At 69.9% G+C, this 57,301-nt stretch carries 47 protein-coding genes and 1 rRNA gene (1 of these 48 cut by a window edge); 30 read left to right on the forward strand and 18 right to left on the reverse strand.

The window, feature by feature from the left end:
• Window positions 1-77 (forward strand): 5S ribosomal RNA (rrf, locus tag G4D86_RS24255); the annotation flags it as partial.
• 172 nt (window positions 78-249) lie between these two features.
• Window positions 250-1,086 carry a hypothetical protein gene (locus tag G4D86_RS24260; RefSeq protein WP_163996396.1) on the forward strand — a complete coding sequence of 279 codons (837 nt, stop codon included), beginning with the start codon at window positions 250-252 and terminating at the stop codon, window positions 1,084-1,086.
• A gap of 118 nt (window positions 1,087-1,204) precedes the next feature.
• Here G4D86_RS24260 and recD2 read toward each other — a convergent pair whose 3' ends face one another.
• Window positions 1,205-3,493 (reverse strand): SF1B family DNA helicase RecD2, encoded by a 2,289-nt coding sequence (gene recD2 / locus G4D86_RS24265; RefSeq protein WP_163996397.1) that lies wholly within the window; start codon window positions 3,491-3,493, stop codon window positions 1,205-1,207.
• Window positions 3,494-3,745: 252 nt separating this feature from the next.
• Between recD2 and G4D86_RS24270 the strand changes: the two genes are divergently transcribed.
• Complete coding sequence (locus G4D86_RS24270; RefSeq protein ID WP_163996398.1) at window positions 3,746-4,213, forward strand: hypothetical protein; 468 nt, start codon at window positions 3,746-3,748, stop codon at window positions 4,211-4,213.
• A gap of 78 nt (window positions 4,214-4,291) precedes the next feature.
• On the opposite strand, the gene G4D86_RS24275 is transcribed toward G4D86_RS24270, so the two are convergent.
• On the reverse strand, window positions 4,292-4,933 hold the full coding sequence (locus G4D86_RS24275) for a TetR/AcrR family transcriptional regulator (protein ID WP_163996399.1): 642 nt from the start codon (window positions 4,931-4,933) through the stop codon (window positions 4,292-4,294).
• A gap of 96 nt (window positions 4,934-5,029) precedes the next feature.
• On the opposite strand from G4D86_RS24275, the gene G4D86_RS24280 reads away from it, so the two are divergent.
• Together G4D86_RS24280 and G4D86_RS24285 are read left to right on the forward strand one after the other, a co-directional pair.
• Entirely contained in the window at window positions 5,030-5,695 is a 666-nt protein-coding gene (locus G4D86_RS24280) for an O-methyltransferase (protein WP_163996400.1), read from the forward strand.
• Window positions 5,696-6,117: 422 nt separating this feature from the next.
• Window positions 6,118-6,540 (forward strand): hypothetical protein, encoded by a 423-nt coding sequence (locus tag G4D86_RS24285; RefSeq protein WP_163996401.1) that lies wholly within the window; start codon window positions 6,118-6,120, stop codon window positions 6,538-6,540.
• A 78-nt stretch (window positions 6,541-6,618) separates the two neighbouring features.
• Here the strand turns inward: G4D86_RS24285 and glgB are convergent, their stop codons facing one another.
• From glgB to G4D86_RS24305, 4 genes are read right to left on the reverse strand one after another with little or no spacing between them, the layout of a single operon-like run.
• Window positions 6,619-8,823 carry a 1,4-alpha-glucan branching protein GlgB gene (gene glgB, locus G4D86_RS24290; RefSeq protein WP_163996402.1) on the reverse strand — a complete coding sequence of 735 codons (2,205 nt, stop codon included), beginning with the start codon at window positions 8,821-8,823 and terminating at the stop codon, window positions 6,619-6,621.
• Entirely contained in the window at window positions 8,820-10,154 is a 1,335-nt protein-coding gene (locus G4D86_RS24295) for a phosphotransferase (RefSeq protein ID WP_163996403.1), read from the reverse strand. Before G4D86_RS24295 ends, glgB begins: the two co-directional genes overlap by 4 nt.
• A complete protein-coding gene (gene treS / locus G4D86_RS24300) occupies window positions 10,151-11,806 on the reverse strand; it encodes a maltose alpha-D-glucosyltransferase (protein WP_163996404.1) in 1,656 nt (551 codons plus the stop codon). The genes G4D86_RS24295 and treS overlap by 4 nt, the downstream gene beginning before the upstream one ends.
• Window positions 11,807-11,820: 14 nt before the next feature.
• Window positions 11,821-13,815, reverse strand: a complete 1,995-nt coding sequence (locus G4D86_RS24305) for an alpha-1,4-glucan--maltose-1-phosphate maltosyltransferase (protein ID WP_163996405.1) — start codon at window positions 13,813-13,815, stop codon at window positions 11,821-11,823.
• A 189-nt stretch (window positions 13,816-14,004) separates the two neighbouring features.
• Between G4D86_RS24305 and G4D86_RS24310 the strand changes: the two genes are divergently transcribed.
• From G4D86_RS24310 to G4D86_RS24345, 8 genes are all read left to right on the forward strand, one after another.
• Complete coding sequence (locus G4D86_RS24310; RefSeq protein ID WP_163996406.1) at window positions 14,005-14,604, forward strand: sigma-70 family RNA polymerase sigma factor; 600 nt, start codon at window positions 14,005-14,007, stop codon at window positions 14,602-14,604.
• Window positions 14,605-14,815: 211 nt separating this feature from the next.
• Complete coding sequence (acpS, locus tag G4D86_RS24315; protein WP_163996407.1) at window positions 14,816-15,226, forward strand: holo-ACP synthase; 411 nt, start codon at window positions 14,816-14,818, stop codon at window positions 15,224-15,226.
• Complete coding sequence (locus G4D86_RS24320) at window positions 15,219-15,461, forward strand: acyl carrier protein (protein ID WP_163996408.1); 243 nt, start codon at window positions 15,219-15,221, stop codon at window positions 15,459-15,461. The genes acpS and G4D86_RS24320 overlap by 8 nt, the downstream gene beginning before the upstream one ends.
• A gap of 4 nt (window positions 15,462-15,465) precedes the next feature.
• Window positions 15,466-16,656 (forward strand): acyl-CoA dehydrogenase family protein, encoded by a 1,191-nt coding sequence (locus G4D86_RS24325; RefSeq protein ID WP_163996409.1) that lies wholly within the window; start codon window positions 15,466-15,468, stop codon window positions 16,654-16,656.
• Window positions 16,657-16,737: 81 nt separating this feature from the next.
• Window positions 16,738-17,646 (forward strand): amino acid--[acyl-carrier-protein] ligase, encoded by a 909-nt coding sequence (locus G4D86_RS24330; RefSeq protein WP_205519715.1) that lies wholly within the window; start codon window positions 16,738-16,740, stop codon window positions 17,644-17,646.
• Window positions 17,643-18,623, forward strand: coding sequence for a DUF1839 family protein (locus G4D86_RS24335; RefSeq protein WP_163996411.1), 981 nt, complete (start codon window positions 17,643-17,645; stop codon window positions 18,621-18,623). The genes G4D86_RS24330 and G4D86_RS24335 overlap by 4 nt, the downstream gene beginning before the upstream one ends.
• Window positions 18,624-18,656: 33 nt before the next feature.
• Window positions 18,657-21,221 carry a glycoside hydrolase family 2 protein gene (locus G4D86_RS24340; RefSeq protein WP_205519716.1) on the forward strand — a complete coding sequence of 855 codons (2,565 nt, stop codon included), beginning with the start codon at window positions 18,657-18,659 and terminating at the stop codon, window positions 21,219-21,221.
• Entirely contained in the window at window positions 21,218-23,089 is a 1,872-nt protein-coding gene (locus tag G4D86_RS24345; protein ID WP_163996412.1) for an alpha/beta fold hydrolase, read from the forward strand. Before G4D86_RS24340 ends, G4D86_RS24345 begins: the two co-directional genes overlap by 4 nt.
• Before the next feature lie 3 nt (window positions 23,090-23,092).
• On the opposite strand, the gene G4D86_RS24350 is transcribed toward G4D86_RS24345, so the two are convergent.
• Complete coding sequence (locus G4D86_RS24350; RefSeq protein WP_163996413.1) at window positions 23,093-23,962, reverse strand: alpha/beta hydrolase; 870 nt, start codon at window positions 23,960-23,962, stop codon at window positions 23,093-23,095.
• 152 nt (window positions 23,963-24,114) lie between these two features.
• Between G4D86_RS24350 and G4D86_RS24355 the strand changes: the two genes are divergently transcribed.
• The 4 genes from G4D86_RS24355 (at window position 24,115) to G4D86_RS24370 (ending at window position 29,375) form a co-directional block, all read left to right on the forward strand.
• A complete protein-coding gene (locus G4D86_RS24355) occupies window positions 24,115-25,128 on the forward strand; it encodes a dioxygenase family protein (protein ID WP_163996414.1) in 1,014 nt (337 codons plus the stop codon).
• A gap of 131 nt (window positions 25,129-25,259) precedes the next feature.
• Window positions 25,260-25,934, forward strand: coding sequence for a response regulator transcription factor (locus G4D86_RS24360; protein WP_163996415.1), 675 nt, complete (start codon window positions 25,260-25,262; stop codon window positions 25,932-25,934).
• Complete coding sequence (locus G4D86_RS24365; protein WP_163996416.1) at window positions 25,931-27,466, forward strand: sensor histidine kinase; 1,536 nt, start codon at window positions 25,931-25,933, stop codon at window positions 27,464-27,466. Before G4D86_RS24360 ends, G4D86_RS24365 begins: the two co-directional genes overlap by 4 nt.
• 10 nt (window positions 27,467-27,476) lie before the next feature.
• The gene (locus G4D86_RS24370; protein ID WP_163996417.1) at window positions 27,477-29,375 is read left to right on the forward strand and encodes a hypothetical protein; all 1,899 of its coding nucleotides are present in this window, start codon (window positions 27,477-27,479) and stop codon (window positions 29,373-29,375) included.
• A gap of 34 nt (window positions 29,376-29,409) precedes the next feature.
• Here the strand turns inward: G4D86_RS24370 and G4D86_RS24375 are convergent, their stop codons facing one another.
• On the reverse strand, window positions 29,410-32,199 hold the full coding sequence (locus tag G4D86_RS24375; RefSeq protein ID WP_163996418.1) for an Ig-like domain repeat protein: 2,790 nt from the start codon (window positions 32,197-32,199) through the stop codon (window positions 29,410-29,412).
• A gap of 103 nt (window positions 32,200-32,302) precedes the next feature.
• Window positions 32,303-32,644: a hypothetical protein gene (locus G4D86_RS24380; protein WP_240360450.1), complete on the reverse strand. Its 342-nt coding sequence runs from the start codon at window positions 32,642-32,644 to the stop codon at window positions 32,303-32,305.
• 91 nt (window positions 32,645-32,735) lie between these two features.
• Between G4D86_RS24380 and G4D86_RS24385 the strand changes: the two genes are divergently transcribed.
• The 6 genes from G4D86_RS24385 to G4D86_RS24410 all read left to right on the forward strand — a co-directional run bounded on the left by G4D86_RS24385 (window position 32,736) and on the right by G4D86_RS24410 (window position 40,924).
• The gene (locus G4D86_RS24385) at window positions 32,736-33,611 is read left to right on the forward strand and encodes an RnfABCDGE type electron transport complex subunit D (protein ID WP_163996419.1); all 876 of its coding nucleotides are present in this window, start codon (window positions 32,736-32,738) and stop codon (window positions 33,609-33,611) included.
• Window positions 33,572-34,897 (forward strand): DUF2330 domain-containing protein, encoded by a 1,326-nt coding sequence (locus G4D86_RS24390; protein WP_163996420.1) that lies wholly within the window; start codon window positions 33,572-33,574, stop codon window positions 34,895-34,897. The genes G4D86_RS24385 and G4D86_RS24390 overlap by 40 nt, the downstream gene beginning before the upstream one ends.
• A gap of 800 nt (window positions 34,898-35,697) precedes the next feature.
• Window positions 35,698-37,353, forward strand: coding sequence for a patatin-like phospholipase family protein (locus tag G4D86_RS24395; protein ID WP_163996421.1), 1,656 nt, complete (start codon window positions 35,698-35,700; stop codon window positions 37,351-37,353).
• A gap of 83 nt (window positions 37,354-37,436) precedes the next feature.
• Entirely contained in the window at window positions 37,437-39,245 is a 1,809-nt protein-coding gene (locus G4D86_RS24400) for a metallophosphoesterase (protein WP_240360451.1), read from the forward strand.
• Window positions 39,246-39,257: 12 nt separating this feature from the next.
• On the forward strand, window positions 39,258-39,950 hold the full coding sequence (locus tag G4D86_RS24405; RefSeq protein ID WP_163996422.1) for a hypothetical protein: 693 nt from the start codon (window positions 39,258-39,260) through the stop codon (window positions 39,948-39,950).
• Window positions 39,951-39,961: 11 nt separating this feature from the next.
• Window positions 39,962-40,924 (forward strand): hypothetical protein, encoded by a 963-nt coding sequence (locus G4D86_RS24410; RefSeq protein WP_163996423.1) that lies wholly within the window; start codon window positions 39,962-39,964, stop codon window positions 40,922-40,924.
• A gap of 128 nt (window positions 40,925-41,052) precedes the next feature.
• On the opposite strand, the gene G4D86_RS24415 is transcribed toward G4D86_RS24410, so the two are convergent.
• A complete protein-coding gene (locus G4D86_RS24415) occupies window positions 41,053-42,030 on the reverse strand; it encodes a DUF4382 domain-containing protein (protein ID WP_163996424.1) in 978 nt (325 codons plus the stop codon).
• Window positions 42,031-42,177: 147 nt separating this feature from the next.
• A complete protein-coding gene (locus G4D86_RS24420; RefSeq protein ID WP_163996425.1) occupies window positions 42,178-43,428 on the reverse strand; it encodes a hypothetical protein in 1,251 nt (416 codons plus the stop codon).
• A 331-nt stretch (window positions 43,429-43,759) separates the two neighbouring features.
• Here G4D86_RS24420 and G4D86_RS24425 point away from each other — a divergent pair, with 331 nt between their 5' ends.
• Window positions 43,760-45,124, forward strand: coding sequence for a hypothetical protein (locus G4D86_RS24425; RefSeq protein ID WP_163996426.1), 1,365 nt, complete (start codon window positions 43,760-43,762; stop codon window positions 45,122-45,124).
• Here the strand turns inward: G4D86_RS24425 and G4D86_RS24430 are convergent.
• Window positions 45,121-46,485, reverse strand: a complete 1,365-nt coding sequence (locus G4D86_RS24430) for a sigma 54-interacting transcriptional regulator (protein WP_163996427.1) — start codon at window positions 46,483-46,485, stop codon at window positions 45,121-45,123. The two genes, G4D86_RS24425 and G4D86_RS24430, sit on opposite strands and share 4 nt — an antisense overlap.
• A 144-nt stretch (window positions 46,486-46,629) precedes the next feature.
• On the opposite strand from G4D86_RS24430, the gene G4D86_RS54155 reads away from it, so the two are divergent.
• Window positions 46,630-49,080 (forward strand): protein kinase domain-containing protein, encoded by a 2,451-nt coding sequence (locus tag G4D86_RS54155; protein ID WP_163996428.1) that lies wholly within the window; start codon window positions 46,630-46,632, stop codon window positions 49,078-49,080.
• A gap of 85 nt (window positions 49,081-49,165) precedes the next feature.
• Entirely contained in the window at window positions 49,166-51,334 is a 2,169-nt protein-coding gene (locus G4D86_RS24440) for an alpha-amylase family glycosyl hydrolase (protein WP_163996429.1), read from the forward strand.
• Between the two features lie 65 nt (window positions 51,335-51,399).
• On the opposite strand, the gene G4D86_RS24445 is transcribed toward G4D86_RS24440, so the two are convergent.
• A complete protein-coding gene (locus tag G4D86_RS24445) occupies window positions 51,400-51,606 on the reverse strand; it encodes a hypothetical protein (RefSeq protein WP_163996430.1) in 207 nt (68 codons plus the stop codon).
• A gap of 231 nt (window positions 51,607-51,837) precedes the next feature.
• Here G4D86_RS24445 and G4D86_RS24450 point away from each other — a divergent pair, with 231 nt between their 5' ends.
• The gene (locus G4D86_RS24450) at window positions 51,838-52,113 is read left to right on the forward strand and encodes a hypothetical protein (protein ID WP_163996431.1); all 276 of its coding nucleotides are present in this window, start codon (window positions 51,838-51,840) and stop codon (window positions 52,111-52,113) included.
• A gap of 64 nt (window positions 52,114-52,177) precedes the next feature.
• Window positions 52,178-52,912, forward strand: a complete 735-nt coding sequence (locus G4D86_RS24455; protein WP_163996432.1) for a PHP-associated domain-containing protein — start codon at window positions 52,178-52,180, stop codon at window positions 52,910-52,912.
• Between the two features lie 6 nt (window positions 52,913-52,918).
• Here the strand turns inward: G4D86_RS24455 and G4D86_RS24460 are convergent, their stop codons facing one another.
• From G4D86_RS24460 to G4D86_RS24475, 4 genes are read right to left on the reverse strand one after another with little or no spacing between them, the layout of a single operon-like run.
• Window positions 52,919-53,671 carry a hypothetical protein gene (locus tag G4D86_RS24460; RefSeq protein ID WP_163996433.1) on the reverse strand — a complete coding sequence of 251 codons (753 nt, stop codon included), beginning with the start codon at window positions 53,669-53,671 and terminating at the stop codon, window positions 52,919-52,921.
• 32 nt (window positions 53,672-53,703) lie between these two features.
• A complete protein-coding gene (locus G4D86_RS24465) occupies window positions 53,704-53,910 on the reverse strand; it encodes a hypothetical protein (protein ID WP_205519730.1) in 207 nt (68 codons plus the stop codon).
• A 59-nt stretch (window positions 53,911-53,969) separates the two neighbouring features.
• Window positions 53,970-54,314 (reverse strand): FmdB family zinc ribbon protein, encoded by a 345-nt coding sequence (locus tag G4D86_RS24470; protein WP_163996435.1) that lies wholly within the window; start codon window positions 54,312-54,314, stop codon window positions 53,970-53,972.
• Window positions 54,315-54,330: 16 nt separating this feature from the next.
• Complete coding sequence (locus G4D86_RS24475) at window positions 54,331-55,503, reverse strand: hypothetical protein (protein WP_240360452.1); 1,173 nt, start codon at window positions 55,501-55,503, stop codon at window positions 54,331-54,333.
• Between the two features lie 443 nt (window positions 55,504-55,946).
• On the opposite strand from G4D86_RS24475, the gene G4D86_RS24480 reads away from it, so the two are divergent.
• Window positions 55,947-56,435 carry a Fur family transcriptional regulator gene (locus G4D86_RS24480; protein ID WP_205519718.1) on the forward strand — a complete coding sequence of 163 codons (489 nt, stop codon included), beginning with the start codon at window positions 55,947-55,949 and terminating at the stop codon, window positions 56,433-56,435.
• Entirely contained in the window at window positions 56,432-56,950 is a 519-nt protein-coding gene (locus G4D86_RS24485; RefSeq protein WP_163996436.1) for a TlpA family protein disulfide reductase, read from the forward strand. Before G4D86_RS24480 ends, G4D86_RS24485 begins: the two co-directional genes overlap by 4 nt.
• A gap of 45 nt (window positions 56,951-56,995) precedes the next feature.
• Here G4D86_RS24485 and G4D86_RS24490 read toward each other — a convergent pair whose 3' ends face one another.
• Window positions 56,996-57,301 carry the final stretch of a penicillin acylase family protein gene (locus G4D86_RS24490; protein WP_163996437.1) on the reverse strand. Its footprint extends 2,148 nt past the window's final position, so the window shows 306 of its 2,454 coding nt (coding positions 2,149-2,454); its start codon lies off the right edge, out of view; the stop codon is at window positions 56,996-56,998.

The raw sequence follows: 57,301 nt of genomic DNA on the forward strand, positions 1-57,301 counted from the left end.
CGAACACGGAAGTTAAGCCCTCCAGAGCCGATGGTACTTCGCGGGAAACCGCGCGGGAGAGTAGGTCGCTGCCGGATTCTTTTTGAGAACCCCCGTTGCCCTCGTGGCAACGGGGGTTTTCTTTTTTTCCGCGTCTGCTTTGCGGCGCCGTTCGTTCGGTACCCGAAAAGCCGGAAAAACCTCCAGACACTGCGCAGGTCGGCTGTTAGTCTCCGTGCGTCATTGCTGGCCACGCGCCGGAGGTCTTCCATGCCGAAAGTGAAGCTGGGTGGCGGTCTCTCTTCCTCCCCGTCGATTCCGCGTTCGCCGAGCCCGCCGTCCGTGGGCGGAGCCCAGAAGCGCAAGGCGACGGATGATGCGGGCAGCTCCTCTCCGTCGAAGAAGACGAAGACGGACGAGGTGCCCAAGGACAACACCACCGAGGCCCGGCTGAAGCGGAAGTTCGTTCGGGATCAGCGGCGCCAGGAGTCCAGCAGCGCCGTGGCGTCCCAGGGCGGCACCAGCAGCTTCCGGACCGATGCCGGCAGCCTGATGAAGAAGAACCCGAAGAACGAGGCGAAGACCCAGCTCGACACTCCGTTCGGTCCGGTGAATGCGAGCAAGTTCCCGACCTCGGACCCGGCGTTCAAGATCACCAGCGAGAAGAAGCACTACGGAAAGCAGGCCGTGGGGCACAAGTACTCGGACCTGGTGTCGGGACTTCAGAAGAGCGGCGCGTCCGACAAGGAGATCGCCACGGACCTCCTGAACGCGCTCGAGGGCAAGAAGCCGCAGAAGCTCACCAGCGGGGAGGCGAAGAATGCCGCGGCGAAGCTCTCCGCCATCACCCACGTGTCCGAGCCTCAGCGCGTGCTCGGCTCCGACAAGGCCGCACGCGGCGTGCTGCGCATGGTCCAGTCCGGGGAAATCAGCCTCGACGACGCCTTCAAGGGCAACACGCCCACCTTCCCGATGGCGAAGAACCCGGACTACATGCGCCGCACGGTGAACTACGAGGACAAGAACTACCGGAAGGAGACCCCCAAGCCGACGCAGTTCGACAAGCTCGGCGGGTACATGTCCGACAGCAGCGACGACGAGGGCTGACGACGCGTTGGCCCGAGCGGCCCGGAGGCCCACACGTTCGCCGATGCCAGGTCCGGCCGCGGCGACCGGAGGTCTCCGGACCTACGCCTGGCGCTCCTCCAAGCCGCGCTTCACGGCGTCAGTTACGCAGGCGCGCCGCGAGCCGGGTGAAGCGCTTCTGGGTGTCGCCGTTGCGCACCGCGATGCCCAGCGCCTTCTTGCTTCCCACCAGCACCACCAGCTTCCTACCGCGTGTCACGGCGGTGTAGAGGAGGTTGCGCTGCAGGAGCGTGAAGTGCTGCGTGTGCAGGGGCAGCACCACGCACGGGTATTCGCTGCCCTGCGACTTGTGCACGCTGGTGGCATAGGCGAGGACCAGCTCGTCGATGTCCGACCAGGCGTAGGCCACCGGTCGCCCGTCGTAGCGCACCACCAGGGCCTGTTCCTCCTTGTCGATGGCCTCCACGCGCCCGATGTCTCCATTGAAGACGCCGAGCTCGTAGTTGTTGCGCACCTGCATGACCTTGTCGCCCACCCGGAAGGTCCGGTGGCCGCGGGTGAGCTCCTCCCCGGATGGGTTCAGGTGCTCCTGCAGCGTGGCGTTGAGGTTGGCGGTGCCGATGAGGCCCCGATTCATGGGGACGAGCACCTGCACCTCGTCCACCGGGTGCAACCCGAAGCGGCGGGGGATGCGCTCCTTCACCAGCGTCTTCACCGCCTCGAGGATGGCCTCCGGCGCCTCCTTCTCCACGAAGTAGAAGTCGGCCAGCGCGTCCGCGGGCGGCACCTGGGGCAGCTCTCCCTGGTTGATGCGGTGGGCGTTGGTGATGATGAGGCTCGCCTGGGCCTGGCGGAAGATGTGCTTCAGGCGCACCACCGGCACGTGCCCGGAGGCGATGATGTCCTGGAGCACGCTGCCGGGCCCCACGCTCGGGAGCTGGTCCACGTCCCCCACGAGCAGCAGCTGGCAGTGGGGCGGCAGCGCCTTCAACACGTTGAGCATCAAGACGGTGTCCACCATGGACACCTCGTCGAGCACCAGCATGTCGGCTTCGAGTGGGTTGTTGCGGTCTCTCAGGAAGCCGTGGGTGCGCGGGTTGTACTCGAGCAGCCGGTGGATGGTCTCCGCCTCGCGCCCCGTTGCCTCTCCCATCCGCTTGGCCGCGCGTCCGGTGGGCGCCGAGAGCAGGAGCTTGCGGCCCTTCTTCTCCAGGATGGAGAGGATGGCGTTGACCAGCGTCGTCTTTCCGGTGCCCGGGCCGCCGGTGATGACCAGCACCTTGGCCACCATCGCCTGGCGCACCGCCTCCTTCTGCTCGGGGGCGAGCGACAGGCCTTGGCTGCCTTCGAACCAGGCAATCGCCCGTTCCACGTCCACTTCCAGGGGACGCGCGGGCCAGGCGGCAAGCGCCTTGAGGAGGTTCGCGACGCCGACTTCCGAGACGTGCAGCGCCTTCAGGTACACCGCCTCGACGGCATCCTCGGGGCGGGGATGGGCGAGGGCGCTGGCCCCCTCCACGGCGAGGTACTCGGCGGCGGCGAGCCGGGTGATGGCCGCCTCCACGAGCTCGGGCGTCACCTCCAGCATCTCCACCGTGCGCGCGGTGAGCTTGTCGCGCGGCGCGTAGAGGTGGCCTTCCTCGGAGAACTCCCGGAGCACGTGCAGCACCCCGGCCTCGGCGCGCTTGGGTGAGTGGGTGGGCACCCCCAGCGACTGGGCGATGCGGTCCGCGGTGCGAAAGCCAATGCCATACACGTCGATGGCCAGCCGGTACGGGTTGTCCTGCACCACGGCAATCGCCTGGGCGCCGTACTGCTTGTAGACCTTCACCGCGAAGCTGGCCGGCACTTCGTGCGACTGGAGGAAGACCATCACCTGGCGGATGTCTCGCTGTTCGGCCCACGTCTCGACGAGGAGCTTGCGGCGCTTCTCCCCGAAGCCCTTCACCTCGGCCAGCCGCTCGGGCTTCGAGTCGATGACGTCCAGCGTCTCGAGGCCGAAGTGCGCCACCAGGCGTTTGGCCATGGCAGGGCCCACGCCCTTCACCAGGCCGCTGCCCAGGTACTTTTCGATGCCCACCAGCGTCGCGGGCTTCACCGTGCCGTAGGAGACGACGCGGAACTGCTCCCCGTACTTCCTGTCCTGTACCCACTCGCCGGTGAGGCGCAGGGATTCGCCCGGCTGGGCGCCCAGGAGGTTGCCCACCGCCGTGATGGGCTCCTTGCGGCCATGGACCACCACCCGGACTACGCTCCAGGCGGCCTCCTCGTTGGTGTAGGTGATGCGCTCGAGGCTCCCCTCCAAGACGGTGGTGGGGCGCGGAGGGGCGCCAGCCGCCTCACGGGCCCCCGCGGCCCCGTCCCGCACGGAGGGGAGGGCGCCACCTGCGTCGGCGGCGTAGACCGGAGGGGGACGGGAGGCGGACATGGCCCCTGAAAATAACAGGGCATCCGGCCCCTGCCGATGCGGCAAACATCATCCAGTGCCGCGTGTGGCTGCCTGCCCAGCTCTCGGGCTCGTCGCCTCGAGCGTGTGACTCCCATCCAGGTCCAGGTTGGTCGCTGTCTGCCGCGCGGAGAGGGTATCGTGGCTCAAGGAAGCGGTACGCCCGCCTGTCAGGCCCTGGTGGTGGCGACGTCTTCCGTGGCGCTCTCACCACACAGAAAGAGGAACCGGGTCATGGGCTACCGCGTCGAAAAGCCGACCGAGCTGTTCGAGTCCGTCCGTTACAACACCAAGACGACTCCCGAGCTTCGTGAGGCCATGAAGAAGAAGGTTCTGGAGATCGCGGCGCGAATCGAAGATCGCGAAGGCCGGATGAAGCGGATTCGCGACGAGTACGAGATCGACTCCGAGCGCCTGGCCGCCCTCGTCATCCAGTTCCAGAATCGGGACTCGGATTTCGTCTCCTACCAGGCCCAGGGTGGCGCCTCGCGCGACACAGTCGTGCCTGCCGGCGTCATCGCCAACATCATCCGCGAGCGGGAGATGATCGACTCGGAGCGAGGTCAGATCCGCAAGCTGGAACTGGTCTTGCGAAACCTCCCCGAGACGGAGCTCTACAACGACCCGAGGACTGGCGAAGTCAGGAGCCGCCAGCCCCTGCATCAGCTCTCGGATGACGAGCTCGAGTTCCTCGGGTTCTGACCTGGACGTGCAAACCCGGGCGAGCAGTACGGGACTCGAGACGTGAGCGGGGAGGGCGACTGCGCGGGAAGCGCCGCCTCACCCCGGCCCGGAGGCTGCGAGCTGCTCGAGGTAGGCACGGAACATGTCCGCCAGCTCACCGGCACGGGCCTCGACGTCCTGCTCGGTGCGGTCCTCCTCCGAGAGCCGCTTCCCCACGGTGCTGAGTGTCATCATGATCATGTCACCCGCGAGCACCCGCTTCTCGTCCGGTACCGAGGGGAGCACCTCGCGCATGAAGGACTGCACGACGCGCGTGCCGTACACTCGCGGCTCCCGTGCCTCGGGCTCCTCGCGATAGCGCGGCGCCGCTTCGTCGAGCGCCATCCGCACCCGGGCCTCCTCGCACTCGGACCGGATGAAGGCGTGTACGAACTCACGCAGGCGCTCCAGCGGAGGCTGCGCCGAGTCCTCGAGGATGCCGCGCAGCAGCGCACCGGTCTGCCGCCACTCGTCCGTCTGCAAGCGGAAGAGGATGGCCGCCTTGTTCGGGAAGTATTGATACAGCGACCCGATGCTGATTCCCGCCTTCTCCGCGACGCGAATGGTGGTGAAACGGTCCGCTCCTTCACGCGCCAGAACCTGAATAGCGGCGGCGAGGATGTCGGCGACGAGCTGCTCGGAGCGGGCCTGCAGGGGCTTCTTTCGCGAGGAAATGCGTGGGGTTGGACGGGCCGTCACGAGGCGCCTCGGGAACGCGAATAGGAAACACGAGCAATCAATCGTACTCCTCGGTGCGGCGCAAGGACGCGCCCTCCATCTGATTGGGATTGCTCCATGAATACACTTTCCACCGCCCCCCTCGCCCCGCTGCTCCAACATCTGTTCACCCAGGCGGAACAGACCTCGGGTGCGGGCATCCAGGTCTTCGCCCAGATGCCGGATGAGGAGCGCACCCGGCTGCGGTCGACCAGGACCGACTACCTGAAGTTCTACGCGATGCTGAAGGACGACGCGCTCGCCGTCTCCCGCGAGACGGGCACGCTGCTCTACATGCTGGCGCGCTCGTGCCGCGCGCGGACCATCGTGGAGTTCGGCACCTCGTTCGGCATCTCCACACTGCACCTGGCCGCGGCGCTCCGAGACAACGGCGGCGGCCGGCTGATTACGAGCGAGTTCGAGCCGTCGAAGGTCGCCCGCGCACGGGAGAACCTCGCGGCGGGAGGGCTCGCGGACCTCGTGGAGCTTCGCGAGGGCGACGCGCTCCAGACGCTCGCCACGGGCCTGCCGGAGCAGGTCGACCTGTTGCTTCTCGACGGCGCCAAGGGCCTCTATCCGGACATCCTCGCGCTCGTCGAGGGCCGGCTGCGGCCGGGGGCGTGGGTTCTCGCCGACAATGCGGACTGGAGCCCGGAGTACCTGGAGCGCGTCCGCTCGCCCCGGCACGGCTATCTGTCGGTGCCGTTCGCGAGCGAGGTGGAGCTGTCGATGCGGCTCGGGTGAGCCGCCCTGGCTCCTCCGCTCTGGTCCCGCTCCATCCTCCAGGGCTGGCCCGGGTCCGGCGCCGCCTATCCCGAGGACTGACGGGGTCATCCGAGCTGGGTGCCAGGTCGGTGCAGAGGCCGCGCAGCCCCCTTGGATGTCAGCGGCCAGGTACCTGTCGCCTGGCGCTCCGCCAGGTGTGCAAAGGCAAGGTGACGCGCGTGCCCTCGAACACTGGTCCAGCGCATGGGCAGGTGCGGCCGAAGCGGCGAGGGGGCAAAAGGAAGACTGTGGGTGAAGTGGCTGTTCCTCGAAGTGAAACGAGGCGAGTGGCCTGACTCAGCGGACACGCTTCAGATGGTCAGGTGAGTTCTGGGGCGGCTCGCCGTTGGCTGGAGCGTCGGATGGCATTCGCGAACCGGCTCTCAGCGGAGTGAACGGTCATGACGAACAAGCTGACCCGGGTTCTCGCAGTCAGTGCATCCACTGCCGCGCTGCTAGGGGGGATGCTGCTTACCGCACCCGTTGCTTTCGCCAGTGCGCAAGGCTGCACCGGAACCAATCTACGCACCGAGCCGGCGATGCTCTGCACATCGGTGGAGGGCGAAAGTACGAAAGTCGAGAGCATTCAGGCGTCGATCGATATCAAGACATACACCTGCAACGCTGACTTCAAGGTCTGGGGCACCTACGCGAACGGCAAGAAGTACTCCGACACCGGGCACGCAAAGTGCGGTGTCGGCCGTGTCTGGGTCGACTTCAATCCGAGTGGCGAGAAGTTCAAGTCCGGCACCAAGGTGTGCGGCGCGCTGGTCGAGAACGGCAAGGTCCGGCGAGAGCACGCGTGCATCGAAATCGAGAAGTGAGCGGACGTGCCGCGAACCCGCGTCGGCGGGTGGAGTGGGGCCCCTCAACAGGCCCCGCTCCATCGTCAGCGGTGCGACTCAGCCCGGCGTGAACCAGAGCACCGACAGCGGGGGCAGCGTAATCGCCGCCGATGCCGGCTGGCCGTCCCAGCCCGTGGGCTCGGTGTGGATCTGCCCCATGTTCCCCTGGTTGGAACCGCCGTACTCGCCGGCGTCCGAGTTGAGGATCTCCACGTAGCTGCCGTGCAGCGGGAAACCCACGCGGAAGCCCTCATGCACAGTGGGGGACAGGTTGGCGATGCACACCACGTGGCGCCCCGGCTGACGCGAGCGCCGCACGAAGGCCAGCACGTTCACCGCCGCCGAGTCCGGCTGCAGCCACTGGAAGCCCACCGGCTCGCTGTCCGCGTCGTGCAGCGCCGGCAGTTCCTTGTAGAGCCGGTTCAGCGAGGCCATCAGCTTCATGATGCCCTCGTGCCCCGGGTCGTGCGTCAGGTGCCAGTCCAGGCTCTTGTCGTGGTTCCACTCGGACGGCTGGCCGAACTCCCCGCCCATGAAGATCAGCTTCTTGCCGGGGTGCGCCCACATCCACGCGAAGAGCGCGCGCAGGTTGGCGCGCTTCTGCCACGGGTCTCCCGGCATGCGCCCGTACAGGCTGCCCTTGCCGTGCACCACCTCGTCGTGGCTCAGCGGGAGCATGAAGTGCTCGCTGAACGCATACAGCAGGCCGAAGGTCAGCTGGTTGTGGTGGTACTGCCGGTAGATGGGGTCCTTCGAGAAGTACGACAGCGTGTCGTGCATCCAGCCCATGTTCCACTTGAAGTGGAAGCCCAGGCCGCCCTCGCTCACCGGCGCGCTCACCTTGGGCCAGGCCGTGGACTCCTCCGCAATCACCACGACGCCCGGGTGCTTGCGGCGCACCGTCTCGTTCAGCTCGCGTAGGAACTGGATGGCCTCTTCGTTCTCACGGCCTCCCCAGCGGTTGGGGATCCACTCGCCCTGCTTGCGGCTGTAGTCGAGGTAGAGCATCGACGCGACCGCGTCCACCCGCAGGCCGTCGATGTGGTACTCCTCGATCCAGAACAGCGCGTTGGCGATGAGGAAGTTGCGCACCTCGTTGCGGCCGAAGTTGAAGACCAGTGTGCCCCAGTCCGGCTGCGCGCCCTTGCGCGGGTCCGCGTGCTCGTACAGCGACGTGCCGTCGAACTGCCCCAGCGCGTGCATGTCCCGCGGGAAGTGGCCGGGCACCCAGTCCACGATGACGCCGATGCCCTCCTGGTGCAGGTGGTCCACCAGGAAGCGGAAGTCGTCCGGGTGGCCGAAGCGCGCCGTGGGCGCGTAGTAGCCACTCACCTGGTAGCCCCAGGAGCCTCCATAGGGGTGCTCCGATACGGGCAGCAATTCCACGTGCGTGAAGCCCAGGTACTTCACGTACTCGGCCAGCGCGGGCGCCAGCTCGCGGTACGTCATGGGCCGGTCGCCGTCCTCCACCACGCGGCGCCAGCTGCCCAGGTGCACCTCGTAGACGCTCCAGGGCTGGTGCTGCACGTCCTGCTTCTGCTCGCGCGACTTCAGCCACTGCGCGTCCTCCCAGCGGTAGCGGTCCAGGTCGTGCACCACCGACGCGGTGGCCGGAGGCACCTCCGCGCGGAAGGCGAACGGGTCCGACTTCAGCACGCGCGTGCCCCCATGGCCGGGGCGGATCTCGAACTTGTAGCGCGCGCCGTCGCCCACCTCGGGGACGAACAGCTCCCAGATGCCGGACGCGCCCATGCGCCGCATGGCATGCAGCCGGCCGTCCCAGCCGTTGAAGTCACCCACCACGGACACTCCGGCCGCCGTGGGCGCCCACACCGCGAAGGACACGCCGCGCACGCCGTTGTGGTGGATGAGGTGCGCGCCCATCCGCTCCCAGAGGCGCTCGTGCTTGCCCTCGCCCGCGTAGTACAGGTCCATCTCCCCCAGCGTGGGGAGGAAGCTGTACGGATCTCTCAGCTTGAAGACCTTCTTGCCGGGGTACTCCACTTCCAGCAGGTAGGTGAAGGGCTGCTCCTTGCCATTCACTCGCGCCTCGAAGACGCCACCCAGGCGGTGCGTCATCGCGATGCGGCCGCCCGTCTCGGGCAGCACGTGGATGGCGACGGCGTCCGGCCGGAAGGCGCGAATCACCACGCCGTCGCCGTCCGGGTGGCTGCCCAGGATGGAGTGCGGCTCCGGATGCCTCAGCTCGATGATGCGCTGAAGCTCCGCTTCGACCTGGGCCTTGTCGGCTGGCTTCCTCACTTGGAATCCTCCATGCGCAAGAGGGCCTGGACGGGGATGCGCACCCAGTCCGGCCGGTTCTGCAGCTCATACCGCACTTCATAGAGGAGCTTTTCCAGTTCGAACGCCCGAAGCATCACTTCGAACGTGGTGTCGTCCGCCGGCAGGTACTTCGCCCCGCGCGTGGCCTTGCGGTAGCCCTCCAGGAAGGCCTCGCGACTGGGGCCCACGCGGCCGCGCGGCTCGCCGCCCTCCAGCGCCACCGTGGCCTCCGCGTAGTCGAACGAGCGAATCATCCCCGCCACGTCGCGCAGCGCGCTGTACTTCTCCCGGCGCGCCGTGAAGCTCCTCGCGGGCTCACCCTCGAAGTCGAAGATGAGCCACTGGCCATTGGCCCGCAGCACCTGACCCAGGTGCAGGTCCCCATGGATGCGAATCTTCTGCCCCGAGGGCGCCACGTGTGCCAGCCGCTTCGCGTACTCGATGAGCGACTCGCGCCGGCCCTCCAGGTCTGGGTTCAGCCGGGCCGCATCCGCCAGCGTCACGCCCAGCTCGCCCACGATGGAGGCGCTCCAGCGCTGCAGGTCCTCCTGGAGGAGCGGCTCGGGGGCGAAGGCCGGATCGTCCGCGGAGGCCGAGGCGAAGGCGTTGTGCAGCTCGCCCAGGCGCAGGCCCAGCTCGCGCATCTCTCCGAGGAAGCGCTCGCCCAGTGCCCGCTCCTGGCGCAGCCGGTCCAGCGTGTACTTCCACCCGTCCGTCGCGTCCGGCACGAAGCGGTGGGCCACCGCCACGGTGGCGCCCGCCGCTCCCTCCAAGTGCAGCGCCCCCAGCAGCGTGGGCGTGGCCCGGAAGGACGTCTTCGTGGCGAGGAAGCGGCCCACCTCGTGCTCCGGGCTCACCCCCGCCTCGAGCTTGCGGATGATCTTGAGGATGACCTTCTCGCCCAGCACGACGGAGGTGTTGCTCTGCTCCACCATCAGCCGCCGCACCGTCAGCGGCGCGGGCAGGGCCATCAGCGTCTCCGGCCCGCCTATCCATTCCCCCACCAGTCGGCCGGAGGCGGAGCTGATACCGCCGCCGTCGCGCATGACCTTGAAGAGGGCGCGCAGGCACTCGTCGTCCTCGAGCGCGTCGCGCACGCCCTCCGCTGTGGGCTTCACCGGCAACAGGTAGCGCTCCGGGCTGCCCAGCTCGTACACCACCTCCACCACGGCGAGGGTGAAGGAGCAGGCCCCGAGCTCCATGGCCGCGTGGTCCACCACGCTCACGTGCTTGATGGGCCACGCCTTGCCGCTGAACCAACGCTGGTGCTTGAGGTACTCCGGCAACTTCGTCAGGTCGAGGGTCGTCACGGCAGGCTCCTCCCCGCGGACGGCTTGTCCAGCCGGAACCACAGGAACATGAAGGGACCGAGGGAGAGCTGGTAGGGCAGGTTGCTGATGCGGGGGAAGGGCGTCTCGCCGATGAGCTCCACCGGCACCTGTCCCTCGTACTCGCGCAGGTCCAGCACCGCCGGCTGCGCGAAGCGGGACAGGTTGCACACCACCATCACCGTCGTGCCCTCGTACTCGCGCACGAAGGACAGCACCTTGCGGTTCTCCGTCGGCAGGAAGCGCAGGGTGCCCAGCGCGAAGACGGGGTAGCGCTGGCGGATGCGAATCATCCGCTTCACCCAGTGCAGGAGGCTGGACTTCACGCGCTCCTGCGCCTCCACGTTGATGGACTGGTAGCCGTAGACCGCGTCGGCGATGACGGGGGCGTACAGGCGCGCGTAGTCCGCACGGCTGAAGCCCGCGTTGCGGTCGCTCGTCCACTGCATGGGCGTGCGCACGCCGTTGCGGTCGCCGAGGTAGATGTTGTCGCCCATGCCTATCTCGTCCCCGTAGTACATGACGGGTGTGCCGGGCAGGGTGAAGAGCAGGCTGTGCATCAGCTCGATGCGCCGGCGGCCGTTGTCCATCAGCGGGGCGAGACGGCGGCGGATGCCCAGGTTGATGCGCATCCGCGGGTCCGTGGCGTACTCCCGGTACATGTAGTCCCGGTCCTCGTCCGTCACCATCTCCAGCGTCAACTCGTCGTGGTTGCGCAGGAAGATGGCCCACTGGCAGTTGTTCGGGATGTCCGGCGTCTGCTGCATGATTTCCACGATGGGCGTCCGGTCCTCCTTGCGGATGCCCATGAAGAGGCGGGGCATCACCGGGAAGTGGAAGCCCATGTGGAACTCGTCGCCGTCGCCGAAGTAGACGCGCACGTCGGCGGGCCACTGGTTGGCTTCCGCGAGCAGCATCTTCCCCTGGTACTCGGAATCAATCGTCTTGCGCAGCTTCTTGAGGAAGGCGTGCGTCTCCGGGAGGTTCTCGCAGTTGGTGCCCTCGCGCTCGAAGAGGTAGGGCACGGCGTCGCAGCGGAACCCGTCCACGCCCATGTTCAGCCAGAAGCGCATGACGTCCAGCATGGCTTCCTGCACTTCGGGGTTGTCGTAGTTGAGGTCCGGCTGGTGACTGAAGAAGCGGTGCCAGAAGTACTGCTTGGCCACCGGGTCCCACGTCCAGTTGGAGCGCTCGGTGTCGACGAAGATGATGCGGGTGCCCTTGTAGATTTCGTCCGAGTCGCTCCAGACGTACCAGTCGCGCTTGGGGCTCTTCGGGTCGCTGCGCGCCTCCTGGAACCAGGGATGCTGGTCGCTGGTGTGGTTGACGACCAGCTCGGTGATGAGGCGGATGCCGCGCTTGTGGGCCTCGTCCACCAGCCGCTGGAAGTCCGCGAGCGTGCCGTAGTCCGGGTGGATGCCGTAGTAGTCCGCGATGTCGTAGCCGTCATCGCGCAGCGGCGAGGGGTAGTGCGGCAGGAGCCACAGGCAGTCCACGCCCAGGTCCTGGAGATAGGGCAGCTTCTCAATCAGGCCCGGGATGTCCCCGTGGCCGTCGCCGTTGGAGTCGTGGAATGCGCGGAGGTGCAGCTCGTAGATGAGGGCCTTCTTGTACCAGAGGGGATCCAGTTCCATACGCCTCTCGGGTGTCACTCGTAGTAGTCGAACGCCTGCTCGGTGCGGCGGAAGCGATACACGGCCCAGACGGCCGCGGGTTGTTCGGGCGTGAGGCGTACCTGCACGTCAGGGCCCTGCCAGAGCGAGCGCTGGTCCGACATCAGCTCGTGCACCTGGTACGTCTCCTCCGGCTTCGCGCCCAGCCACTCCATGGGCACGTGCAGCAGCGCCTCCTGCGGCGTGTACGGATCCAGGCTCACCGCCATGAGCACCGTGCTCAGGCCGTCCGGTGAGCGCTTGCCGTAGAAGAGGACGCGCTCGTTGTTCGACTCGAAGAACTCGAGCGTGTCGTAGTGGCGCAGCGCGGGCTGGGTGCGGCGCGCGTTGTTGAGGCGCGCAATCCAGTCCTTGATGTTGCCGGTCCGGTCCAAATCCCACGCGACGAGCTGGTACTTCTCCGAGTCGATGTATTCCTCCTTGCCCGGCAGCGGGCGGCCCTCGCACAGCTCGAAGCCGCAGTACATGCCCCACACGGAGGAGAGGGTGGCCGCCAGCGCCGCGCGCAAGCGGAAGGCGCCGGGCCCGGCGTTCTGCAACAGCTCCGGGAGGATGTCCGGCGTGTTGGGCCAGAAGTTGCCGCGGAAGTAGTCCGACACCGGCGGGTGCGTGAGCTCCTCGAGGTACTCCTGGAGCTCCTCCTTGAAGTTGCGCCAGGTGAAGTAGGTGTACGACTGGCCGAAGCCCACCTTGGCCAGGGCCTTCATCACCTTCGGGCGGGTGAAGGCCTCGGCGAGGAAGATGACGTCCGGGTGCGCGTCCTGGACGCGGCGGATGAGCCACTCCCAGAACTGGGTGGGCTTGGTGTGCGGGTTGTCCACGCGGAACGTCCGCACGCCCTGCTTCACCCAGTGGAGGACGACGGACTCCAGCTCCGCCCAGAGCGCCTCACGGGCCGGCCCCATCCAGTCGAAGTTGACGATGTCCTCGTAGCGCTTGGGCGGGTTCTCCGCCGTCTTGATGGTGCCGTCCGGGCGGTGCTGGAACCACTCCGGATGCTCCTTCACGTACGGGTGGTCCGGCGCGCACTGGAAGGCGATGTCCAGCGCCACCTCGATGCCGTGATTCTGCGCGGCCTCCACGAAGTGGCGGAAGTCCTCCAGCGTGCCGAGCTTGGGGTGCACCGCCTTGTGGCCACCCTCCGAGGCGCCGATGGCCCAGGGGCTGCCCACGTCGTCCGCGCCCGCCTTGAGGCTGTTGTTCTTCCCCTTGCGCGCGATGCGGCCGATGGGGTGGATGGGCGGCAGGTAGATGACGTCGAAGCCGAGCTGCTGGATGTACGGCAGCCATTCCTCCGCGTCCTTGAAGGTGCCGTGCGTCTTCCCGTCGCGCTTCGCGGAGCGGGGGAAGAACTCGTACCAGGCGCCGAAGCGGGCCTTCTCCCGGTCCGCGAACACCTCCAGCACCTTGTCGTAGCGCTTCGCCAGGGTGCGGTCCGGGTACGTGGAGGCGATGGTGGCCAGCTCGGGCGCGAGCGCCACGGCGATGAGCTCCGGCTCGGCGGGGCCGCGCAGGCGGACGCCGGCCTCGGCCAGCACCCGCGCGTCGTCCTCGCTGGCGGGCCGGGCCCGGGCGGCGGCGGCCTCCAGCAGCGCGGCACCCTCCAGCAGCTCGCTCTTCACGTCCCGCCCGGCGTCCACCTTGCGCTTCAGCTCGGAGGCCCAGGTGCGGAAGAGATCCGGCCAGGCTTCAATCGTGTATTGATAGCGGCCGTTGTGGGCGAGGGGGAAGTCGGCTTCCCAGAGGTCATTGCCCAGGAAGCGCATGGGCACCTCCTGCCAGTCCGTCACTTGTGACCTGGGTGTGACCTGTTTCCAGCGGACGACGGCGACGAGGACGTCGTGGCCCTCCTTGAAGACGTCGGCCTTGACGGTGAGGCGCTCGCCGGCGACGCGTTTGACGGCATGGCGGCCCGCGTCCAGCTCGGGTCGGACTCCCTCGATGAACACGCTTCCGATTCGTTCGGTCATAAAGGCTGGCGGCCCTTATAGGGCTGGGGTTCGTGCTGGCCGGGCGGCGTTTTCACGGGCAGCGTTGATGCTGGACGGCTTCCGCGCCGGCCGCGTTGGCTCGTCAACGTTAGGAACGGGATTGCAAGACGCCCACCGTGTTACTTGAAGCTGTGCTCCGCCCCGCTGGTTGCGGTATCCGGGACTTACATGGCGCCTCCTCCTCCCGCTGTCCCCCGAGCAAGCGACCCGGCGGCTGACAGGGCCCTCCTCCAGCAGGTGGCCCTCGGCAGCGGCGCGGCGATGCGGGAGGTGTACGCGCGCTGCAGCTCCAGGGCCTTCGCCGTCACGCTGCGGCTGCTGCCCTCCCGCGCCGACGCGGAGGAGGTGCTGCAGGAGACCTTCCTCGACGTGTGGCGGCGCGCGCGCGAGTTCGACCCGGCGCGCGGCGGGCTGGAGACGTGGGTGACGACCATCGCCCGGACGCGCGCCATCGACCGGCTGCGCTCCATGGGCACGGCGACGCGCGTCGCGGAGGGGGCCACCCACGAGCCGCCCCCGGTCAGCGCCACGCCGCCCGCGCCGGACGAGGCGAGCGCCCTGGGACAGAACCGCAAGCGGGTGCTGGCGGCGCTGAAGCAGCTCCCGGCCGAGCAGCGCGAGGTGGTGGAGCTGGCCTACTTCGAGGGGCTCTCCCAGCGGGAAATCGCCGAGCGCACCGGAGACCCGCTCGGCACCGTGAAGACGCGGGCGCGGCTGGCGCTGGAGAAGCTGGGCGATCTGCTGCGAGAGCTGGCGCCAGACGTGTAGGCCCGCGTCGCCCACCCCGCCTGCATGCCCGCACCACCGGCAGCCAGCGGGTCCATGACTACCCCTCGTTTTCTCACCGGCTAGAGTTCCAGGACCCGACCAACGTCACTCGGGTTGCAACTGTCATTTCCTGGACCGTCACTGGAAGTCTCCACTGTCATATGGGAATACTGCGCCGCCGCCGTACAGCGACGGCGGGGGTCGTCGGGGCATGTCAGCGAGTTCAATCGTTGTCGGGACGGACCTGGTTCAGGTCTCCGCGGTGGCGGCCTCGGTCCAGCGCTTCGGGCAACGCTACCTGGAGCGGCTGTTCACTCCGGACGAACTGGCCTACTGCCTGCGTGATGCGCACGCCGCGCCGGAGCGCCTCGCGGCGCGCTTCGCGGCGAAGGAAGCCACCCTCAAGGTGCTGCGCGTCCACGAGGTCCCCGTACCGTGGCGCACCATCGAGGTGGTGCGCGCACCGGAAGGCTTCTGTGAACTGGCCCTTCACGCCGAGGCGCGCAGCGTCGCGGACGCCCGGGGCCTCTTTGGTTTCTCCGTCAGTCTGACCCACGAGGCGGAGTACGCCTCCGCGGTCGTCATCGCCCAGCAATCACACTCAAAGCACGCCCATGATTGAAAACATCCGCAACATCCTCAAAGAGCACGCGCGCCTGTCGGCGGACATCTCCACCCTGTCGGACACGTCGGACCTGTACCAGGCCGGCATGACGTCCCACGCGAGCGTGAATGTCATGCTCGCGCTGGAGGCGAGCTTCGACGTGGAATTCCCCGACCGCATGCTGAAGCGCACCGTCTTCCAGAGCGTCTCGGCCATTCGTGAGGCCGTCGAAGAGCTCACGGCGGGAAAGTGAAGCCATGACCACCGCCGCGCCTCAGGGCGAGGGCTCCACGCCGGCCGCGAGCCCGCTGGAGACCGTCACACGCATTGCCTCGCAGGTGGCCCGCGTCCATGCGGACGCCGTGGACCGCGAGAGCCGCTTCCCCGTGGAGGCGATTGACGCACTGAAGCGCGCGCGGATGCTCGGACTGCTCGTCCCCGCCTCGCTCGGGGGCCCGGAGGCCGGGCTCGACCAGGTGGCCGCCATGTGCGAGGCCCTGGCCCAGCACTGTGCGTCCACCGCCATGGTCTTCGCCATGCACCACATCCAGGTGGCGTGCCTGGTGCGGCATGGCCTGACGTCTCCGCTGCTGCGCGCGTACCTCACGGAGCTGAACGAGCGGCAGCTGCTCATCGCCTCCGTCACGTCCGAGGTGGGCGTGGGCGGGGAGATGCGCGCCAGCGTGACTTCCGTGGAGCAGCGCGACGGGCGCTTCAGCCTGGACAAGGACGCCACCACCATCTCCTACGGCGAGCACGCGGACGACCTGCTGGCCACCGCGCGCCGCTCGCCGGACGCGCCCCGCAGCGACCAGTCCATGGTGCTGCTGCGCAAGGGGGACTTCACCCTGGAGCGCACCAGCAACTGGGACACGCTGGGCATGCGCGGCACGTGCAGCCCGGGCTTCAAGGTCCGCTCCACCGGCCCCGCCGAGCAGGTCCTCCCCGTTCCCTTCGCGGACATCGCGAGCCAGACGATGGTTCCGGTGTCCCACGTCCTCTGGGGCGGCGTGTGGCTGGGCATCGCCGCCGGCGCCGTGAGCCGCGCTCGTGCGTTCGTGCGCCAGCAGGCCCGCGCCAAGCCGGGCACCGTGCCGCCCACCGCGTCGCGCCTGGCGGAGGTGCACAGCCTCCTGCAGACGATGCGCGCCAGCGTGCACGAGGTGTCCGCCGACGCCGGCCGGCGCATGGCCGCGGGCGACCCGGAGGCGCTGTCCTCCATCGGGTTCTCGCTGAAGATGAACAACCTGAAGGTGTCCGCCTCCACGCTCGTCGTGGACATCGTGCACCGCGCGCTGCTCATCTGCGGCATCCAGGGCTACAAGAACGACTCGCCGTTCTCCCTCGGCCGGCACCTGCGAGATGCGCACTCCGCGGCGTTGATGATTGGCAACGACCGCATCCTCGCCACCAACGCGTCGCTGCTGCTCGTCCTCAAGGACGACTGACGGCCGCGGCTGATTGATTGCGCGCCCCGTCCGGCTTCGGGGCGCATGGCCTCCCTTCGCTTTCCTCCGGAGACACCTTCCGTGACAGACATTTCAGCTCAGGACTTCCACGACGCGCTCGTGGCGCACAAGCTCATCATTCCCGTCGGCGTGCCCGGCGCGTTCGGCCGCGGCCCCGTGTTCGAGGACGTGCTTCGCCGCTTCGGCGACCTCGTCAGCGAGGCCGCCAAGGGCGACGTCGCGGAGCACATGCTCTTTCCGCCCATCATCGACCGGCGCGTCTTCGAGAAGAGTGACTACCTCGAGTCCTTCCCGCAGCTGGCCGGCACCATCTTCAGCTTCAGCGGCAACGACGCGCAGCACCGGGAGATGATGAACTGCGTCCACGAGCACAAGCCGTGGGCGCAGTACCAGTCGATGACGGACGTGGTGCTCGCACCGGCGGCCTGCTACCCCATCTACCCGCAGCTCACCGGCACGCTGCCGGAGGACGGGCGGCTGGTGGACGTGCAGAACTGGGTGTTCCGGCATGAGCCGTCCCCCGAGCCCACGCGCATGCAGTCCTTCCGCATCCGGGAGATGGTGCGCGCCGGCCGGCCGGAGCAGGTGGCGGACTGGCGGGACATGTGGCTGGAGCGAGGGCTCGCGCTGCTGCGCCGCCTGGGCCTGCCCGCCGAGCCGGAGACGGCGTCGGACCCGTTCTTCGGCCGCGGCGGCCGCATGCTGGCGGCGAACCAGCGGATGCAGAAGCTGAAGTTCGAGGTGGTGGTGCCGGTGCTCTCCGCCGCGAAGCCCACGGCCGTGTGCTCGTTCAACTACCACCAGGACCACTTCGGCCTGCTCTTCGACATCAAGACGGCGGACGGGCAGGTCGCCCACACCGCGTGCCTGGGCTTCGGCCTGGAGCGCGTCACCATGGCCCTGTTCCGCGTCCACGGCTACGTGACCGCGGAGTGGCCGGCCGAGGTCCGCAAGGTGCTCTGGCCATGAGCACCATCTCCGTCCTGGGGCTCGACCCCAGCGCCTACGTCAAGAACACCCTCCACGCCGAGGGCGCGGCGTGGGTGGAGAAGAACTGCTACGTCGACGTGTGGATTGAAGTGCTCCACGCGCAGAAGCTCAACCCGCTGCCGCTGCTGGCGTTCACCGTCGCGCTCGACTTCGTGGGCGACCAGTGGACGTTCTACAAGCCGTCACACGATGACCTGAACACGCTCTACGGCCTGGAGGTGCAGGAGCTGAACGTCTTCAAGCCCCTCGCCGAGCACGCCGTGACACACCTGTCCGCGGGGCGGCTGGTGCTCACCGAGGCGGACGCGTTCTTCCTTCCGGATACGGCGGGCACCGACTACGGCCGGCAGCACACGAAGACGACGATTGCGCTGGAGACGCTCGATGTGGAGGGCCGGAAGCTGGGCTACTTCCACAACACCGGCTACTACACGCTGGAGGGCGCGGACTTCGACGCCATCTTCCGGAGCGCGGGGACGTGGGATCCCCACATCCTCCCGCTGTTCGCGGAGTGGGTGGGACTGGAGCGGCTGGAGCGGCACTCCGAGGATGGGCTGCGCGAGCGCTCTCGCGCGCTCCTGGCCCGTTACCTGCGCCGCCGTCCCCTTGTGAATCCGTGTGGCCGCTTCGCGCGCCAGTTCGCCTCGGATCTGGACGGGCTGCGCTCGAAGGGCATCGACGCGTACCACATCTATGCCTTCGCCACGCTGCGGCAGCTCGGCTCCAACTTCGAGCTGGCGGCGGCGTACCTGCGCTGGCTGGATGGCTCGGCGAATGGCGAGCTGACTCGCGCGGCGGCGGAGCTGGAGTCCATCTCCTCGGCGGCGAAGACGCTCATCCTCAAGGGTGCGCGCTCGGTGGCGGCGAAGAAGCCCGCGGACTTCAGCGAGCTGCTGGGGACCATGGAATCGGGCTGGCAGCGTGGCATGGACCTGCTCACGCAGGTCGCGGGCTGAAGGACTCCGGCGGGTCGCCGGGGAAGAGGGGACATGGGGCGCATTCGCAACGTCAGCTCGCACCGGGTGACGCCGCTCGAGACGGGCTGGCAGGCCGTGGCCGTGGAACCCGGGGCGGTGGACCATCCGTCACGCCTCGCGGAGCGGGCGCTGGCGTGGCTGCCCGCGCTCGTTCCCGGCACCGCCGCCTCGCTGCTGCGCGCGGCCGGGCCGTTCGACCTCGACCGGCCTCCGCCCCTGGACACCCGGGACTGGTGGTACCGCACCGACGTCTCGCTGCCTCCCGCCGAGGGCGGAGCCGTGTTCCTCCGCTTCGACGGACTGGCCACGCTCGCGGAGGTGTGGCTGGACGATGAGCCGGTGCTGCGCTCGGACAACATGTTCCTCGCGCACTCGGTGGACGTCACGCGGTGGGCCGGTGGGACTCGGAGGCTGGCGCTCCGGTTCCGCTCGCTCGCGGCGGCGTTGCAGGAGCGACGGGCGCGGCCTCGCTGGAAGACGCGGCTGGTCGATGCTCCGCACCTGCGCTGGTTCCGCACCACGCTGCTCGGACACATCCCCGGGTGGTGCCCTCCTGTTCCTCCCGTGGGGCCGTGGCGGCCCGTGAGCGTGGAGCACCACGTAGGGCTCAGCGTGGAGCAGGCGGACCTGCGCTCCTCGGTGGTGGGCGAGGGCGGCTCTGTCACGGTGGACCTGCGCGTGCGGGCCTGGAGCCCGGTGCGGGGGGCGACGGTGCGGGTGGGGGAGGGTAGTGCTCCGCTGGTCTGTGAGGCCGCGGGTGAGGGCGTGTGGCGTCTGCACGGCGAGGCGCGACTGGACTCCGTGGAGCGGTGGTGGCCGCACACGCATGGCGAGCCCCGGCTGTATCCCGTGCAGGTGGACGTGACGCTGGAGGGCGGTGCTTCGGTGTCGCTCGATGCGGGGCGCGTGGGCTTCCGCACGGTGGAGTTGTCCACTGCGGACGGGGGCTTCGCGCTGTCCATCAACGGCGTGCCCGTGTTCTGCCGGGGCGCGTGCTGGACACCGCTGGACGTGGTGTCGCTCGGCGGGACGGAGAAGGACTACGCGGAGGCGTTGGACCTGGCGCGCTCGGCGGGCATGAACATACTCCGCGTGGGCGGGACGATGGTCTACGAGGACGACCGCTTCTACGAGGCGTGTGACGCCCGGGGCATCCTCGTGTGGCAGGACTTCATGTTCGCCAACATGGACTACCCGGCCGAGGACGCGGCCTTCTCCGCCAACGTCCGGCGCGAGGCCGAGCAGTTCCTGTCCCGCGTGCAGGGCAGTCCCTCGCTGACCGTGCTGTGCGGCAACAGCGAGGCGGAGCAGCAGGCGGCGATGATGGGCATGGCTCCCGCCATGTGGACCGGCCCCCTCTTCGAGAAGGTGCTGCCCGAGGCCGGCACGGCGCTGCGCCCGGACGTGCCCTACTGGCGCTCGTCACCGAGCGGCGGCGCGATGCCCTTCCATACCCGCACCGGGGTGACGCACTACTACGGCGTCGGCGCGTACCTGCGCCCGATGGAGGATGCGCGTCGCGCGGGCGTTCGCTTCGCGTCCGAGTGCCTGGCCTTCGCCAACGTTCCCGAGGACGCCACCATCGAGCGCATGCTGGCCGATGGCGAGGCTCCCGCGCACCATCCGAAGTGGAAGGCGCGCGTCCCGAGAGACCCCGCCGCGGGGTGGGACTTCGAGGACGTGCGCGACCACTACGTGGGCGTGCTGTTCGGGGTGGAGCCCGCGCGGCTGCGCTACTCGGACATGGCGCGCTACCTGGCGCTCGGGCGCGTCACGTCGGGCGAGGTGATGGCCGCCACGCTGGCCGAGTTCCGGCGTCCCGGCTCCACCTGCCACGGTGCGCTCGTCTGGTTCTTCAGGGACTTGTGGCCCGGCGCGGGCTGGGGCGTGGTGGACTCGACGGGCCTTCCCAAGGCCGCGTACTACGGCGTGAAGCGCGCCTCGGGGAGCGTCCTGCTCTCGCTGTCGGACGAGGGACTCGACGGGCTGGACCTGAACGTGACGAACGATTCGGGCACTGCGCTGGATGCGGAGCTGGAGGTCGCCTTCTACCGGGACGGTGAGGTGGTGGTCGCTCGCGGCCGCGCGCCGGCCATTGTTCCGGCCCGGGGTTCCGTGCGGCTGTCCGCCGAGGCGATGGCGGGCCACTTCATGGACTCGACGTATGCGTACCGCTTCGGGCCGCCGGGACATGAACTGGCGGTGGCCTCGCTGTTCGAGCGGGGCTCGGGGCGGCTGCTGCAGCGCGCGTTCCACTTCGCGCACGCGGCGATGGCGGCTCGGCGTGGGGACGTGGGCCTGGAGGCAGTGGCCTTCCCGGGCGCGGATGGCAGCCACACCGTGCGCCTGCGCGCGAAGCGGTTCGTGCAGGCGGCTTCCTTCGAGACTCCCGGCCACGTGCCGGAGGACAACTACTTCCATCTTGCACCTGGCGACGAGCGGACGGTGGTGCTGCGGCCGCGTCCGTCCGCCCGCGCGTTCCGTGGCTTCGTCCATGCGCTGAACGCCGCCACACCGGTGCGCATCGAGCTGGCCCCCGCCGAGGCGGCCAGTCCCCGAGAGGGTTCTCAGTCATGAGCGTCAACGTCGCGCGGCAGCTACAAGTGGCTCCGGAGCCGGGTGGTGCGGAGCTCGTCCTGCCCCAGGCCATTGCCTTCGGCCCCACGGAGCGCCGCCTCTTCGGCTGGTACCACGCTCCGCGCGGGACTCCGCGCGGCATGGGCGTCGTGCTGTGCAACCCGCTGGGCTACGAGGCCATGCCGGCCCACCGCACGTATCGCCACCTGGCGGCACGGCTGGCCGACGCTGGCTTCGCCGTGCTCCGGTTCGACTACGACGGCACGGGGGATTCGAGCGGCTACGACGACGAGCCGGGCCGTGTCTCCGCGTGGCTCGCGAGCATCGGCACCGCCATCGACGAGGTGAAGCGGCGCTCGGGGACGGCGCAGGTGTGCCTGTTCGGGCTGCGGCTGGGAGGGCTCTTCGCGCTCGCCACGGCCGCGGCTCGCGAGGACGTGCGGGCGTTGATGCTGTGGGCCACTCCGGCCACGGGCCGCGCGTACGTGCGCGAGCTGCGCGCCTTCCGGCAGATCAAGGAGAAGGACTCCGTCGGGCCTCCGCGCGAGTCTCCGACTCCGGGGGAGGAGATTGCCGGCTACCTGCTGCTGCCCGAGACGGCGGATGGCCTGTCTGGCCTGCGTCCGCTGGAGACGCCGACGCGCGCGGTGCAGCAGGCGCTGCTCATCGGGCGTGATGACCTGCCCGGTGCGGAGGCGCAGATTGCAAAGCACCTCACGGCGTGTGGCGTGAGCGTGTCCTCTCCCACGGTTCCTGGTTACTCCGCCGCGATGCGGGACGCGGAGTTCACCGAGCTGCCGGAGGCTGCGCTCGGCACGCTGGTGGACTGGCTGCGCCGTACGGATGACTCCTCCGAGGGGAGGGCGCTTGCCGGGGAGGGGCCCTCCGCTGACACCGCTGCGTCCGAGAGTGTCCTGGTCTGCACGGCGCCCGGTGGGGCACAGGTGCGGGAGCGGGCGGTGCGGTACGGGAGGGAAGGGCGGCTGTTCGGCATCGTCGCCGAGCCTCCTTCCGAAGCGCCTTCGGGCGACCGGGCGGGTGTGCTGTTCGTCTCGGTGGGGGCCAACCACCGCACCGGGCCGAACCGGATGCACGTGACGCTGTCTCGCGAGCTGGCGTCCCGGGGCTTCGTGGCGATGCGGCTCGACATCGCCGGTGTCGGTGACAGTCCGGCCGCTCCGGGGGAGAAGGAGCACCCGCTCTACTCGAAGGCCTCCGTCCGCGACATCCAGGAGGCGATGGACTGGCTGGGCCACGCGTACGGGCTGCGGCGCTACGTGGTCGCCTCGCTGTGCTCCGGCGCCTTCCTCACATTCCATGCGAGCGTCCAGGACGAGCGCGTCGCGGGACAGGTCCTCATCAACCCGCAGACGTTCGTCTGGCGGACCGGTGACTCGCTCGTCATCAAGCAGCGCGAGCAGCGGCCCGCCTACGAGACGTCCTTCAAGTCCACGCGGTTCTACCGGACCGCCGTGCTCCGGAAGGAGACGTGGCGGCGCCTGCTGCGAGGGGAAATCCAGGTGCGACGCATTGCCCGGGAGCTGCTCTCGCGGGCCGTGAAGCGCGCCCAGACGCTGCCGCTCCCCGGTCCGCTCCAGGGCGCCGAGCAGCGCGAGCATCTGGCCGTCCGCCGCTCCTTCTCCGCGCTCGTGGACCGCGGCGTGCAGTCATTGCTCGTCTACAGCGCCAACGACGGCGGCCTGGACGTCATCGAGCGCTACCTGGGGCCTCGCGCGCGCAGGCTCGCGAACAAGCCCAACTTCCGCATGGAGATTGTGGACGGCCCCGACCACACCTTCACGCCGCTCTGGTCCCAGGCCTACCTGGGCACGCTCATCCTGGAGTTCGTCACCACGCACTTCGGCTGAAGCTCACGAGCGCGGCGCCAGGGCGTGGTCGAAGAAGGCGCCCACCCGGGAGAGGTACGCCTCTCCGCCCGCGTCGGCGTAGTGGCCGTGCCCCGCGCCCGGTACGAGCAGCAAGTCGCGGGGCTCGCCGGAGAGCGCGTAGAGCCGCTGCGACATGGCGGGCGGGACGGCCCGGTCGTCCGTGCCGGCGATGAAGAGCACCGGTCTCGGCGACAGGCGAGGCACGAAGTCCTCATTGTGCAGCTCATCCACGTCCAGCCCCGCGTCCCGGTTGGCGGCGATGGCCGGCAGGTACGTGACGGGGCCCCACGCGCGGAACTCGTAGCGGAGCTGGTCCTCCAGGCGGGTGAAGGCGCCGGCCAGCGCCACGGCCGCGACGCGCTTGTCGTCCGCCGCCACGCGCACCGCCACGGCACAGCCCATGGAGAAGCCGAAGACGCCGATGCGTGAGGCATCCACCTCGGGTTGATGCGTGAGGAAGTCGAGCGCTCTCTCCAGCGCGGCCCGGTGCTCGGCGCCCCAGGTGGGTGGCCCCTGGCTCTCTCCATGGCCCGGCATGTCGATGAGCAGCGCCCCATGTCCGCGCCGCGCCAGTTCTTCCGCTTCGCGCACCAGGTCGAGCCGCGTCGACGGTGAGCCGTGCACGAAGACGATGGCCGAGCCGCGCGTGGGCGGCACGTACCAGCCATGGACTTCCAGCCCCTGCGGCGTCTTCAGCGTGACGTCGCGCAGGCGCAGGGCGCGCAGTGCTTCAGGAACGGGAACGGACGAGGGAGCGGGGCGCAGCACGGCCGCCTGGTAGCGATACGTCCGGAAGGCCTTGAGCCCGAGGGCTCCCACCACCGCGAGCAGCACCACCCCGAGTCCCCACATGGACCTTCTCATTCGCATGAAGCCGCCCGCCGCGTGATTGCCCGGTGACGATAGCCCGGGGGCCCTCAAGGTTTCCTTAAGGTCTTTCCACGAGAACCACCCTCACGCCCGAAGCCACGGGCGGAAATGGACCGGCACTCAGGAGGGCCTGGATGAACAACGACGCCAAGAAGAACCTCATTGCGGAGGTCGTGACACGCCGGAAGGTGCTGCGCGGCATGGGCATGGCGCTGGCGGCCCTGCCGCTCGCGCGGCTCGTCATGGCATGCGGCGAGGGCACGGACGGCACGGGTGGCGACACCAGCACCGACGCGGGTACGGACACGACGGCCGACTCCGGCACGGGGACCGACGCGGGCACCGGCTCCGCCGCGAACTGGGCCACCGGTGGCACCGCTTCGATGACCGCGGCCACCTCGTATCCCGACCCGTTCTCCTCGGGTATCGGCACGGCGTGCACCCTCACGTGCGCGGCCACGCTGGGCCCCTGCTATGCGACCACCGTCGAGCGCAAGGACATCAGCGAGGGCCATGACGGGCTGCCCGTGCGGCTCGCGCTCCTCGTAGTGGACGAGTCCTGCAAGCCGGTGCCGGGCGCCTCCGTCGACATCTGGCATGCCGCTCCCGAGGGGCTCTACTCGGGTGAGGATGCGAGCGACTTCTGCACGTCGGGGGATGCCACGGCGCGGGCCGCTCGGTGGTTCCGCGGCGTGCAGACGACGGATGCGAATGGCCGGGTGGACTTCGATACCTGCTTCCCCGGCTGGTACAGCAGCCGCACCATCCACATCCACTTCACCATCCGCGTCAACGGCAACGAGTACGTCACGTCGCAGCTCTTCTTCGAGGACTCCCTCGACGACGAGATCGTCAACAGCCAGCCGCTCTACAACACGCGCGGCGCGCGGGACACGACCAACAGCGACGACAACGTCATCTCCGCGGACTCGGTGGCCGACTACGTGTTCCAGACCGAGCGCATGGTGGACGGCGCGATGCTGGCCTGGAAGACCCTGGTCATCCGCTCGTCGCTCGACTCGGCGCAGTGCCAGGTGGCGGGTGGCAGCGGCGGCCCTGGCGGTCCGCCTCCGGGCGGGGATGGTGGCATGGGCCCGCCCCCCGGCTGGGACGGCGGCATGCCGCCTCCCCGTCCCGATGCTGGGTGAGCGGTGAGCACATCCGTCACTCGCGCCGCCGCGTGACTTGATTCCCGGGGGCGACGTGCGTACTGGCCGGAGGTGGAGTTCAACACCGGTCGCGCGCACGGCGCCCCGGCGCGGGTGAGGAGACACGGGTCATGGGGGACCGCATCCTGCTCGTCGAGGACGATCCACAGCTCGGCGCGCAGATTGCCGAGCACCTACGGGGCGCGGGCTTCGAGCCCACGTGGTGGAGGGAGGGCCGGCGGCTGACTCCCGAGGGCATGCCCGAGGTGAGCCTCGTGGTGCTGGACCTGATGCTGCCCGGCACCTACGGCCTGGACATGCTCAAGGCCCTCCGGACCTTCTCCGAGGTGCCCGTCCTCATCCTGAGCGCGCGCAATGACACCCTCGACAAGGTGCGGGCGCTGAAGCTCGGCGCGGACGACTACATGACCAAGCCCTTCTGGCCGGAGGAGCTCATCGAGCGGGTGCGCGCGCGCCTGCGCCGGCCGTCGCTGCAGAAGGCCGACGCCGTCGTCGAGCTGGGGCCGCTGCGCGTGGACCTCCAGGCCCACGAAGTATCCCTGCACGGGCAGCCCGTGGAGTTGACGCGCGTGGAGTTCGCGCTGCTCGCGGCGCTGGCCCGGCGCCCTCGTGAGGCGGTGACGCGGCAGTGGCTGGTGGAGCACGTGCTGGACCCGGAGCGCGAGGGCACCGAGCGGACGCTGGACGTCCATGTGTCGCGGCTGCGGCGGAAGCTGGGGCCGCAGCACGGGGTGGAGACGGTGTGGGGCGTGGGCTACCGGCTCGTTCCAGGAGATGGCACTTGAAGCTGCGACTGCGCCTGGCGCTCACGGTGGTGGCGGTGACGGTTCCCGTCGTCGCGGGGTTGAGCCTGGCCCAGCGCTCGCTGCGGCTGCGGAGTCAGGAGGAGGTGCTCGAAGCCTCCACGCTCGCGCAGATGCAGGCGGGGGAGCGGGAGCGCTGCGAGGCCGCTCCCGAGTCGTGGACGGTGCGCAGGGGGCCGCCTCCGCGTGAGCCGTCCCGGCCACCCGGTGGGTTCGAGGGAGGTGGGAGCGCTCCAGACAGTGAGCCTCCTTCCGAGAATGGCCCGGGTGGGCCCTCCGGTCAGCGGCCTCGTCCGGACATGGGACCGCCTCCCGACTTCGGACCGGGGCGTTCCGGGAGGCCGCCGCCCGCCTTCGCTCACTTTCCCTATGACGACGAGCTCGTCTCTCGCAACCCGTCCGCCCCCGTCATCTCCGAGGATGTCCGGCAGGCGGTCCGCTCGGGAGAGAGCGCGGTCGCCCGACGCTCGACGCGAGAGGGGCGCGCCGTCCTGGACGTGCTGCTGCGCATGCCCTGGGAGGGCGGGCCCTGTGCATATGTCCTCGCGCGGCGTGTGGAAGGTCCGGGCGCACCGGTCGAGGGCATACCGCCTCCCGAAGTGCTGCTCGTGCCACTGCTCGCCGTCGTGGCCGTGGTGGTGGCGGTGGGGCCCGTCGTCCGCCGCGTCCGTCAGCTCACCGGCGAGGTACGGGCCTCCGCCGTCAGCCGCTACCAGCAGCCTGTCTCCGTGCGCGGCAACGACGAGGTCGCCGAGCTGGCGCGGGCCTTCCAGGAGGCTCGCGCGGAGATCCAGAGCCAGTTGTCGCAGCAGGAGGCTCGCGAGCAGGCGCTGCGGGACTTCCTCGCCAACACCATGCACGACGTGATGACACCGCTCACCGTGCTCCAGGGGCACCTGTCCTCCATGCAGCAGCGCACCGGGCGCGGAGAGGCCCCGGAGCCGACGGTGCTGGCGTCCGCGATGGGCGAGGCCCACTACATCGCCTCGCTGGTCCACAACCTGGCGGCGGCCGCGCGGCTCGAGGCCGGGGCGCCGCAGGTTCAGCGTGCTCCGGTGGACCTGAACGCCGTCATCGCCCGCGTCATCGGGCGGCACCAGCCCATTGCCCGGCAGCGGCGCATCTCCCTGGAGAGTGGCGTGCCCGAGGCTCCCGTCTGGGTGAGTGGCGACGTCACGCTCATCGAGCAGGCGGTGAGCAACGTCGTCTTCAACGGCATCCACCACGGCCGCGAGGACGGGCACGTGGCGGTGGTGCTGGAGAGCCCGCGCCAGGGCCGCTTCCACCTGCGCGTCATCGACGACGGGCCGGGCATCCCCGAGGAGGAGCGCTCACGGCTGCTGGAGCGCAGCTTCCGGGGCAATGCCGCGCGGACGAGGGGCCTGGAAGGGCAGGGGCTGGGTCTGCACATCACCCACCATGTCGCGCAGGTCCACGGGTGGACGCTGTCACTGTTGCCATCGGAGTACGGCGGCCTGGAAGTGGGTTTGGAAGGCGAGGTGACAGGCGGGTAGTCTCGACGGGATGCGCAGGTTCTTCCTCGTGGCGGTGTTGTTGTTCGTCGGCCCGTTGAGCACCCAGGCCGCCGGGGAGGACGGCGCGCCGTCCCGGTACGGCCAGGTCAACGAGGGACAGGTCCGCATCACGGGCATCTCGGGACGCGTGTCCAAGTCGCGCGAGCGCTCGCGCGGTCCGTGGAAGACCTACTACGAGCAGACCATCACGGTGGACAACCGGATCGGGCTGGAGCTGTTCGACGTGAAGCTCGAGCTGGGCTACGAGCGGCTGAACTCGGGAGTGCACGTGGTGAGACGCGAGCACTCCTCGATCATCTTCAACGCGCGCGGGCCGACGCCGGTGGGGCTCATCTACGCCGAGCCCTTCCCGGAGGCGCTCGACCAGAATCCAACCGCGGTCCTGGTCGGCTACCGGCTGATAGCGGACCCCGCCAAGACGCCGGGCTTCACCCGGACCCTGTTGCTGCTGTCCAACTCCCAGGGCCGCGTGGACGTGGCGGTGGCGGCGGAGACACTCTCCAGCCTGGGGCCGGATGCGACGCTCATTCGCGAGGACGTGCGCAGATGGGTGGCCGACGGGCCGCAGGAAATCGCCGACACGTTCGGCCTGGGCATCACCCCGCTGTACGCGCTGCGCCTGCTGGGCCGCGTGGGGACCGGTGAGGACGTTCCGGTGCTGCTCTCCGTGCTGAAGGCCGAGGAGGACTACGCGGAGTACCTGCCCTCGCTCGAGGCGCTGCGCAAGGAGCTTCCCGACCACCCGATGACGAACCTGTTCGCTTCGGGTGCGACGCTGGAGCACATCGTGGAGGACGCGGTGATGGACCTCCAGCCGGCGCTGGCCGTCCCTGCGCTCGTGGCGTTGGCGTACCAGGATGGGCCCCACCGGAACGTGGCTCGGGGCTTGTTGCGCAAGTGGAAGGCAGAGGAGCTCGTGGGGCTGCTGCGCGGGCCCGGCGCCGCGGACGCTCTGCGAGTGCTCTGCGCGAGCCGCGCTCCGGACGCGGTGCCGCTCGTCATGGGGCTGGGGGTGACGGGCGTGGACGGCGTGGACCTGAAGGCGTGCCTGTCCGCGATGCCGGAGAAGGAAACGAACGCCGCGCTGGTGGGAGCACTGGGTGAGGAACTCGGGTCGCTGGAGGACACGGTGCTCTCCCTGCTGGCGGCCCGCGGTGGTGCGGTGCGGGCGCCGCTGCGGGCCCGGGCCTCGAAGCTGGGGATGAAGGAGGCCGCCGCGGACACGGGGGCGCTGGCGCGAGCCCTCCATGCGCGGCTGCGCTCCGACCGCGTGGGGGCCCTTCAGGAGACGTTGGACGCGGTGGACGGTGCGCTGAGCGAGCAGCAGTTCGACACGGCGCTGACCCTCCTGGAAAAGGCCGCGACGGATGCTCGAGGCCGCGAGCCCCGTGAGAAGCTGGCCGTGGCCCATGCACGGGTGGCGCAGGCGGCCGCCAGGGCACGCGACGTGTCAGGGGTGGACAAGGCGCTCGAACGCATCGAGGTGCCGGAAGCCGGTCGCGAGCATGAGGCCGGGCTGGAGCCGGAGCTGACGGAGGTGGCTCGGGCCCTCATGTCCCAGTGGAAGGACGGGCGTATGGACCGTGTGGACCCGCAGCTCGAGCGGGTCGAGGCGCGGGTGAAGGCCGCGACCCGTCCCGAGCTTGCCCGTATCTACATGGATGCGATCGGAGAAGGACGCGGGGGCTGGGAACGGGCGGCCTATGCGAAGCGGGCGCTCGCGCTGGATTCAGGCAACGTCGCCGCACGGCAGTACGTCGAGGAGTACGAGCGCGAAAAGGCCCGCGAGAAATGGCTCTGGTCCCTTGCCAAAGTTGGCGGAGGGTTCCTGGCCGTGGGCCTGTTCTTGTGGTTCCTCGTCTCCAAGCTGAGCGCGGCGGCGGCGTGAGGGCTCGGGAGTCCCGAGCCCTCCGAAGGCCGTATCAGCCGCGCGCCTGACGGCTGGAGCGACGGCGAGACTGGATGGCGGTGAGGCCCATCCACATCCCGAGCAGCAGCAGCGGGGAACCGCCGCCGGTGCCCGCGCCGCAGCCACAGCCCGAGGCGGTCTCGTCGCCCGGCTCGTCGGAGGTTCCGGCGTCGGTGTTGCCGGTTCCCGTGCCCGCGTCCTGCCCTTGCGTGCCGGCGTCGTTGCCCGGAGTGCTGCCGGCATCTTCATCACCGAGGCCCGCGTCCGTGTTGCCCGTGCCCGCGTCGGTGTCACCCGGGCCGGCGTCCGTGTTGCCCGTGCCCGCGTCGGTGTCACCCGGGCCGGCGTCCGCGTTGCCGCCACCTGCATCCGGCGCCGAGCCTGCGTCGCTGTCGCCGGTGCCTGCATCGTCGTGACCTGAGCCCGCATCGGTGCTCCCCGAGCCCGCATCCGGTGCCGACCCCGCGTCCATGTCGCCGTCACCTGCATCCGGTGCCGACCCCGCATCCACGTCGCCGGTCCCCGCGTCGGGCTCTCCGGTTCCACCGTCCGTGGATGAGCCGGCATCCGGCGCGGAGCCTCCATCCTGGTCGCCCGTGCCCGCGTCCGGCGGCTCAGGAGCCTTCACGACCTGCACGACCACCGCCGAGGTATTCGGCTCGAAGCGCGTGTCACCCGAGTACGCCGCGGTGATGCCGTGCTCCCCTGGGGTCAGCGTCGCGGTGGTGTGGCTCGCCGCGCCCTGCGCGTTGACGGGGACGGTCGCAAGCGCAGTCGTCCCATCCAGGAAGGTCATGCTCCCGCCCGGCGTGCCAGCCGCGGGCGGTGCCGCGCCCACCAGCGCGATGAAGGTCACCGCCTGCCCGCTGTCCGATTGAATCCGGGACGACCCCAGCGCGACCTGCGAGGCACCGCGCATGACCGTGACGGCGGCCGCATTCGACATGCTTCCGCCGAAGACGCCGCCGCCTTCGTAGTCCGCAGCCACCGTGTACTCACCCGGCTCGGGAAGCGGCGTGCGGAGGCTGGCCCTGCCTGCCGCGTCGAGCGTCAGCGAGACCTCCAGCCCAGGCCCGTCCGCGTCGCTCGACTGCACCAGGACCTGCCCCGAGGGCGTCTGCTCCACCGCGGTTTCGGGCCGCACCTCCACCTGGATGTCCACCGGCTGCCCGTAGACGCTGGTGGCCGGCGACACGGTGATGACCGTCTGCGTCCGCACGAAGGTGACGACCTGCGTGAACACGGCGGACGTGGCCGACTGGAACCCGTCGTCTCCCGAGTACGTCGCCGTCACCGCGTAGGTGTGCATGGGCAGGCCGCTCACGACGATGGAGGCCTCGCCCTGCGCGCTCAGCGCCGAGGTCCCCAGTTCCTGTGTGACGCCACCCGCGACGGCCTGGAAGGTGACGCTGCCCGACGGGGGACGCGGCGCCACACCGCTGTGCTGCACCATCGCCTGGAAGGTGATGGGCAGGCCCAACGGACGCGGCGTTCCGTCCGAGCCGAGGAAGACCTCGGTCGCGGCCCGGTTGACGGTGTGCGTGGCCTGGCCGGAGGAGGGGAGGAACGGCGCCTGCAGCGCGAACCGGGCCGTGAGCTCATGCTCCCCGGCTCCCAACGTCATGAGCGAGAAGGTCGCCCTCCCGGAGTCATCCACCTGTGCGAAGCCCAGCACCGTGTCTCCGTTCAGGAAGTAGACGTCGCCCCTCGCCGACCCCATGCCCGGGTCCGCACGCATCACGGTGGCCTCCAGGGTGACCAGCTCCCCGTAGGCGGTGGCGCTTCCCGGCGTGACGGTCAGCGTCGTCGTCGTCCGATACCCGGTCTGGAGGATCACGGGTACCGAGAGGCTCGACTCGAAGTTGCCGCTGTACTCGGCGGTGAGGGCGGCCGTTCCGCTGGGGAAGGGCGCGGTCGTCAGCGTTGCCACGCCGTCCGGCCCCACGGGCGAGGTGCCCAGCTCCTGGCCTTCCACCTTGAACGTCACCGTCCCCGAGGGAATGGCCTCGCTGTCCGTCACCTTCACCAAGGCGGTGAGCGTCACGTTCTCTTCCAGGCTCGACGGATTCGGAGAGACGGTGAGCGTGGTGGTGGTCGGCGCGGCGACGTGGATGGTGAGCAGGTGGCTCCAGGATTCGTACAGGAACCGGATGGCCTGGCCGGACGCGGGCACCGTGAAGGGGATGTTGGCCCCATCTCGCTCACCATTCAGTCCGTAGTTCTCCTCCCAGCTCTCGTGGTGGGCGACCTTCAGCTCGTAGGTATTGGCGGGGAGCGAAGGGATGCGGAGCTCCTGCACGCCGTCCCCGTCGATGTCCTTCAGCCACGTGCGCATGCACGCCGGGTCCCAATCTCCGGGGCACCCCAGCTCGGACTGCAGCGAGCCCGCGAGCACGGCGATGGGCGTGAGCGACGAGTTGGTGACCCAGTGGGTGACGGGGTCGTAGAAGAACTTCACGCCGATGAAGTCCTCGGTGTGGCTGAAGGAGAGGTTGGCGCCATCACGCTGGGCATTGGCTCCGTAGTTCTCCTCCCACGAGCCGTTGAGGGCGACCTTGAACTCCTGGGGACCTCCCGGGACGGTGTAGAGCCGGCGCCAGATGCCGTCCGCCGCGTTGCGCTCCAGCGACGTGCTGCCGCAGGCCGGGTCCCAGTCTCCGGGACAGCCGAGCTCGGACTGGAAGGAGCCGACGATGGTAACCGACGTCGGCTCGGCCTGGGCATGGGCTCGCGCGCAGAGCAGGGTGAGCAGCACGGCGCACGCCCGGAAGGACACCGGAGCGGTGAAGCGGAATGGATGCATGGGGGACGACCCGGAACGCAAAGGGCGAAGGGCCGCACCTTAACGCGAACGCCATTTCATTCGCGGCGGGGCCCGGATGACCCGGGCCCTCGGACGCGGAACGTCAGGAGAAGCGGGCCATGAACGCGGCGAGGAGGGGGCCTCCGGCGCGGGCCTCGGCGGGAGACTTCGGGCCGCCCTCGGTGAGCTTGCCGAGCAGTTCCTCCAGCGCGGGCTTCATCGCGTCGAAGGCGGCGGTGGCCTCGGCGGCGTTGTCGAAGAAGCGGTAGTGGAGCAGCCACCCCGCCACGGAGCAGGTGAGGGCGTGGAAGGAGCGCGAGTCATCCACCTCGTAGGTGAGGCGCACCTGCCCGGCGAAGTCCTCGTCGCGGGCAATCGTGCCGCCCTGCGAGCCCATCCACCCGAGCGAGGCTCCGTCTTCATAGGGCTTCCAGTCCGTGCTCACCGGTCCACCTCGCGCAAGGGGCTGGGGCGGCATCTTGCTCGAATCCACTTCATAAAACCCACCGGCCCCGTGGTGCGTTGATGGCTTCACCATGGATGCCCAACGCCTCCGGTCGTGGTGGCCCGAAGACCCGCGCCTCCTTCAGCTTGCCTTCCTGAGCTCATTTCTCGCGGCCGGACTCTCCGTGCTGCACTTCGACGTGCCGCCGTGGCAGCCCCCGCTCATCATCGCCACCGCCTGCGCGACGCAGTGGGGCATGACGCGGCTGATGCGCGTGCCGGACGCCGGCTATCGGTCCGCGCTCATCAGCTCGCTGGGGCTGTCCCTGCTGCTGCGCACCGACACACCCTGGGTGCCCGCGCTCGCCGCCTTCGTCGCCATCTCCAGCAAGTTCGTCATCCGTGTGCGCGGCAAACACATCTTCAACCCCACCAACCTGGGCCTCGCAGTGTGCATGCTCGCGCTCGGCGCGTGGTGCTCGCCCAGTCAATGGGGTGAGAGCGCCGGCCTCCTCGCCTGGTTCGGCATCTTCGGTCTCGCCGTGGCGCACCGCTCGTTCCGCTCGGACGTGAGCCTCGCGTTCCTCGCGAGCTGGGTCGCACTCAAGGCCGGGCGCGTCCTCTACCTGGGCCAGCGCCCCGAGGTGCTGCTGCACCAACTCAACGTGGGCAGCCTCATCCTCTTCACCTTCTTCATGATCTCCGACCCGAAGACGACGCCCGACCGGCGCGTGGCCCGCGTGGGCTTCGCCGCCAGCGTCGCGCTGCTCGCCTTCATCCTCCAGCACGGGTTCTGGGTGAACAACGCGCTCATCTGGTCCCTGTGTCTGCTGTCTCCCGCCGTGCCGCTCGTCGACCGGCTGCTGCCCTCGGCCCGGTTCCGCTGGCCCGTCGCCGTGGCCCATCCCTCCATCGAAAGGACTCCCGAGTGCCCTCCGCTGCCCGCAACCTCCTCCGCGTCGCCGTGAGCGCGCTGGCGCTCCTGGCCGCACCGCGAAGCGCCCACGCCTTCTGTGGCTTCTACGTCGCGCAGGCAGACGCGAAGCTCTTCAACCAGGCCAGCCAGGTGGTGCTCGTGCGCGACGGCGAGCGCACCGTCATCACCATGTCCAACGACTTCAAGGGCGAGCTGACCGACTTCGCCCTCGTGGTGCCCGTGCCCGCCGTGCTGGAGCGGGACCAGATCCACATCGGCGAGCGCAAGCACCTGGAGCACCTGGACGCGTACTCGTCGCCGCGCCTCGTGGAGTACTTCGACGAGGACCCCTGCCAGGAGCCCGTCGACTACGACGGCCGCATGTACAAGTCGGCTCCGACCACGGCCGCCGCCGAGAAGATGAGCTCGGCCCGCTCGAAGACACTCGGCGTGACGGTGGAGGCCCAGTACACGGTGGGCGAGTACGACATCGTCATCCTGTCCGCGAAGCAGTCCGACGGACTGGAGACGTGGCTGCGCGAGAGTGGCTACAAGGTGCCGGCGCGCTCGTCCGCCGCGCTGCAGCCGTACATCAAGCAGGACATGAAGTTCTTCGTGGCGAAGGTGAACGTCAAGAACCAGCGCGCGGGCGGCTTCCAGTACCTGCGACCGCTGCAGATGGCCTTCGAGTCGAAGAAGTTCATGCTGCCCATCCGCCTGGGCATGGCCAACGCCGACGGTCCGCAGGACCTAGTCATCTACACGCTCACCCGCAAGGGGCGCGTGGAGTCCACCAACTACCGCACGGTGAAGGTCCCCTCGGATGTGGAGATTCCCGGCTTCGTGAAGGGTGACTTCGGTGCGTTCTACAAGGCCCTGTTCGAGCAGGCCCACGAGAAGGCCGGCCGGCGCGCGCTGCTCACCGAGTACTTCTGGGACATGGGGTGGTGCGACCCGTGCTCGGCGGACCCGCTGTCTCCCGAGGAGCTCAAGGGGCTCGGGGTCTTCTGGCGCGACGGGCAGTCGTATGAGACCGCGTTCCTCACACGTTTGCATGTCCGCTACGACTCGGCGCACTTCCCCGAGGACCTCGTGTTCCAGGAGACGGCTGACCAGCAGACGTTCCAGGGGCGGTACATCCTGCGCCACGCGTTCCAGGGACAGGCGCAGTGCAGCGCGGCCAAGGGGTACTGGGAGCGCGTGAATGAGCGGAGGGAGCGTGAGGTGCAGACGCTCGCAAGCCTCACCGGTTGGTCCCAGGCGACCATCCGCGAGCGCATGGGGAAGGATGCCCCGAAGGCGAAGGAGCCGACCTGGTACCAGAAGCTGTGGAAGTGATGGGGTTGCACGCCGCGCGGGTGCTCCCCAGGTTTGTCGCAGGTTCCCCTGGCTGACGACGTGCCGGAGGGGGGCAGGCCCTTCGTGACGCAGTCCTCAGCGCGATTGGTCTGGTCGAGTCGAGACGTGGGGTGCGCGTCATGCCAGCCGAACCGTCCAGCACTCCTCACGACAGCGAAGTTCCCGAACCAGAGGGTGAGAGGGATGGACAGCCGCGCGGCTCCGTCCCCGCCCGTGGGGACGGGGCGCCGGGTAGGGGAGCGGTGGGTCCGTCCGCTCCGCGGGGACGGCTGTCTCCTCTGGTCATGGGAGCGGTGGTCGGGAACCTGCTCGGTGGCGCGCTGTCATTCGGCTACCTCACGCTCAGGCGCAAGGAAGCACGGGCCGGTGGTGAGCCGCGACGGGATGAGGGCGGGAGGGGACGAGCGCCCACCGGTTCGCGGCGTGAAGAGTCAGGGGCCGCGGTGCGACGGGGTGCTGCCGGCTCGCGCCGCGAGGAGCCTGGCGCCAGGGCGCGACAAATCGCTGCCCGCGCTCCCGCTGCGCGACTCGAAAAAGAAGGTGCCAGCACGCGCCCGGTCAGCGGTAGTTCGCGGCGCGGCGAGTCCGAAGCCAGGGGACGCTCTCCCGTCACCGTGAGCCGTGAAACGTCTGGCGTCGTGGCGCCTCGACCCGCCGCTTCAACGCGCAGGGAGCCCGGTGTCAGCGCGCACGCCTCCGCAGAGGTCGTCTCCCGTGCGGCGCCGCACGTCATCGAACAACCTTCCGTCCCCCCCGCTCCGCGTGAGAAGTCCGGTGTCATGGCGCGACTGTCCGCCGCCGTCTCGCGACGGGGGAAGGGCGAGGCCAAGGCTCTCCGGCCCGCTGCGAAGAGCGCCGGTTCGACAGGACTCATCGGCAGCAGGGATGGCCGGAAGCGCTCGCTCATCCTCGTGGGCGGCGGCATGCGTGTCGCGTGGCAGGCCGGTGCGATTCGGGCCCTCGCGGACGCGGGCGTCGTCTTCCAGCATGCCGACGGCACTTCGAGCGGCATCCTCAACCTGGCCATGCTGCTCGCCGGCCAGTCACCTCAGGAGCTCTGCCATCGGTGGCGGACGCTCGCCGTGAAGGACTTCCTCACCTTCGCCGCACCCCGGAAGCCGGTGGACCTGCTCGACGTGGAGGCCCTGGGAGATGCCGGTGCACTCGTGCAGCGCGTCCTGCCCCACCTGGGCGTGGACGCCGCGGCCGTCCGCGCCAGCAAGGTCCTCGATGGCACCTTCAACGTCTGCGACTTCGCCCGCAAGGTGAACGAGGTCATCCCGCACACGCGCGTGGACACGGACCTGCTGGTGGCCGGCGTCTCGCCGCCCATCCTCATGCCGCCTGTGAATCGCGACGGCACGCTCTACACCGACTCGCTGTGGATCCAGGACGGCAACCTCATGGAAGCCGTGCGCCGGGGCGCGGACGTCATCTGGGTGCTGTGGTGCATCGGCAACACGCCGCGCTATGGCCGGGGTCTCCTCCAGCAGTACGCCCACCTCATGGAACTGAGCGCCAACGGCGCCCTCTTCGAGCAACTGGAGCGCGTGCGCGAAATCAACGAGCGCATCCTCGCGGGCGAGGAGGTGATGGGCCACCGCCGTCCCATCGCCGTCCACCTCGTGAAGCCCGAGCGTCCGCTTCCGCTCGACACGGACCTCTACGACGGGCGTGTCACTGCCGCCTCCCTCATCGACATGGGCTACTCGGACACGTGGCGCTACCTCACCGTGCGCGGTGAGCAGGGCCTGCCGCTCACCCCCGAGATGACGCTGACCACCGAGCCCGCCGCCGACCTGACCTTCCGCGAGTCATTGACTGGCCCCTTTGCCCTTGGCCCCACGGACCCGATGGCCGGTGCCCTCCATCCCGACGCCCGGCCCCTCACCATCCACCTCACCATCGCCGTGGACGACATGGACGCGTTCGTCAGCGACGTGCGCCACACCGCGCGCCTGGTGGCCCGGCTCGACTACGCGCCCTTCGGCGAGGACGTCCCCGTGCGGCAGGGCAGCTTCAACCTCTTCCAGTCCCGCGAAGACCCCCGCATCCGGCTGATGAACTACGGCCTGCGCTTCGCCCACGAGGGACGCGAGTACTTCCTCGAAGGCACCCGCGCCATCCGCTACACCGGCGCCTCCCTGTGGAGGGACACCACCCGGCTCCACTGCCTGCTCCACGAGGGCCCGGATGCCCGGGGGCCCGTGGTGGGCGCCGGCATGTTGACGCTCGGGGTGGGGCAGCTTCTCGAGCTCATCTCCAGCATGCACCCGGCCCGCCGGGGAAGCGCGGGGCTGTCCGCCATGGCCCGCTTCGGGCGCTTCTTCCTCGGGCCGCTGTGGGACCGCTACGCGCCGGTCGCGAGACCGGGCCTCGAGCGCGAATTGGTCATGGAAACCCAGGGGATGGCTGCTCCACCGCCCCCGGCGTGAGGAGGAACCGAGCGGCCCGACGCTGGCCGCCACGGTGGCGTCACGGCGCCAGCCTCCGCACTCGAACCGAGCGGAGGCGCACCATGTCCGAGACCCTGACTGTCGACGTGAAGGCCATTCCAGGCAGGGGCCGCGCGCCCCAGCCCGCCGCTCCGCCCGGGCGGAAGATGGTGTGCTGGTTCGACCCGGGCGTGCTCGCGAAGGCGGGCGTGAAGTCGCTCCTGTCGGCGACCATCGGCAAGCAGGCGGATCGCCGGCTGCTGGACGCGGTGGCCTCTCCGCAGCCGTACTTCTTCGACTTCACCCTGGATGACGCCGGACGCCCGAGGGACGAGCTGTGGCTGGACTACGTGGCCGACCTGGGCGACGGCTGGGACAGCACCTATGCCGTGGCCCTCGCCGTCACGAAGTCGGAGCTGTCCCTCAAGGACCCCACCGGCACCACGCACGTGACACAGGGAGGCGACGTGCTCGTCTTCGGCGGCGACCAAGTGTACCCCACCGCGAGCGTGGACGAGTACCAGGCCCGCACGGTGCGCCCCTACGAGGCCGCGATGTTCCACGGCCGCCAGCCGCCGCACCTGTTCGCCGTGCCCGGCAATCATGACTGGTACGACGGGCTGGTGTCCTTCCTGCGCCTGTTCTGCCAGGGCCGGCAGTCCAAGGCCTGGCGCACGCACCAGCGGCGCAGCTACTTCGCGCTCAAGCTGCCTCGTGGGTGGTGGCTGCTGGGCACGGACATGCAGCTGGAGTCGGACGTGGACGCCGCGCAGGTGGAGTTCTTCGAGAACGTGGCGAAGAAGATGGGCGACGGCGACCGCGTCATCCTCTGCAACGCGGAGCCCGCGTGGATCTACCAGCAGGTGAAGCCCCATGCCGGCCGCGAGTTCCTCGACAACAACATCACCTTCCTCGAGGAGATGGTGCTCGGGAAGAAGGTGAGCGTCTTCCTCGCGGGGGACCTGCACCACTACCGGCGCCATGAGAACGAGGAGGGGCGGCAGAAGATTGTCGCGGGCGGCGGTGGCGCCTTCCTGCACCCCACGCACCTGCCTCGCGTGGACTCGCGCCCGGACGGCTACGTCCTCCAGGAGAGCTTCCCCACCCGCGAGGTGTCCCAGCGCCTGACGTGGCGCAACCTGGGCTTCCTCGGCCACAACCCGTGGTTCGGCGTGTTCACCGGCATCCTCTACGCGCTGCTCGGCTGGGGGCTCGCGGCGGACTTGAATGGCACCGGGACGTCCCACTCGTTCATCTCGGTGCTGTCCGGGGCCATCGAGAACACCGGCTCGATGTTGATGGCGGCGCTGCTGGTGATGGGGATGATGGCCTTCGCGGATGGACGCCGGGGTGTCTGGTGGAAGCGCGTGGCGGGAGGGCTCCATGGCGTCGCGCATCTGGTAGCGGCCCTGCTGCTGACATGGGCCGCGTCCGCGCTGTCAGGGGTGTTGGTGGGCGGCGGTGACAGCCTGCGTCGGGACGTGTGCAGCGGGCTGCTGCTGTTCGCCGGGGGCTTCGTCGTCGGGCCCACGCTGATGGGGGTGTACCTGCTCATCTCCCTCAATGTGTTCGGGTGTCATCCCAACGAGGCGTTCTCGTCGCTGGCCATTCCGGATTGGAAGAACTTCCTCCGGCTGAAGATAGACAGGGAGGGGCGGCTGACCCTGTACCCGGTAGGCATCCGGCGCGTGCCCCGGGCGTGGATGGCCGGCGACACGGTGCGCGAGCCGGAGTGGGTGGCGGACCCGAAGGACGGCGGGGCCACGGCGCCGGAGTTGATAGAGAAGCCCATCGTCGTGGGGCGGACGAAGGCCCCACCCACGAGGGTAGGGAAGGGGAGGACGGAACAGTCGCGCGCGAGGGCGTTTGTGCCTGGGGACGCAACGTCCTAACCTGCCTGGTCCATGAAGGCCCTCCTCGTCTCCCTGTTCCTGCTGGGCGCGGCGCCGGAAGGCAGCGCGCCCGCTCTTCCTCCCGAAGCGCTCGCGGCGCCGCCCCTCGCGGACGACTCGCCTACCGCATGGGCGTGCACCATCGACACCCTGCGCGCGGGGAAGGAGTGCGTCTTCGAGGCCGACCTGTCCTCCAGCGCTCCCAACGACAGCCAGGACACCGCCAACCGGAAGATCCTCCAGGATGTCGCGAAGGCGCTGTGCTCGGAGGCCGTGAGCACCATCCGCGAGGGCCGCCCGGACGCGACGCTCACCGCCCTGTGCGAGCGCCGCTACACCACCGCCGTGGACCAGTGCGGCCTGGACGGCACCGCGCCCGTCGTGGACGCGAAGGGCCGCTTCGCGCCCACCGCTCGCGCCTGCTACCGCGCCCTGTCCGCCGTGCTGCAGGACGTGCAGTTCATGGCCACGGTGGCCTCGCCGTGCTGCGAGTGCGCCGCGCGCGCGGGCTGCCCTGGTACGGGCGACCGCTGCTACTCGGACGTGTCCCAGCAGCTGGCGCCGCCGGCGACGCTCGCGTGCCTCAGCGACCGCTGCTCGGACGCGTGCTCCATGGTGCTGCCGTCGCCTTCGTCGGGCTCGCGCTCCGCGCCCACGGTCCGGGAGCACAACCGCTCCACCCAGTCTGGCTCCGCCTCGCTCTAGGAGTTCCTTCCATGCTCCGCCATCCCTGGATGCTCCCCACCTGGGCCCTGCTGGGCTCGTTCGCCGCCGGCTGCGGCGCCTCGCATTCGCACGTCACGTGGACGGAGCCGCCGCCCCGAAAGGAAGCCTTCGCCGAGCGGCCTCCCGCCGCGCCTGCCGAGCCGCCCGGGCCCAGCGCCGTGGCGGACCCGAAGGCCTTCGCCGCGCGCTACCCGAATCCCGCCCTGTGCGAGGCCGCCGCTCGCCGGCTCCAGTCCGAGTCGCGCGATGAAGGCTGGGCCGCGCTCAAGGCGTGCATCGAGAACACCCCCTTCACGCAGCTCAACGCGCTGCTCGACCGGGCCTGGGCGGAGGACCTGCGCGTGCGGCCCGAGGGCGCGGCGCTCATCGCCCGTGTGGTGGCCCAGCGCGGCGGCAGCGTGTCGGGCGAATTGCAGTACCTCCACGAGCGGCGGATTCCCATCTTCTCCCTGTCGTCCGCCATGGACCAGCCGGACACGTACAAGGGCCGCTACGTGATGCTGCGCGCCCGTGTCGCGGACCAGCGCACGGAGGGCGAGCGCCCCACGGTGTGGCTGGTGGAGCAGACGCTCACCTCGGTGGAGACGGACGCGCCGGTGGGCTACAGCGAGCACTCCGACACGCTGTCCTCGTACTCCGGCGACCTGGACGGGCAGACGCAGCTCACCGGGCCCGGGCGCATCGGCGGCACGGTGACGTCGCGCGAGCGCGGGGAGCGCACCGTCACGCGCAAGCACTACGACAACATCTCCGACGAGACGGGGCGTGAGGCGCTCGGGCGGCTGCCGCGCGCGGACCCCTTCCTGGAGACCCGCCGCGACTACGTCATCCTCGCCCGCTTCGACGGCATGCGCGTCACCTCCGGCGGCACCGATGGGGACGAGGAGGCGCCGCGCATCCCCGTGCTGACCATCGTCAGCTACCACCCGCCGCATCCGCTCGTCGTCTACTGAGTCAAGACGCGCGGGCGTGACGCGAGGCGGGGGCGGGACAAAAAAAACGAGGCGCCGGGGAGCACGCCCCGACGCCTCGTCTGGGTCGGCCCCGCGCCGACCCAACTGCGCTGTTACGCTCGCTCGCGCTACTCCTGCTGCGCGTCGGTGAGCGTGAAGGCCTGCGTGAGGTCCTTGCCGGACCCCAGCTCCACCGTCACCGGGGCATCCGGCGAGGTGTTGAAGGTGACGCCCTCGGGCCCCGCGATGCTCAGCGAGAAGGTGCCCGGGATGAGGAACTTGAAGCTCGCCTCGAAGGTGCCGTTGCCGTCGCTGTCGGCCAGCGCCAGCTCCTCGCGGCTGCCCGCGGCGTTGATCATCACCGCGCGGAAGTCGCCCAGGGTGACCTGGTGGCCGTCCACCACCGGCAGGGACACGCCAGTGCCCTTCGCCAGCGTCACGTTGATGCTGCCGGACGCCGTGACTTCGGCGGACTTGATGACCGGGCTCATCACCCAGCGGCCCGAGCCACCCGCCTCCTTGCCGAAGCTCTGCGCGACGTCGAAGTCCACCAGGAGGATCTTCTGCTCGCCCTCGATGCTCAGCTTCTCGGTGAACTTCACCTTGAGGCCGGAGCTGCCGTAGCTCGGCATGTGGAGGGCGCCGGAGACCTCGGCTCCCTCGGGGAGCTCGGCGTAGTCGTTGGAGGAGGCGAAGATGGACGTGGAGCCGTCCGCGTTCTTCACCTCGATGTAGCCGCCGGTGATGACGAAGCGAATCTCGGAGTAGTCACCGTTGGGGACCACCGCGTCCGACACCAGCTCCGACGTCTTGTTGGCCAGGTCCAGCAGGCTCACCGTGACGGGCTCGTCGAGCAGCACCACGCGGCCGCCCTTGTCGCCGTTGGACTTCCCGATGACGTCGTCATCGTCGTTGCTGTCGTCGTCGCCACCGCCCTGCAGGTAGATCTCGGAGATGGTGACGACCGCGGTCTTGAGGTTGTCACCCGGGGCGTCGGTCATCAGCACCGTGACCTTGCCCTCACCGCCGCCACAGCCCACCAGGGGCAGCAGCGCGACGGCCAGGAGTGCAGCGAAGCTCGAGCGAAGGTGTGAAATCCGAGGCATGTGTCGATGGCTCCAGCGGGGCTCCCGAATTGCGAGCCCTTTCGGGTGAAATTGACCCGCCGGGGTGGCAAACGGCCACGGCCCATCACTCCTGGATTCTGGAAGTGGAGGGTTCAGGGTGACTGTAGAAATACAGGCGCCACTCGTTCACGAGCCCGGCGTCCAGCCCGCGAAGGGGAGCACGGGCGCGGTGAAGAGCACGTCCTGGGGGAACACGGCCGCGGGCTCCACGCTGCCCTCCACCGCTGCCCTCGAGTCCAGCCACTGGCACGCCTGGGGAAAGCGCGTCAGCTCCTGGAAGCACTCCGGGTTGAGCGCCACGCGCAACACGTAGTCCTTCGCCTCGGCGAGCTGCTCCGCCGTGGGGTGCGCGTCCACCACGGGGACGCCGCGCTCGCGCAGCTCCGCCTTGAGCGCGCCCAGCTCGGACGGGATGAAGGGGGCCGCGCCGGGTGGCAGCAGCACCACGTGCGGGCGCATCAGCGCTCCCGTGCGAGGCGGTCCGGTGCGGCCGCCCGAGCCCAGCACCGGGGGCAGCCCCAGCGGCACCGCGCGTCCAGTCGTGTCCACGGTGGCGAAGAGGTAGAGGGGCGCCTCGTCCACCACGCCGTTGCGCTCCGCCTTCGTGTTCCAGGTGAAGGCCCGCGTGCCGAAGTCGAGGTACGTCACGCGCCGTCCCCGCAGCCAGACCTCGCCCCTGCCAGGGGCGCCCACGCTGTCACCGGAGAGCGGGCGCAGCGCCGTCACGCCGCCTTCCGCCATGGCGGGCACCACGTCGGCCGGCGCCAGCGGTGCGAGCAGCCCGCCTCCCCGGTGCATGGGCAGGCCCGAGGAGTAGAGGTCCACGGCGCTGCGATAGCGGTCCGGCGGCGTGTCCCGGGGGACGACGACGTACGTCACTTCCCAGAAGGGGCTGTAGAAGACGCTGTCCTCGCCGATGTCCACCAGCGGCAGCGCTCCCGCCAGCCGGTGCGCGTCCGGCCGCGCCGGGTCGTACTCGGTGACGAGCACGTACCACGGCTGTACCCAGACCTCCGGCACGTGCTCCCAGACCTCGAGCACGGCGAGGGCCACGGGCCGCCCCTCGCGGAAGGCGGGGAGGACGTTGAAGCCGTCCTGGCCCTGGGCCTGGAGCCGCTCCAGGCGGTGGTAGGGCGGCGACCACTGCGGCAGTGGCCGCCCACGAGGCGTGACGGGCGCACCGACGGCGAGGGCCGCGAGCCCGTCCGGGAGCGGTCGCCAGGCGGCCGCATCCTCTCGAAGGTGCCGCAGCGTCCAGATGCGCGGGACGGGACCCGCGGGAGCGCCCTCCGTGGCGCGGTCGCCGCAGCCGGTGGACAGGAGCGCGGCGAGCAGGGACAGCGCCGCGAGGACGGGTCGGGAAGAGGGAGGGAGCATGGCAGCTCCCGAACGCTGTGCACGGGGGCCCCGCGCTCAAGGCGTACAGCCCTGGCGGGCGAGCCGGCTTCCACCCGTCGCATGTCGAGCCTCCCCAGGGTCTCTGCGGAGTGCGAGCCAAAGGAGAACCGGGAACGACGGCTCCCTCCAGTGCGTGAGACTCGAGGGAGGTGGCAGTGATGGCTGCCCGATGGGAACACCGTGTCATGTGAACACGTGGACTGGCGCGGCTTGTCGCTCGTGGGTGCGTGCCTATTTCTCGCAAGCCCGGATGGCATGTCTGTCCTTGCGTGCCACCCGGGTGTTCCCCATCCCCGCGGGAGAAGCCCTCATGTCATCCCCGAAACCCATCAGGCGGCCGCGCGCCGTCGCACCCCATTCCTGGCTGAGGCGGCTCACCGTCTGCGTCCTCGCCCTCGCGGCCTGCGGTCCATCCGAGGACGGACGGGAGGAAGTCGCGGCCACCGAGACACTCCGGCAGGCGGTGGACAGCACTTCCATCGACCCGGCGCGACAGTTGTTCGTCACCGACGTAAGCGTGGTGGATGACGCGCGCTTCACGAAGTGGAACCCCAGGAAGACGAACACCGAGCCCGACGGCGGTTGGAGCTTCGGCCGGCTCATCGACAACATGCTGCCGGATGCGCTGTACAGGCTGAAGGGGCGAGAGAGGGACCACGCGCGGTCGCTGTTCGTGCTGCACTGGCTGCGCACGTGGGAGCACGATCAGCTCGTCAACGGTCAGCAGGTCCCGGCGCGCCCGGCCATCCGCTCGCTCGTCATCGACCCGTGGCGCGCGGCCAGCGGCTGCACCGGCACGGACATGCATTGCGTGCTCGACTTCGGCAAGGCGCCCTTCCGGTTGCTGGCCATCGTCTACCGTCCGGACCTGCGGCGCCTGCCCAGGCTGGGCGAGCCGGGCCGCGCGGGCGAGGGGCGCTTCGTCTTCGGGGTGCTCGGCCCCAACGGCGAGCGCAAGCCCTTCACCGTCATCTTCGAGTACGGGCTGCCCATCACCGGCGCGGCGGACATCCTCGTCTGGGCGAAGCGCTTCCAGGCGCTCGGGCAGGAGCCCTTCGGCCCGAAGTACAACGAGCAGCTGTTCGAGGCGACGCGCCGGTTCACGCGGCGGGGCGCCGCGTCCAGGCGGCATAACGGCAGCGCGCTGCTCCAGCTGCGCACCAACGAGGTTCCCCTGTCACCGGCCACCCCGCAGGAGTGGGAGATGCGGGAGTTCGTCCTCGGCCCCTCGGGCTTCCTGACGCCGGACACGGTGAAGCAGGAGGTGGACGCGGCCCTCAACGGCTCACAGACGCTGGGGGACTGGGCCGCCCAGAATGCGAGCGCCATCCTCGCGGGCACGCACGAGGTGCCCGTCCGGTGGCGGCGAGCGCCCTTCCGCGCGGGCGCGGCGCCGGTGCCCGCGGGCAGCCTGTGGCAGGTGCCCGGAGTGACGGAGGAGGTGCGGCACGCCTTCGCGAAGGCCACGTGCAGCGGGTGTCACAAGGCGGAGACGGCGACGAACTTCCTCCATGTCCGCACGCGTGAAGTGGGCGCGGCCTCGAGCGTGTCCGCCTTCCTCGCCCAGGAGCTGGCCCCGGATGGGCCCCGCGTGACGGACTTCGTCGAGCTCCTCAATACGCGCGACCTGGGCCGGGTGAAGGACGGCAAGCGCGAGGACCACAGCCAGGACTAGGCGCTGTCCAGCCCGTGCTTGCGCAGCAGCTTGCGCAGGTAGACGCGGTCGATGCCGGCCTCGCGCGACGCGCGGGACACGTTGCCCTCGCAGCGCTCCAGGAGGGTGCGCAGGTAGTCCCGCTCGAAGCCCTCGATGAGTCGCTCCTTGGCCTCCTTGAAGGGGAGGTCCAGGGCCATGGGCACCGTGTTCTCCGGGTCGTCGTCCACGGCGCGCGCGGGCACGTCGGGGATGTCCGGCAGCGCCTCCTCGCCCAGGTTGACGACGCGGTCCACCACGTTGCGCAGCTCTCGCACGTTGCCCGGCCACGGGTACTGGGCGAGCAGCGCGCGCGTCTGGTCCGACAGCGCGCTGGGCGGGCGACCCATGCGCGTCAGCACGGTGTCGATGAGCAGCGGGATGTCCTCCGGGTGCTCGCGCAGCGGGGGCAGCATCACGCGCAGCACCGCGAGCCGGTGGAACAAATCTCCACGGAACGCGCCGTTCTTCACCGCGCCCTCGAGGTCCTGGTGCGTGGCCGCCACCACGCGCACGTTGACGGTGCGGTAGTCGTTGGCGCCCACGCGCTTGACCTGCCGGCGCTCCAGCGCGCGCAAGAGGCGCGGCTGCACTTCCAGCGGCAGCTCGCCCACCTCGTCGAGGAAGAGGGTGCCACCGTGGGCCCGCTCGAAGGCGCCCGCGCGGTCCGTGTTGGCGCCGGTGAAGGCGCCCTTCACGTGGCCGAACAGCTCGCTCTCCAGCAGCTGCGGGGCGATGCCCGCCAGGTCGGCGATGACGAAGGGCCCCTTGCTCCGGGCGCTGTGCGCGTGGATGGCCTCCGCGCACAATTCCTTGCCCGTGCCCGTCTCGCCCTGGATGAGCACGTCGGACTCACCGGCGGCCAACCGCTCCAGCAGCGTGAAGACCTCGCGCATGCGCCGGCTGTTGCCCACCAGCCCGCCGAAGCTGCCGCGCGTGGACAGGGGCATGGTGCGTGACTTCTCGCCCTCCGGCACCAGCTTCAGCTCGGTGGTGCCCAGGGTGAGGACCGCGCCGGGGCGGACCTCCAGCTCGGAGAAGCGCATGCCCTCGCAGAAGGAGCCGTTGCGCGAGCCCGGGTCCACCGCGCGCACGCCATCATCCCGCACCTCGAGGATGAGGTGCTGGCGCGAGACGGCCCGGTCCGGGAGCACGATGTCCGACGTCGCCTCGGCGCCGATGCGGTAGCGCCCTGGCAACAGCGGATAGGCCTTGCCGGCATCCGGCCCCGTCAGCACCGCCAGCCGCATGCGGACGCGAGGGGTGCGGATGGCCGGAAGGGCATCGGTTCTGACCAGCTCGTCCCCGTCCTCGTCTCCCAGACTTGCCACGGCGCGGAACATAGCACGGGGCCGGCCGAGCGCATCGCCTGGGATTCCCGCCGGTTGATCCGCCGCGGCACGCCGACGGCTTCATCCATGCGGCGCGAACGGCATCGGCCACGGGACTCTACAACCGCCCCGCCAGGGCGCTACGGTACGCGCGCCATGGCAAGCGAGCAGGGGAAACATTTCGGCCGGTACGAGCTGCAGGCCCGCATCGGCCAGGGGGGAATGGCGGAGACCTGGCGTGCCCGGCTGATGGGCGCCGCCGGTGTCACCAAGCCCGTGCTCATCAAGAAGGTGCTGCCCGAGTTCGCGGGCGACGAGGCCTTCATCTCCATGTTCATCAGCGAGGCGCGCATCTCCGCGTCGCTGTCGCACGGCAACGTGGCACAGGTCTTCGACTTCGGTCAGGTGGACGGGGACTACTTCCTCGCCATGGAGTACGTGGACGGTCAGCCGCTCCACCGCATCATGAAGCGCGCGCTGCGCTCCGGCTTCTCGTGCCTGCCCGCGCCCGTCGCCACCTTCATCGCCCTGGAGATGTGCCGGGGCCTGCACTACGCGCACACGCGCACCGACGAGAAGGGCCGGCCGCTCGGCATCGTCCACCGGGACATCTCCCCCGACAACGTGCTCGTCAGCTACGAGGGCCAGGTCAAGATCGTCGACTTCGGCATCGCCAAGGCGCGCTCGCTGCGCAGCTTCGACACCGCGCCGGGCGTGGTGAAGGGCAAGTACCTCTTCTTCTCGCCGGAGCAGGCGCGCGGAGAGCAGGTGGATGCGCGCACGGATGTCTGGGCCGCGGGCGTGGTGCTCTTCCTCCTCGCCTGCGGGCGCCTTCCACTGGAGGGGCCCGAGTACGTGGTGATGCGCAAGCTGGTCAGCCGCCAGGCACTGCCGCGCCCCCGCGAAGTGCGGCCGGACCTGCCCGCGAAGCTGGACGCCATCCTCCAGAAGGCGCTCGCGCTGAACAAGGAGGACCGCTTCGAGTCCGCCCACGCCCTGGGCGACGCGCTGGCCGGCTTCCTCTACACCTCCGCGCCGCGCTTCTCGTCCATGTCCGTCGCGTACCTGCTGCGCGAGCTGTTCCGCGAGGAGATTGCCGCGGAAGGCGGCGACACCCAGGTGCCTCCATCCTTCCTGGAGGAGCTGTCCGTGTGGAGGGCCGCGCCGCCGCTGCCCCGGCCCACCGAGCTGGCGGCGCCGCAGCTCACCACCGAGCCGCACACACTCGAGAACCTCGAGGAGGAGCCGAAGGCCCCGGCGCCGGTGGTGCCCGTGAAGGAGCCCCCCACCGAGCTGGCCCACGAACGGCTCCGCCCGAACGGCCTCAGCCTGTCGACGGTGGTGGGCGGCGTGGCGTTGCTGGGCGTGGCCGGACTGCTGGGGCTGGCCTTCACGTGGCTCCAGGCGGACTGGGCGGCGCAGGAGGAAGCGGGCACGCCCCCGCCTCCGGCGTCGCTGAAGCCCGCGCCCCCTTCCGTGCGCGCGGCCACCGGGGCCGTTCCACCCAAGACCGCGCCGGCTGCGTCCCCTGCACCGGCCGCCGTCGCGTGGCCGGTGGACTCCTTCCCGTTGGAAGCCCGGCAGCATGTGTTCCGGGTGTCGTCCGCGCTCGCCGCCCTGGGGACGCTGGACCCGCAGGCGGAGTGGCGGCTCGCGGAGACCACCCTCGTCACCGACGCGGACCGCGGCCGGTCCATGCCTCCGCTCTTCTTCCTCCTCACGGGGCAGGGCGTGGAGGCCCAGGCGGCGGTGGGCATGGTGTCCCGCAAGCCGGAGGTCATCCATGGCGCCTCCGGGGTGATGCTCTTCACGCTGGGCGCCCCCACCACCCGGGACGACCTGCCCGAGCGCATCGTGACGGCCACGCGCGTGCGGACGGGCGAGGTCCAGCGCTTCACCCTCCACCCGGAGTGGATGACGGCGGCGATGGACCGGACCCAGCTCCTCACGGGCCTGCTGCCAGAGGAGACCTACCGGCTGACGGTGGAGCCGGTGGGAGAGGGCGCCTTCACGCGCGGCCGCGCGCAGGGCCCGGCGCTCACGGTGGCCTGTGTGCAGCAGGTGAAGCCGGAGGAGACGCCGCCGGACCGCGCCATGCGCTTCCTGCTGTCTCAGGGCGACGAGGTGCGCATCACCGGCGTGCGCGGCCTGCACTGCGGCTTCGTCGACGACGACCCCTCCGACAACGAGGGCGCGGTGCGGGTGCACGTGGAGAAGTCACGTCCTCTCTCGGAGCGCGGCACCCCGGCGTTCCGCGCGCAGGCGCTGCCCCGGAGCCCCGGCGCCTCCCGGCAGGACAAGAAGGCGACGCCGGCCGCCTCGCAGGAAGCCGCCCCCGCGGAGCGCAAGGCGGAGTCGGTCCTCGGCGCGGCGCAGGCCCTGTTCAAGAGTGGGAAGTACGAGGCCGCACGCGCGCGGGCCCGCGAGTGCGTGGCGGACGAGCCCCTCAACTCCGAGTGCCATCTGCTGCTGGGCTCCGTGGAGGCCCGCCTGGGCCACCGGGAGGAGGGGGCGAAGCACTACCGCCGCTTCCTGGAGCTGGCCCCGGGGGACCACCCCCAGGCCAGCCGCGTCCTCCGCGTCCTCCAGGAGTACGAGTCCCAGTAGGCGCCGGGTCACGACGCGGCGAGTCAAGCCCTTCGGCCCCCCGGGCTTGGAAAAGCGAGCGGGGCTCCCGTAGAAAGGTGCTCGCATGACGCCCTTCCGCTTCCCCCGCGCCCTGGCGCTTCCGGCGCTGCTCGTCGCCGCCGCCTGCGGTGACTCCGAAGATTCCATCCCCGTCCGGACCTGCGAGGTGACGCTGACCTATGCCCCGCAGCAGTCCGTGCAGGGCACCGTGTCCGTCATTGGCGAGTGGGATGGCTTCTCCTCCACCAACCCGCTGAAGCTCGCGGACCGCGGCGACGGCGTCTTCACGGCGCGCCTGGAGGGGCTGGAGCCGCGCGACTACGGCTACCGCTTCCAGCTGGGCGAGAAGCAGCTGATGGACCCCCAGAACCCGTTCACCCGCTGGGTGCGCGCGGAGGAGTACTCGAAGCTCACCGTGCCGGACTGCCGGCAGCCGGCGCTGGAGCTGCGGCGCTTCGTGGTGAAGGAGGACGGCAAGCTGGAGGTGGAGGTCGCCTACCTGGACGGCACGGACGAGGCCGGCCCCGCGAAGGAGGGCGTCACCCTCTCCCTGGACGGCGTGGAGAAGCCCGACGCGTTCGACCGGAGCACCGGCATCTTCCGCCTCGACGACGTCGCCCCCGTGGGCAAGCACCACGTGAAGGTGACGGCGAAGGACGCCCAGGGCCGCGAGGCCACGCCGCTCTATCTGCCCTTCTGGGCGGAGGCGAAGAAGTTCCGGTGGGAGTCGGGGCTGATGTACTTCGCCTTCACGGACCGCTTCAACAACGCCCGGGCGGATAACGACGGGCCGGTGGCGGACGTGGACCCCATCGCCAACTACCAGGGCGGTGACTTCGCCGGCATCACCGAGAAGCTCGACGCGGGCTACTTCAGCGAGCTCGGCGTGAAGACGCTGTGGATCTCCCCCGTGGACCAGAACCCGGAGGGGCGCTTCGTCGGCACCGGCGGCAAGTACTACGCGGGCTACCACGGGTACTGGCCGTCCAAGCCGCGCACCACCCAGCACCGCTTCGGCTCACTGGAGGAGCTGCGCGCGCTCACCGCCGCCGCCCACAAGAAGGGCATCCGCGTCATCGCGGACCTGGTGCTCAACCACGTGCACCAGGAGCACCCGTACTGGATTCAGCACCAGGGCGACGGCTGGTTCAACACGTCCGCCAGCTGCGTGTGCGGCACCCAGGACTGCGACTGGGAGGAGAAGCGCCTCACCTGCAAGTTCACCAACTACCTGCCGGACTTCAACTGGCGCTCGTCGGACATGGTGGATCAGTTCGTCGACGACACGCTGTGGTGGCTGGAGGCGGCGGACTTCGACGGCTTCCGCATGGACGCCGTGAAGCACATGGACCAGGTGGCGGGGCGCACGCTGCGCGGGCGGCTGAAGGAAATCACCGCCATGACGGGCACCGAGTTCTACCTCGTGGGGGAGACCTTCGTGGGCGAGGACGGTCGCTCGCAGATTGCCCGCTACATCAGCCCGCGCGAGCTGGACGGCCAGTTCGACTTCCCCCTGTACTGGCCCATCCGCCGCGCCTTCGCGGACGGCGAGCCGCTGAGCGTCGTGGACACGGCCGTGCGCGCCAACGAGGTCTTCTACGCGCCGGGCACGCTCAACTCGCCCTTCCTGGGCAACCATGACGTGGCGCGCTTCATGTCCCAGGCGGCCAAGCAGCTCGACGGCGCCGGGGGAGACCCGTTCAGCAACTCGCGCCCGCCGGCAACCATCACGGACGCGGCCGCCTTCGAGAAGGCGAAGTACGCCTTCACCTTCCTGCTCACCCAGCCGGGTGTGCCGCTCGTGTACTACGGCGACGAGGTGGGCATGCCAGGCGCGGGCGACCCGGACAACCGGCGGATGATGCGCTTCGGCACCATGCTGGAGCCCATGGAAGGGGAGCTGCTGGCGCTGGTCCAGAAGCTGGGCCAGGCGCGGGCCGCGAATGAGGCGCTGCAGACGGGCGCCCGTCACACGCTGCGCGTGGAGAGCGACCTCTACATCTTCCAGCGGAGCCTTCCGGACGGGCGGGGCGCCATCGTGGTCATCAACCGCGGCACCGTGCTGCGGCCGCCGCTGGAGATCGACCTGGTGGCCGGCCTCGCGGCGGGGAAGGGGACGTACGCGGACATCTTCAGTGGCCGCGAGCTGACGCTCGAGGGGACGGCGACCGTCGTGGAGCTGCCGCCTCGCAGCGTCTCCGTCTACGTGCCGAAAGTGGTTCCCCAGCCGTAGGGACGGGCGGGTGCTTGTCGGGGCCGGCCGGTGGGAGGGGAGTCGCCCCTTCCTCCGGCGGCTGGCTACGGCTGCTGCGGCTGCTGGCTCTTCCCGTGCTTGTAGAAGAGCACGAGGGTGTAGCAGTGGAACTCATTGTCGGACGACTGACAGACGACGCGGTCGACAATCTCCAGATCCGCGTTGCTCTTCAGCCAACGGGTGACATTCTCACCCAGCTCCTCGCGCTCCTTCGCCTTGGTGGCGGAGAAGACCTTCACGCCCGTGAACATCGCCTGCCACTCCTTGTGCGGTACTGACAAAGGACAATAGGGGGTTATGGCACGTGATTTCCAGAGGTGTCAAAAACCCGGCTTCCCGGACGCCCGGATATTGATCCAACCGGTGCGGGGGTTTGCAGGGCGGGGTGCGTGCCTAGATTGCCCGAGTCGCACCTGGTGTGACTGGGGCGCTCGGGGCAGGGGGCCGCGAGTGAGGCGGCGGTTGGGGAAGGGGGAAGGCCCGTGGACATGAAGACCAAGAAGGATCTCGCGGTAGACTTCATCAATACGATTCGCACGATGGAGCCCACTGCGCTCAACGCGCTCATCGTCAAGGAGGCGGGCGAGGAGCTGGCCCAGTTCTTCCTGAACTACAGCGCGAATCTCATCTCCAAGGACCCGTCGCGGGTGCTGGAGAACACGTCCTCGCTGATGCTGATGGGGTACCTCATCCGCACCTACGAGGAGAAGAACACGCAGGCCAAGCAGGGGACCTTCCAGTCCTACGCCTTCGCCTGAGGTCCTGACAGCGGGCGCGGCAGGCTCGACAGGCCCGGGTGTGGCCTGTTAGGGAGCGGCGCCCATGCTCATCGACCTGCACGCCCATTCCTACCTGTCCAAGGGTTGCGAGCTGGATCCTCGCAACGTGCTGGAGCGGGCCGCGCTGTTCGGCCTGGACGGGGTGGCCTTCACCGAGACGAACACCCAGGACGGCTGTGATGAGCTGTTCGACCTGGGCGCCAAGTCCAAGCTGAAGGTCTTCGTCGGGCTGGAGCTGGTGACGGACCGCGGCCAGTACCTCTGCTTCTTCCCGAAGCCGGAGCTGGCCCCCGAGCCCGTGCAGCTGTGGGGCAGCAACCGCGAGAAGCCGTGGAGCGCCGCCGAGTGCCTGCCCAAGGTGAAGTCCCTGGGGGCCGCCATCGTCGCCGCGCGTCCGTACGACAGGGACTCGCAGAACCCGGCCATGGACTTCATCCGCTCGCTGAACGTGCTGAGCGCGGTGGAGGGCTACAACGCCCGGGTGAAGCAGACCGCCAATGACCTGGCCGTGGAGGCCGCCGAGGCGCTGAAGCTCCCGTGCACCGGGGGCAGCGACGCGCGCGGCTCGCTGGACGAGGTGGGCCGGGGCGCCACCTTCTTCAAGCGCGACATCAAGACGCAGGCGGAGCTGGTGGCGGAGCTGCTCAAGGGCGAGTACTGGCCCGTCATGGCCGGCGAGCTGCCGCGCCTCACCCGTCCCGGCGAGGCCCAGGCCGCGCGCAAGTCCGGCGGCGGGGGCGGGGGCCGGGGCGGCAACAAGCGCCGCCGCCGGCAGTAGACCGCCCTACGGGAACAGCGGCTTGCCGGCCTCTTCGGCGCGGGCGAGCCGGCCGTCGGTGAGGAAGGCCTTGCGGCGGCCGCCCGGGTACGTCCACTCCTCGTTCTTCGACGAGCCCTCGAGCGTGCGGAGCACCCGCTCCGGCGGGCCCCACGCCATGCGCACCGCGTCCATGGACATGTTGGGCACCAGCCGCTTCTCGCGGACGGCCTCCTTCACGGCCGGGGGCAGGGCGTCCAGCTGCGCCGTCAGCTCGCGGGGCGCGAGGTACTTCTCCAGCTCCGCGCGGAAGTCCTCCGGGCGCTCCAGGTTCGGCGGCAGCACCAGCACCAGCGGCGGGGCAGTCGGCGCCGCGCCCTCCTCGGCCAGGTACACCCAGGGCCAGGTGCGCGGGGTGTAGAGGACGCGCTCGGCCACCACCCACGAGGTGGGGAACTCCACCTTGGTGATTCGCAGCTTCGTGCCGGCGGGGAGGATGCGCTCCACCGCGCCGGGGTTGATGGGCTTGCCCTTCGAGTCATCCAACAGGCGCACGTCCTCGGGCGCGTAGGGCGTGAGGAGGCGCTTGGACGCGTCACCGAAGAACGGGGTGACGTGGCTGGAGACGCGCAGGTACTGCACCGCCTCCGGGCCTGTGAGGGCGCGGTCCAGCGAGGTGCGGGCCTCGGGGGGCATCCGGGTGTAGGAGCCACAGCCCGCGGTGAGCGCGGTGAAGAGAAGGACGGCGAGGGAGGACAGTCGGAATCGGCTGAGCGGCATGGCACCTCCGCGAGGGAGGGTGCCTGCTTAGCTCAGCGAACGGCCTGCGTCAGCGGGGACGGGGCCAGCTCCTCGCGCTTGCTGCCACCGCGACAGCCGCGCTGGGGAGGGCAGACGGGGCCCCGGCCCAGCGGATCCGCGACGAGGAGGAACCGGCCGAGCCCGCGCGCATCCGTCAGCTCCGGGTGACCACACAGGGCGCAGTTGCGGGGAGGACGCTTCGAAGGGGGGAAGGGCACGGGACGCAAGTGTGCGCCGCTCCCGTGCCCGGGGCGAATTTTCCGCCTTCCCGCGATTGCTACTTCTTGTCGCCGGACGCCGCCGCCGCGGGCGCGGGAGTGCTGCTCGCGGACGACGAGGACGACGACGAGGAGTCGCTCGAAGACGTGCTGGAAGGCGCGCTGCTCGAGGAGGTGCTGCTCGACGCGCTGCTCGACGACGAGCCGCCGTCCTTCTTGGTGGAGCTGTACAGGTCCGAGTACCAGCCGCCGCCCTTCAGGACGAAGCTGGAGCGGCTGACGACCTTGGTCAGGGAGCCCTCGGCGCCGCACGCGGTGCAGGCGGCCGGAGTCGGGTCCGAGATCTTCTGCAGCACGTCGATGGTCTTTCCACAGCTCTGGCAGGCGTATTCGTAGATGGGCATGGGTGTCAGTGCCTCGTCAGGGTGTTGAAGGGGTGGCGCTGGCGAGGAGCCGCTTGCGCAGCCCATCCGCCAGGCCCAGGCGCTCGAAGGCGCGGAAGACGAGCTCGGCGGGCGCGCCATGCTTGCGGCCCACGGCATCCGCCAGCCCGTGCAGCTCGGTGGCCTCGGGGAACTCGTCGGCCACCAGTCGCTCCAGCTCCTTGCGGAGCGAGTCGGAGAACTTCCGCTGGATGCCCAGGTCCGCGAGGTACTTCTCGCGGCCGAGCAGATCCAGCCGGTGCGTCAGGTGCGAGGTGGCCAGGGCCTCGCGGCGGAAGCGCTCGCGCAGGGCCTCCACCTCGTCGCCAATGCCGAGCACGGAGATGAGCCGCTGCAGCTCGGAGGGGCTCAGCCCCAGGGACCAGCCCACGCGGCCGGCGGCCCCGCGCTGGTCCGAGTACGCGGCCAGCACCTGGTTCTTCTCCTTCTCCGTGAAGGCCTCCAGCAGCCCGTGGTCCTTGAGCACGTTCTCCACGTCCACCAGCGTCAGCTCGCCGCGCGAGCCGTTGTAGCGCTGCGACAGGTTGCGCAGCAGCGCGAAGCGGTGCTCGGCACCCTCCAGGGCGCCCTCCACCGCCGGCTTGGTGCTCAGGCGCGTCAGCTCCATGAAGGACGCCCGGGGCGCCTCCACGCGGGTGAAGCGGCCCCGGGGACGGGGCAGATCGCGCCGCAGGAAGCCCAGGTCCTCCCCGTCCTCGGGGGGCAGGGACTCGGCGTCGGCGTCGGACTCGGGGGTGGCGCGCTTGCGCGGGGCGATGCGCTCCTGGACGGCGGCCTCCTGCTTCGCGGCCTTGCCTGCCTTCTTGCCTGCCTTCCCGTCGCCTTCCTCGGCGGCGGGCGGCGTGGCGAAGACGGGCACGTTGGGAGCGGGGGCGGGCGGAGGCGTCTTCTCCTCGCGCACGTAGGCCAGCTCCCGGGCCACGTCATAGAAGCCGCACGCCTGCCGCTGGGCGGCCAGGGCGGGGGCGGTGCCGCGGAGGATGTCCACGACGGCGAAGGGGCCGAGCGGGGAGGCCTCGGGCTCTCCATCCGTCAGGGTGCGGACGCGGAAGTCATCGTCCTCGGCCAGGAGGGCGAGCGCTTCGCGGACCTCCGGGGCGGGGGCGGGCGACTTCGCGCGCCTGCAGAAATCCGAGACGGCAACCGCCACGGGGGTAGGTACGTCGTCGGGCTGTCGTCTTCGCTGCCAGGGGCTGGTCATGGAAAGTCGCCGAAAAATGCTCGTTTACGAGGGCGGTTGCCTCTATCTTCGCCGCCAGACGGGTGTCAATGAGCCAGTCCGACTCCATTCTAAACAGCTACCGGCGAGTGCAAGCCGGAGGGACGGCCGGCCGGGGGCGCGAGCGCACCCTGACGCCGCTCGCCCGACGTTGCGAGCCGGGGCTGGCGGGGATATTTCGCCCCCCGCGTTCGGAGACCAACACTCTTCCATGACGGTTTCTTCGACAGCAGGGAACGTTTCGTTGCGGAATGAAGCGGGTCGCGGCAGCCCCGTGGACCGGTTACAACAGGAGCGGAGGGTGGGCTGGGTCGGCCCCCTACCGAGGGAGCTCGATGCAGGCGCGGACCCGCGGGGCGTTTGAAGGAACCGACATGAGCCACAGCCACCACAGCCATGAGCACGATGAGTCGAAGGATGAGGTGCTGGCCCGCTACATGGCGCAGCACGGGCTGAAGAGCACCCGGCAGCGCAGCCTCATCATCGACACCTTCTTCTCCGTGGGCGGCCACCTGTCGGTGGAGGAGCTCTGGAACAAGGTGCGCGAGCAGGACACGAAGGTGTCCGTGGCCACCGTGTACCGGACCATGAAGCTGCTCAACGAGTGCGGCCTGGCCCACGCGCGCAACTTCGGCGACGGGCAGACGCGCTACGAGGCGGCGGCCGGCAGGGAGCACCACGACCACCTCATCTGCACCCGGTGCGGCACCATCGTCGAGTTCGAGAACGACCGCATCGAGGCGATGCAGGACGCGGTGGCGCGCAAGCACGGCTTCAAGGTGACGTCGCACAAGATGGAGCTGTACGGGCTGTGCAAGGACTGCCAGCGCGCCACGGGCGTGGCTCCGACGACGGCGGCATGAAGACGGCCGCGCGAGTCCGGGTCTGCGCGGCCCTGCTGGTGTTGGGGCTGGCGGGCTGCCGTGGCTCGAGGCCGGTGGATGCGGGGCCCGCCTTCCTGTACGCGCTGGCCCTGCCGTCGGTGGGGCCCACGCGGCACGACGCGCGCGCCCTCAGTGGCAAGGTGGTGCTCGTCTCCTTCTTCGCGACGTGGTGCTTCCCGTGCCTCGCGGAGATGCCCACGCTGGAGGCCCTGCAGAAGGACTACGGCGCGAAGGGCTTCCAGGTGGTGTCCGTGGGCATGGACCTGGACGGCGAGAAGGTGCTCCAGCCCTTCGCGGACCACTACGCGCTCCGCTACCCGGTGCTGGTGGCGAACGACGTCATGCGCGAGGGCCAGACTGCGTTCGGCCACATCCGCGCGCTGCCCACCACCGTGCTGCTGGACCGCCGTGGCCGCGCCGTGGCCGCATGGCAGGGCGTGGAGGGCCACGCGGACGTGGCCAAGGCCATCGAGAAGCTGCTCGCCGAGGAGTGACCGCTCCGCCTCACTGCAGGCGAAGCGGCCTGTGTCGAAGCCGCGCTACTCCTGCAACAGCGTAACGGAGAGCTCCGGGTCGCTGGCGATGTCCGCCTCGGTGAAGCGCATGTCCACCCACTGCTTGCGGGAGAACAGCCACGTCTGGTCCGCGAAGTACGGCGAGGCCGGGCTGCTGGACTGCGAGTAGGCCAGCACGGAGCGGCCCACCGGACCGGCGTCGGTGAAGGACACCGCCATCACGAAGCTGGTGCCGAGGAAGGGCACGTAGGTGTAGTCCGGCAGGAGCCGCCCGCCCATCGCGTTGAAGCAGCCCTCCGGGTCACCGCAGCCGTGGTACGGAATGCGCGC

Source organism: Pyxidicoccus caerfyrddinensis (assembly GCF_010894405.1).
Lineage (GTDB): Bacteria > Myxococcota > Myxococcia > Myxococcales > Myxococcaceae > Myxococcus > Myxococcus caerfyrddinensis.

Excerpts from the sequence above, each read along its gene's own strand:
- G4D86_RS24410 (WP_163996423.1), top strand. The coding sequence starts at position 39,962 with ATGCTCCGCCATCCCTGGATGCTCCCCACCTGGGCCCTGCTGGGCTCG.
- G4D86_RS24420 (WP_163996425.1), bottom strand. The coding sequence starts at position 43,428 with ATGCTCCCTCCCTCTTCCCGACCCGTCCTCGCGGCGCTGTCCCTGCTC.
- G4D86_RS24375 (WP_163996418.1), bottom strand. The coding sequence starts at position 32,199 with ATGCATCCATTCCGCTTCACCGCTCCGGTGTCCTTCCGGGCGTGCGCC.
- G4D86_RS24310 (WP_163996406.1), top strand. The coding sequence starts at position 14,005 with ATGGCGCCTCCTCCTCCCGCTGTCCCCCGAGCAAGCGACCCGGCGGCT.
- G4D86_RS24320 (WP_163996408.1), top strand. The coding sequence starts at position 15,219 with ATGATTGAAAACATCCGCAACATCCTCAAAGAGCACGCGCGCCTGTCG.
- G4D86_RS24425 (WP_163996426.1), top strand. The coding sequence starts at position 43,760 with ATGTCATCCCCGAAACCCATCAGGCGGCCGCGCGCCGTCGCACCCCAT.
- G4D86_RS24415 (WP_163996424.1), bottom strand. The coding sequence starts at position 42,030 with ATGCCTCGGATTTCACACCTTCGCTCGAGCTTCGCTGCACTCCTGGCC.
- G4D86_RS24385 (WP_163996419.1), top strand. The coding sequence starts at position 32,736 with ATGGATGCCCAACGCCTCCGGTCGTGGTGGCCCGAAGACCCGCGCCTC.
- G4D86_RS24350 (WP_163996413.1), bottom strand. The coding sequence starts at position 23,962 with ATGTGGGGACTCGGGGTGGTGCTGCTCGCGGTGGTGGGAGCCCTCGGG.
- G4D86_RS24480 (WP_205519718.1), top strand. The coding sequence starts at position 55,947 with ATGAGCCACAGCCACCACAGCCATGAGCACGATGAGTCGAAGGATGAG.
- G4D86_RS24270 (WP_163996398.1), top strand. The coding sequence starts at position 3,746 with ATGGGCTACCGCGTCGAAAAGCCGACCGAGCTGTTCGAGTCCGTCCGT.
- G4D86_RS24335 (WP_163996411.1), top strand. The coding sequence starts at position 17,643 with ATGAGCACCATCTCCGTCCTGGGGCTCGACCCCAGCGCCTACGTCAAG.
- G4D86_RS54155 (WP_163996428.1), top strand. The coding sequence starts at position 46,630 with ATGGCAAGCGAGCAGGGGAAACATTTCGGCCGGTACGAGCTGCAGGCC.
- G4D86_RS24345 (WP_163996412.1), top strand. The coding sequence starts at position 21,218 with ATGAGCGTCAACGTCGCGCGGCAGCTACAAGTGGCTCCGGAGCCGGGT.
- acpS (WP_163996407.1), top strand. The coding sequence starts at position 14,816 with ATGTCAGCGAGTTCAATCGTTGTCGGGACGGACCTGGTTCAGGTCTCC.
- G4D86_RS24405 (WP_163996422.1), top strand. The coding sequence starts at position 39,258 with ATGAAGGCCCTCCTCGTCTCCCTGTTCCTGCTGGGCGCGGCGCCGGAA.
- G4D86_RS24400 (WP_240360451.1), top strand. The coding sequence starts at position 37,437 with ATGTCCGAGACCCTGACTGTCGACGTGAAGGCCATTCCAGGCAGGGGC.
- G4D86_RS24455 (WP_163996432.1), top strand. The coding sequence starts at position 52,178 with ATGCTCATCGACCTGCACGCCCATTCCTACCTGTCCAAGGGTTGCGAG.
- G4D86_RS24260 (WP_163996396.1), top strand. The coding sequence starts at position 250 with ATGCCGAAAGTGAAGCTGGGTGGCGGTCTCTCTTCCTCCCCGTCGATT.
- G4D86_RS24340 (WP_205519716.1), top strand. The coding sequence starts at position 18,657 with ATGGGGCGCATTCGCAACGTCAGCTCGCACCGGGTGACGCCGCTCGAG.
- G4D86_RS24285 (WP_163996401.1), top strand. The coding sequence starts at position 6,118 with ATGACGAACAAGCTGACCCGGGTTCTCGCAGTCAGTGCATCCACTGCC.
- G4D86_RS24370 (WP_163996417.1), top strand. The coding sequence starts at position 27,477 with ATGCGCAGGTTCTTCCTCGTGGCGGTGTTGTTGTTCGTCGGCCCGTTG.
- G4D86_RS24355 (WP_163996414.1), top strand. The coding sequence starts at position 24,115 with ATGAACAACGACGCCAAGAAGAACCTCATTGCGGAGGTCGTGACACGC.
- G4D86_RS24305 (WP_163996405.1), bottom strand. The coding sequence starts at position 13,815 with ATGACCGAACGAATCGGAAGCGTGTTCATCGAGGGAGTCCGACCCGAG.
- G4D86_RS24430 (WP_163996427.1), bottom strand. The coding sequence starts at position 46,485 with ATGTTCCGCGCCGTGGCAAGTCTGGGAGACGAGGACGGGGACGAGCTG.
- G4D86_RS24325 (WP_163996409.1), top strand. The coding sequence starts at position 15,466 with ATGACCACCGCCGCGCCTCAGGGCGAGGGCTCCACGCCGGCCGCGAGC.
- G4D86_RS24360 (WP_163996415.1), top strand. The coding sequence starts at position 25,260 with ATGGGGGACCGCATCCTGCTCGTCGAGGACGATCCACAGCTCGGCGCG.
- treS (WP_163996404.1), bottom strand. The coding sequence starts at position 11,806 with ATGGAACTGGATCCCCTCTGGTACAAGAAGGCCCTCATCTACGAGCTG.
- recD2 (WP_163996397.1), bottom strand. The coding sequence starts at position 3,493 with ATGTCCGCCTCCCGTCCCCCTCCGGTCTACGCCGCCGACGCAGGTGGC.
- G4D86_RS24485 (WP_163996436.1), top strand. The coding sequence starts at position 56,432 with ATGAAGACGGCCGCGCGAGTCCGGGTCTGCGCGGCCCTGCTGGTGTTG.
- G4D86_RS24470 (WP_163996435.1), bottom strand. The coding sequence starts at position 54,314 with ATGCCCATCTACGAATACGCCTGCCAGAGCTGTGGAAAGACCATCGAC.
- G4D86_RS24280 (WP_163996400.1), top strand. The coding sequence starts at position 5,030 with ATGAATACACTTTCCACCGCCCCCCTCGCCCCGCTGCTCCAACATCTG.
- G4D86_RS24440 (WP_163996429.1), top strand. The coding sequence starts at position 49,166 with ATGACGCCCTTCCGCTTCCCCCGCGCCCTGGCGCTTCCGGCGCTGCTC.
- G4D86_RS24445 (WP_163996430.1), bottom strand. The coding sequence starts at position 51,606 with ATGTTCACGGGCGTGAAGGTCTTCTCCGCCACCAAGGCGAAGGAGCGC.
- G4D86_RS24395 (WP_163996421.1), top strand. The coding sequence starts at position 35,698 with ATGGCGCGACTGTCCGCCGCCGTCTCGCGACGGGGGAAGGGCGAGGCC.
- G4D86_RS24460 (WP_163996433.1), bottom strand. The coding sequence starts at position 53,671 with ATGCCGCTCAGCCGATTCCGACTGTCCTCCCTCGCCGTCCTTCTCTTC.